This is a genomic window from Rhizobium sp. SRDI943 (assembly GCF_057653695.1).
In genome coordinates, this window is record NZ_CM172787.1 from 336,444 (window position 1) to 392,649 (window position 56,206).

Consider the following 56,206-nt stretch of genomic DNA (forward strand, 5'->3'; position numbering starts at 1 on the left):
GCAAATGACAGCCGCCCGAAAGGAAGGGACCGAATAAATGTCGATCGCGGAGAAAATCAAAGTTCTGATCGTCGACGATCAGGTAACGAGCCGGTTGCTGCTCAGCGACGCGCTGACCCAGCTCGGTTTCAAGCAGATCACCTCGGCCGGTGACGGTGAGCAGGGCATGAAGATCATGGCCGAGCAGCCGCACCACCTGGTGATCTCGGACTTCAACATGCCGAAGATGGATGGCATCGGCTTCCTTCAGGCCGTGCGCACCAACCCGAACACCAAGAAGGCGGCCTTCATCATCCTGACCGCCCAGGGCGACCGCGCACTGGTGCAGAAGGCGGCCCAGCTCGGCGCCAACAACGTGCTCGCCAAGCCGTTCACGATCGAGAAGATGAAAGCGGCCATCGAAGCCGTGTTTGGAGCCCTGAAATGATCACTGAGGGGGCAGCCCGCCGCGTGCACATCATTCAGGGCGAGTACAAGGTTCTGAACGATCCGAATGCGGTCCTCTCGACCATTCTCGGTTCGTGCGTGGCTGCGTGCCTCAGAGATCCTGTCGCCGGTGTCGGCGGCATGAACCACTTTCTGCTGCCCGGTTCGGCGACGTCGCCGACATCAGGCGGCGATGCCACGCGCTACGGCGTGCATCTGATGGAACTGCTGATCAACGGTCTCTTGAAGCAGGGCGCCCGGCGCGACCGGCTGGAAGCAAAAATCTTCGGCGGCGCGAAGACGATCTCGACATTCTCCAATGTCGGTGAGCAGAACGCGGCCTTCGCCGTGCAGTTCCTGAGGGATGAAGGCATTCCGGTGGTCGGTTCCTCGACCGGCGGAGAGCATGGACGCAAGCTTGAATATTGGCCGGTCTCCGGTCGTGCCCGGCAATACCCTCTGACCGGCGCCGAAACGCAGAGAACCGTCGCTCTCGAGCAGCGTCCCGCCGTTCCGCAGAAACCCGTCGAAACCAGTATCGAATTTTTTTGATGGCGAGGATTTTCATATGACATTTACCCAGATGATGGAGCCGCCCGCGCCTGTCGAAGCGCTGAGCGACATCCTGATGCGCATCGTGTCCGAACTGCACGATGTCGCCTACCTCATCGAACGCATCGAGCCCCAGCTTCTCGACCTCGGCAGCGCCGAAATCCTGAACTCGCCGGATGCCATGAAGGTCATGCAGGGCATCGATCTGGCCGTGCAGAAATCACGCGGCCTTGCCGAATTCATCGACACCATCACCGGCGAAATCCCGCACGGCTGGGCAGTCGACGTCGCAACCGCGCTCAGCCTCGTCAAACTGGCAGAGATGCAGAAGGCATTGGGCGGGGCCACACGCCACGGCCATTCCCAGCCATTGAGCAAGGCAGCCGGCGACTTCGATTTCTTCTAGAACGCTCCGTTTTTCTCCGACTGACGGAAACGCTCTCTCCTTGTTCTTGCGCTATCCCGGACGCAAAACCGCTGCGCATTTTTGCTGGAATTACTTTAGGCCTTTTCGCTCCCGCACGCTCTCACGAAACGCTCGCACAAGTTTCGCCGACTATTCGTCTGATGAGGCAATAAGCCTGCTTTGTCTTTGACGAATCGTGCGAGAACAGAATGAATCTGTTAAATCAATTAGTTCAGATCTTTAAGAACTTCGGTTCCCTTGGCCGAACACGCCTGATGATTCTGGGAGGCGTCGGTGCCGTTTCCATTGCAATCGTCCTTGCGGCCGCTCTTTTCGTCAACAAGCCGGCACAGGAAACACTCTATGTCGGTCTGGATTCGCCCGATCTCAACCAGATCAGCATGGCGCTTGCCGAAGCCAACATCAATTTCCAGGTCGGCACCGACGGCACCAGCATCAGCGTTCCCGCTGGGATGACGGGCAAGGCCCGCCTGATGCTTGCCGAGCGCGGCCTGCCGAACAGCGCCAATGCCGGTTACGAACTCTTTGACAATGTCGGCTCCCTCGGCCTGACCTCCTTCATGCAGGAGGTGACGCGGGTTCGAGCGCTGGAAGGCGAAATCGCCCGCACCATCCAGTCGATCTCGGGTATAACAGCCGCGCGCGTCCATATCGTCATGCCGGAGGTTGGAAACTTCCGGAAGGCGGAGCAGAAACCGACCGCATCCGTCATGATTCGCGCAAGCGCTACCACCGGGCGCAGCGCGGCGACCTCGATCCGCCACCTCGTCGCCTCGGCCGTGCCGGGGCTTGACGTCGATGACGTCACCATCCTCGATTCCGCCGGCCAGCTCCTCGCTTCCGGCGACGAGGCGAGCAACAGCTCGCTGAACCGCTCGCTCAACATCGTCCAGAACGTTCAGCAGGAAGTCGAATCCAACATCGACAAGGCGCTGGCACCCTTCCTCGGCATGGACAACTTCCGTTCCAGCGTCACCGCCGATCTCAACACCGACGCCCAGCAGATCCAGGAAACGACCTACGATCCCGAATCCAAGGTCGAACGTTCGGTCCGCTCGACCAAGGAAGCCCAGCAGTCGCAGCAGAAGCAGTCCGATAGCGCGACGACGGTCGAGCAGAACATTCCGCAGGCGGCTCCCGAGGCCGGCGGCTCCGCCGGGCCCGAATCGCAAGACAAGTCCGACAAGCGCGAAGAGCAGACCAACTACGAAATCAACAGCAAGACGACGGCGACGACCCGCAGCAGCTATAAGGTCGAAAAGCTTTCGATCGCCGTGGTGGTCAACAAGGGCCGCATCGCCAAGATGGTCGGTGAGCCCGCCGACCAGACAAAGGTCGACGCCTATCTCGCCGAAATGCAGAAGATCGTCGCCTCGGCGGCCGGCATCGACGCCAAGCGCGGCGACGTCGTCACCGTCACGGCGATGGACTTCCTCGAAAATCAGCTGCTCGAAGACGCCACCGGTGGTGTCCGCGTCATGGATATGCTGAGCCGCAATCTGGCCGGCATCATCAACTCGCTCGCCTTTGTCGCGGTCGCCTTCTTGGTGGTCTGGATGGGCTTGCGGCCACTGGTGCGCAGCGTCAGCGGCAACGGCAGCTCTGCGGCTTTCGGCGACGCGACGCCGGAAGCGGCCGGCCTCGAGCTTCCGGACTTCGCGCCTGCATCGGGAGCACCCGGAGGCGCTCTCATGGACGGCTTCGGGTCCGACTTCGGCTTCGACAGTACCGAGGACCTGCTCAGCCTCGGCGACGACGATGGAAACTTCAATCGGCGCGTCAAGGAAGGCCCGGAACGCAAGCTTTCCCGTATGGTCGAGATCAACGAGGAACGCGCCGCGAAAATCCTCAGGAAATGGGCGATCGACGAAGCAGCGTAAAACAAAGGCCGGGCAACCGGCCTTTTTTCATGTCGGTACCGAAGCTTGATTCCCGAACCGCTGTTTGCTGAAAAGCCGTGACTGGAGATGCAAGAGACCCGGCATGACATCAGGGTCGGGAATTCGAATAAGACGTTAGACCCGACAACTGAAATGCGGCTGTAGCGCGACTTGATGAGATGGACTCGCGTAAAACGCGAAGCAAGTTGCGATACCGCCAGAATCACCTTAGCCTCCCTCTATCTGAAGGCTGGAACGAGTGGTCGAATCAGTGCATTGGCGACAGCGAAAGTAAATCCCTAGAAGTCGGAGATGGTGATTTGCATCGACTGGCTTACCCTTAGGTGATTCGAAATGGGATTCGAGCGGAAGTTGACTTGAATCCCTTACAGAAAAATTGCTGTTGCACCGAGTTCGATCGTTTCTCAGCCGCAGGACATTGCCAGTGGATATGAATGTAATTCAGGCGAGCAAAGGCGAGAGGCAGATGGCGAATTTCGCGAGTGCGGCGGTGCCGGATCTGTTGCCGCGTGATGAGCTGCTCCAGCGCCTCCACGGCGTCGCCAGCACCGGCAGGTTGCAGTCTGGTCTGCGCGCACTGACGGACTACGTGGGTGCTTCGTACTACCTTCTGGCGCGCTGCGATCTCCTCCAGGAAAGTGGCCTCGATTTCATCGTTTCGTCTGACTGGCCTTTCGACCTGGTCAGGGACATCGCCAATGATCTGGTCCGCGGCTATGCCCGGTCGACCGAGCTGGAAAAATGCATGCAGGTCTTCCAGCCGAATTTTGCTCTTCTGCCTGACAGTGCCGAGGTCCCGGATGGCGCCAGCCGCCAATATTGTTCGGTGACCTTCAATGTCGGCCGGTCGCGGCTGGCCTTGATGTTCCTGTTCGGGGAGGGATTCATCCTTTCGCCGGAGCGCCTGCGCGATGTAGGCTTGCTTGCAGGTTATGTAGCGAGCTTCCTTCGCTGCGGCGGTACGAAGGTCGATCGCGATTTCGAATTGACCGACCGCGAGCTGGAATGCCTGTTCTGGATCGCCGAGGGCAAGACCAGCGACGAGATCGCGATGATTCTCGGAATATCCCGCAATACCATCAACAACTACATCACCAGCGTGATGCGCAAGACGGCGACCAAGACCCGGTCCGAGGCCATTGCCTTCGCCGTCCGCAATAATCTCGTATAGGGGGATATATGGGGTATCCATCAGGCAGGACCATGAGCAGCGCCGAGCAGCTGCGAATGGTACGTGTGAACAGGATTTCCAGCCGGTCCGATCTTTTTCCGCGGCTGATCGCGATGCAGAAGCTCGCCGATGCGCAAGGCTTCGCGATCTTCCGCGTCAGCGGCTCGGGCATTCCGGCAAAGCAGCGGCTTGTCTGCGAGCTCGAGAACTGGGGGTCTTCCAATGCCGGTTTCGGCAAGGCCTTCACGGATGCCTACGGCGATATTCTTCTCGACCATATCGACAAGTCGCTGCTGCCGCTCTCATGGGCAGGCGGTTACGACCGTGCGGCACCCGGTCCGGCGGACTTCTCGCCGTTCATGACGCGGCTGCAGGACGGTATTCTGCCTTTCTCCGGACTTGCCTTTCCGGTGCGGCTTGGCGCCGTCGGCAACGGTTTCATCCTTTTCACCGGCGATGAGATCGATCCTTCGAGCGATACCATCGTCGAGCTGCACGGTCGATGCTGCCATATCATGATGGATCTGCTCTCGCTCGACGAGCGCCGCACGGCGGCTGCCGAGGCGCTCAGCGAACGCGAGATCGCCTGTCTGCAATTGGCCGGCGACGGCCGCATCAGCGAAGAGATTGCCGACAAGCTCGGCCTGTCCGTGCACACCGTGAACGCCTATCTCGGCTCGGCGACCATCAAGCTCGATTCCGTCAATCGCATCCAGGCGATCGCCAAGGCGATCCGGCTCGGTTATATCAGCTGAACCCGCGCGGTCGTTTTCAGCGTCGCGCGTTTTTTCAGACGCGCAAGCGACGCTGTAACGCTTTGAATTGCTGTCCAAGGCGAATGCGAAAGCTCGGTTGTCTTGAAAGACGTCAGCCGGCCAGCGTCTGAGGCGGCTGGTTGATGCTGTAACGCGATTCCCGAAGGCTTCTTCTGAGGAATATAGTGTTCTCGTCAGGATCCGCCGAGGGGTTCTGGAAGGCGATATGATTGATCTCGATGCCGGCGTGGTCTTCGGCAAGGGTGAGCTGTGCGTAGACGGTGACGCCGCGTGGCTTGATTTCCAGATCGAGAACGACTTCGGGCTTGCCGCCCCATTCCAGAGTATAATTGCCGCCCAGGCCGAAATTCACCGTGCCCGGATGAAAGAAAAGCTCCGCCGCCGAAGCGACGAGATCGGAAAGGTTGCCGTAATACTCGAAGCGCAGCAGTGAAATAAGGTCAGAAGCATCCAGAAGGCGCAGTTCAGTAGCGACCGGGCTGATCGCGTCTGCGAGGATCTTTTCACGCTGGGTAGAGTGAGGGCATTTTTTCATTCGGCTTATCTTACCCGTTTGTTCTTGGCGTCCGCAGCGTAGACCCGGTGGATGAGCTCCGCTACCGCCTTATAGAAGACTGACGGGATGACACTATCGATCGAGACTTGCGCAAACATGGAGCGCGCAAGGGGCGGATCCTCGAACACCGGTATGCCGTTCTTCTCGGCGATCTCCCTGATTTTGAGCGCAATCAGGTCCTGACCCTTGGCCAGCACCACCGGCGCATCGTTCTCTTCACGCGCGTAACGCAGCGCCACCGCATAGTGCGTCGGGTTAGCGATCACCAGCGTCGCGCGGTGGACGTCGGCGATCATGCGTCGGCGCGCGCGGTCGCGCATCAGCGAGCGCTGCCGGCTCTTGACGAAGGGGTCGCCCTGCGCCTGCTTGTTTTCTTCCTTCACCTCGTGCCGCGTCATCTTCAGCTCGGTGAACCAGTGATGGCGCGTCCAGAAAAGATCGGCGATTGCCACGATCGCGGTGGCGATCAGCATGACGATGATGATCTTGCGCATCGCCGCCATCAGTCGCACCAGAATCGTCTGCGGATCGGAGAACATCGCGTCGATCGAACCGAAATATTCGCTCCTGAGCACAAAGAACAGGATCACCCCGACGACGACCACCTTGAACAGCGACTTTCCGAATTCGACCAGGCCGGGCACGCTGAAGAGCCGTGACCAGCCTTTGATCGGCGATATACGCGAGGCCTGCGGGCGGATGCGTTCCAGCACCAGTGTCGGCAGATTCTGGAAGACGGAGGAGGCGACGCCGAACACCATGAACAGGATGAAGGCGGGCGCCACCAGCGCCGCACTTGCCCAGCCGAGCCGCACGAATAGTGCCAGCACATCCGGCCCCGTCTCGATCTTCCATTGGTCGGGCTGTTCGAAGATGTCGCGCAGCGTTTCACTCATGCGTCCGACGCTGTCGGGAAGGAAGAATACGAGGTAAATGAAGGTCGCGAGGATGGTCGCAAAGATCGAAAGTTCGCGCGAAGACGGCACGTTGCCCTTTTCCGCGGCATCGCTTTGCTTTTTCGCGGTTGGGGCTTCTGTTTTGCTGTCCTTGTCATCGTCTGCCAAGTCGCGGCCCTCTTCAAAGAAATAGGCCGCAGCTAATGCATGCCGCCCAAAAACGTGCAGCGCTTTTGGGATGACGACATGCATCAGAACAAAGACCTAAAGCGCGTCGCAGGAACCGAGTTCTATGCGACGCGCTTTAGAGCACGGTCTGTTGCTGGAAGGGTAGCCGCCCGTGGCACGGCGATCAACAGCCGCCGTTCGATATGCCGGATTTGTCAACAGTCTCGAAGCGCCAAAGCATGTCGCGCAAAAGTGTGCAGCGGTTTTGCGACCACGACATGCGTAAAAACAAGGACCTAAAGCGCGAGGAGCGAATCTGAAAGATCGCGGCGCACTTTAGGCGGCCGCCGAAGCGTCGCCTTCCTTTTCCTTGAGCTCGATCTGGCCGGAATTGGCCAGGCGAATCGCTTCCTGCGCCACGGCGCGGCGGGCAATCGCGATCTCGCGCGGATTGATGCCGCCCATGCCGCTCTGCAGATCCGATTCGATCATGCGGCGCTGGCGTGGGCTGATGGCGGAGAGAACCGATTCGCGGATCTCGGGGGGCGACCCGCGTAGCGCGACGGTGAGCACATCCGTCGAGATGTCGTTGAGCAGCATGACGCGGCTGCGCTGCGGCATGTACATGAGGTCCTCGAACAGGAAGATCTTCGGGCGAACCTTGTTGACCGATTCGCGGCTGATCGATTCGAGCGAGCTCAGCAGCGTGTCGACCTGCGGCTTGTCGAGTTCGTTCATGAGATCGGCGACCTTCGTCGAGCCGGCCGCATTGCGCTCTGCCTCGACTTCGGCAAGCAACGTCATGACCTGGTTCTCGATGATCTGCGCAGCCTTCGGGCTGACGGTCTTCATATTGACCGTTCTGTTCATGATGTCGGCGCGGCGATTGTCGGGAAGCTGCAGCAGCACCTTGGCGCCGAAGGAGGAGGGCATCATCGAAAGAATATAGGCGACGGTCTGCGGATGCTCGCGCAGCAGGAACTGCGCGACGAATGTCGGCTCCGCCTCGCTGAGGCGATCCCAGATCGAGGTTTCGTAGGCCTGGAATGCAGTGCGGCGGCCGAGCAGGCTGTCGACCTCGTCGGGCGTCAGGCCTTCTTCAAGAATGGCTTCGATTGCCTTGGCATTGTCCATCAGTCCGGCGCCCTCGGTGAAGAGGTCTTCGAACTCGGAGACGAGCAACAGCAGCTCGTCCGGCGGAATGGCGCGCAGCGACTGGGCGGATGAGATAATGGTCTGCAGTTCGGCCTGGGTGAAATATTTCAACAGCCGGCCGGCGACTCCCTTTCCCATAGCGAGAAGAACAGCCGCCGCCTTTTCAGCCTGGGTCAACGGTTTCCCGGCTAATGCGCCGCCGAAATCGTCAAAGTCCATCATGGTCTAACCTCTCCGTCCCACACAGGGATCAGGCTTTTTTCGTACTCAAAACTTCAATCAGCTTCACACCGAATCGCGTGTCGTCGTTATCAAGCACCGTAATTTCGCCACGTGCAATCCTGCGGCCGTTCACCATAATCTCGACCGGTTCGCCGATTTTCTTGTCGAGGGCGATCGTCGCCCCTTCATTGAGGTTCATCAGGCCGGAGACCTGCATGCGGCTGGTGCCGAGCATGATCTGGACGTCGATCGGGATGTCCATGATCAGGTCGAAGTTCGAATTCAAAGCGCTGCCGAGTGGAGCCGGTGACTCCTCGAAGGAGGGGCTGCTGCCGAAATCCATGCCGGCAGCCGAGCTCGCACTGCCGCCGAAATCGCCGCCGAAATCGTCGCCGCCGAAAGGACTTTCCGAAGCCTCGCCGCCGAAGGCCGCCAGGTCCGTTCCTGCTGCGAACGGGTCGCTCTGCGGGTCGTCGCCAAACTGCGGCAGGTCGCCGTCGGCATCCTGCTTCAGTACGCCGCGCAGATCGTCGATCGCCTGATCGAGATCGGCTTCGCTGCCCGGAAGATCCAGGGAGAGCTCGCTGTTCTGCTGTGTTTTCTTCGTAGCCATGAAATCACTATTCCAGTTGAAACTTGCCTCAAACTGCCTTTGCAGCCCAAAAGCCAGAGAACCGATTAATTCATTAAATGACGGATGAGTTCGTCATCCGAGTTCACCGTATCCTTGACGCGGACCATGTAATTTTCGCCTGAACGCCCGAACTCGCACACATACAATTCCTTGCTGTTGGCGCTGACCTCGACCCGCACGTCGCCGTGGTCGCGGAACGGAATGACGTCGCCGACCATCAGCTTCGATATCGTGCGAAGCGTCAGGTCCTGCAGCCTGATCTTCGCCTCGAGCGTGACATGCGAGCGGCGGACCTGGTCGCCGAGCTGCTCAGTCCATTCCGGTGACTTGCCGGTGGCCTGGCGTTTCGGCTTCGGCGGCGTCACCTTGGTCTTGAGCAGCGCCGTCTGCGGAACGATCAAGGCGAATTCCGAAACGATGCCGGCAAGCGTGATCGACATGTTGATGGCAGCGGCGAATTCGTCCGGACGATCTTCCGGCGGCCGGGCGCGCGCGTCAAGGGCGTGCGGGGCCGAAAGGCTCGGTTCGAAGCCGCCCGGCGCGTTGACGGCCGAGCGCAGCACTTTGGCGATCTTGTCGAAGACCATGACCGCCAGATCGAGCTCGATGATCGAAAGCAGCCGGTCGGCCGGTTCCTCGATCGTATCGGCGGTGGCGCCCAGCAGGTGCTCCATCAGCGTGATGACGAAGCCGTTGCCGCAGGCAAGCGTGATGTTCTGCGACCAGTTGCGCAGCGTCGCATCGACCAGCGTGACGTTCGCGCTCAGATCTTCGATCAGGTGGTTCTTGTAGCCGATCTCGCAGCCGAGATAGTTGACCGTCACGTCGAGGCCGGTCTCGCTTTTGATGACGTCGGGAAAGAATTCGCTGTAGATTTCCCCGAAGGAACTGCAGATCTTGGCAACTCCGCCTCTGTCGCCGAGCCCGCCTGTCAGCTTGGCGAGAAGGGCAGGATCCATTGCCGGTTTGTCGTGCGAAGCATTGCTCATAGTCATTTAAGCCGCCTTGTTTTCGCCACCAGGGTTCATCATTTCCTGCTCGACCGCGTCGATGGAAGGACGCTCGTAAGCCGAGATCGTCTTGCGGCCGTATTCGAGAGCGACCTGCGGCACCGAGCCGTTCATATAGGCAAGCAGCGTCTGCTTGACGATGACGTAGAGGCGGTGCTGCTTGTTGCGCACGACCTTGATCTGGGAGACCAGCGGCGAGCAGACGCAGTAGGACAAGAGAATGCCGAGGAAGGTGCCGACGAGTGCCGAGCCGATCAGATGACCGAGCACTTCGGGTGAATCGTTGATATGGGCCATCGCCTTGATGACGCCGAGAACAGCCGCGACGATGCCGATCGCCGGGAAGGAATCGCTCATGATCTGGATCGAGTGGTAGGGCTTCATCTTGTCGTGCATGATTGTGTTGAGCTCTTCGTCCATCAGCGCCTCGATCTCGTGGCTGCGGGCGTTGCCGATGATGATCAGGCGCACGTAGTCGCAGATGAACGCCGTCAGCTCCTTGTTCTTCAGAACCGTCGGAGCCGACTGGAAGATTGTCGATTCGGCCGGATTGTCGATATGGGCTTCGATTTCGTTTCGCGACTTGGTGCGCAGGTCGCGCATCAGCGAATAGAGCACGCCGAGCGTATCGAGATAATTGCGTTCCTTCGGTACGGCGTGCCGGAAGGCTTCGCTGAGCGCTTTGCCTGAGTCCTTCACCACCTTCATCGGGTTCGCCATGATGAAGCTGCCGAGGCCGGCGCCGCCGATGATGAGGAATTCGAAGGGCTGGAACAGCGCGTCCACTTCGCCGCCCATCGCCATGAAGCTGCCGACGATACAGCCGCAAGTCACTATAAATCCGATAATGATGTTCATCGTCAGCCCAATCTGAACGTTGCTTTTCTTTTAGACCGATAGGGTTTCTGCCTTGCGTGAGGCTGATGAAAGGCCAGATCGCAAGGCATTTCCGCGTGCCAGCTTCGCGCAAGCATCTGCCGTCAGTCTAAAGGAGACGAATGGGTGCCCGCGCCCGTTTCTGAGATGCCGCCTCAGCGAAATCCCGGCCGAACCACATGAGACGACCCCGGCTTTTCGTTCCGTTCATCGCCAATGCTTGGAGCTTACCGACATGCAATCCGGTCTTTATGTTTCTCTGTCGTCGCAGATGGCTCTCGAAAAGCGTCTGAACACCATCGCAGACAACATGGCGAACGTGAACACGACGGGTTTTCGCGCCACCGAGGTGAAGTTCGATGAGATGGTGGCGGCCACTAAGAACAAGCTGAACACCAAGGTGGCCTTCGTTTCCCAGGGCAACGACTACCTGAACGAGGGAAATGGCGAGTTGCAGCACACCGGCAACATGCTCGATTTCGCCATCAAGGGCGATGCCTGGTTTGCGCTCGATACGCCGGCCGGCCGCGTTCTGACGAGGGACGGCCGCTTCACGATCAAGGATACCGGCGAACTCGTCTCGATAAGGGGATATCCGGTTCTTGACGCCGGCGGCGCGCCGATTCAGCTCAACACGAAGGGTGGCGAGCCGGCCGTCGGTACGGACGGCATCATCTATCAGGCCGACCGCCAGGTTGCTTCGCTCGGCCTGTTCGAGGCCGATATCAGCAAGGGTTACCTGCGTTACGAAAACAGCGGCATCATGACCACCGACCAGCCGCGCGCCGTCGTCGACCGCTTCAATGTCGGTGTCGAGCAGGGCTATCTCGAAAACTCCAACGTCAACGCCATGCGCGAGATCACCCAGCTGATCGAAGTCAACCGCGCCTTCGAAAGCGTCTCATCGCTGATGCGCGACAGCGAGGATTCCTTCAAGGAAGCCGTCCAGACGCTTGGCGGCAGCCGCTAATGCATGTCGTCCAAAAGTGTTTGGCGGTTTTGAGAGAACGACATGCACAAGAACAAAGACCCAAAATACGTCGCATGCCGCGAGCTGCACGCAACGTATTTCAGGGCGGGATTTGAAGCATGAGCACCACGCTACTGTCTATGGACGGTCTTTCTCCGAAGCTGGCGCATCTGGCGGGCCTCGTCGACCGATACGCATCGCCGGAGTTTGCGGTTGCCCATGGCGGTCGCGTGCAGACCATCGCTGCCGGCCACTACACGGTTCACGGTCTCTCCCGCCACGTTCGTCTCGGCGAGTTCGTGGCCCATAAATCGGCGACCGGCATCCATCTCGGCGAAGTCGTGCGCGTCGAGCCGGAACTGATCTATGTCTGCCCGATCGAACCCGGCGAGCCGATCGGCATCCACGATACCGTCATCCGCAAGGGCGCCTTCCGCATTGCACCGACGGACAGCTGGTGCGGGCGCACCGTCAACTCGCTCTGCGAGCCGATCGACGGGCTGGGCCCGATCGCCGAGGGCCTCGATCGCCGCTCGATCTCCAATACCGCGCCGCCCTCGATGACCCGCAAGCGTGTCGAGACCGGCTTCAAGACCGGCGTACGCGCGATCGACATCTTCTCGCCGCTCTGCCTCGGCCAGCGCCTCGGCATCTTCGCCGGCTCCGGCGTCGGCAAGTCAACGCTTCTTTCCATGCTCGCCCGCGCCGATGCTTTCGACAAGGTTGTCATTGCGCTTGTCGGCGAACGCGGCCGCGAGGTGCGCGAATTCATCGAGGATACGCTCGGCAGCAATATGAAGAAGGCGATCGCCGTCGTTGCCACCAGCGACGAGAGCCCGATGCTGCGCAAGATGGCGCCGCTGACGGCGGTCACTATCGCCGAGCATTTCCGCGACAAGGGCGAGAACGTCCTCTTCATCATCGACAGCGTCACGCGTTTCGCCCATGCGATCCGCGAGGTGGCGACCGCCTCCGGCGAGCCGCCGATCGCGCGCGGTTATCCCGCCTCCGTCTTCACCGAGCTGCCGCGCCTACTGGAACGCGCCGGTCCCGGTCCCGAGGGCGCCGGCACCATCACCGCGATCATCTCGATCCTTGTCGACGGCGACAATCACAATGACCCGATCGCCGATTCGACCCGCGGCATCCTCGACGGACATATCGTCCTGCAGCGCAGTCTCGCCGAAGAAGGGCGTTATCCCCCGATCGATCCGCTCGCCTCGATCTCGCGTCTTGCCCGCAAGGCCTGGACGCCGGATCAGGAAAAGCTGGTATCGCGGCTGAAGGTGCTGATCCACCGTTTCGAAGAGACGCGCGATCTGCGCATGATCGGCGGTTACCGTCAGGGTGCTGATCCCGATCTCGACATGGCGATCAAGCAGGTGCCGATCATTTACGACGTCCTGAAGCAGTCTCCGGGCGACCGCGACTCGCTCGACGCTTTCGCCGATCTCGCCGGTGCGCTCAAGGCTGCAGCCGGCATGGGCAATCAGGGCGCCCCTATTCAGAGGAGAGGCTAGACGTGGCTGATTTCGACGACGAACGCATTGCTTCCCTGAAGCAGCGCAGGAAAGCCGCCATCCTGGATCGGTTTCTGACCTTCGCCGGCCTGGCGCTTGCCGGCGCCTCCGCCTTCTTTCCCTGGTACGTCTTCTTCAACGCGGACAAGTTCGGCATCAATGTCGCCAGCAGCAGCAATTCGCGCGAACTGCCGGACTGGCCGGCCCGCAACGTCTTCAGCGTCTCGCCGCTTGCCATGGTCAACAAGAACGAAGCGGACAAGAAGGCCCCGCCGATCGATCCGCTGACGACGGCGACGGTCTCCGATCTCGGCAAGGAGCGCGATGGCCGCGCTATACAGGAGGATCAGCCCTTCCCCGGCAAATCGTCCTTCCGGCTGTTGCATGTTTCCAACGGCCGGGCGCTGATCGAGGATCCCTCCGGCATGTATGTGGTGCGCATCGGCTCGATCCTGCCCGATGAAAGCCGCCTTGCGACACTCGAGCAGCGCGACGGCAAATGGGTGATCGTCACCTCCAAGGGCGAGACCTACCAGAACAATTGAACCTGTCCGCAAACGCGGAAGGCAACAGGGGCTCCGCCGTGACCGGCCGGAGCCCCTGTTTTTTACTGCGTCATTCCTTAAATCGATTCCGATTTGGGGAAATGACTCAGCAATTCAGAGAGTTACAGCGTCCTGGCGCATCGGCAAGACGCGCGGCGCCGTCATAGCGGCGGCCTTCGCCGAAAGCCGCCTCGAAGCCTGAATTCCCGTAAGTCCCACGCAAGATTACCGCACTAGGTTCGGGACAGTAAAAACGGAGAGTTCTCATGCAACCGATCCAACTTTTCGACTTGGCTTCGCGGCAGGCGGAATGGCTGACGATTCGTCAGCAGGTTGTTGCCGGCAACATCGCGAATGCCAATACCCCGAAGTTCCACGCCAAGGACGTTACGCCCTTTGATGCGGTGCTCGACAATTCCAATATCAACATGGCGCGCACCAATCCGGCGCATCTCAGCGGCAACGATTTCAGCGACAGCGGCGATATCGACGTCAAGGATGCCGCGCTCGACCAGGAAATCGGTGTCCAGGAATCCGGCAATACGGTCGGTTTGGCCGAGGAGCTCTCCAAGTCGGGCGATATCAAGCGTCAGTACGATCTGAACACCTCGCTGGTCAGTTCCTTCAACCGCATGATGTTGATGACCGTCAGGAAGTAAAGTTATGGATCCGCTTTCAGCAGCAATGAAAATCGCCGGTTCCGGGCTCGAGGCGCAGTCGACGCGGCTGCGCATCGTCTCGGAAAACATCGCCAATGCCCGCTCGACGGGTGACACGCCCGGTGCCGATCCCTATCGCCGCAAGACGATCACCTTCGGCCAGCAGATGGATCGCACCAACGGTGTCGAGACTGTCGGCGTCAAAAAGGTCGGCGTCGACGAAGGCGACTTCAGCACTGAGTTCGACCCCAGCAATCCGGCTGCGGACCCGAAGGGCGTCGTCAAACTGCCGAACGTCAATATCCTGGTTGAGATGGCCGACATGCGCGAAGCCAACCGCTCGTATGACGCCAATCTGCAGACCATCAAACAGACCCGCGATCTCATCTCCTCCACGATCGACCTCCTGAAGAGCCAATAATAATGATCAGCAGCGTCCAGAACGTCAGCAACCTTTCGATGACCCGTGCGCTCGGCGCCGTCGACACCGAAAATTCCACCTCGTCGTCTGCCGCCACCATGCCGGGCGCCGCAGGTGCGGCCAACGGCATGAGCTTCGCCTCCGTCATGGGTAACATGGCGAGCGACGCGGTCAGCAGCCTGAAGGGTGCGGAAAGCATGTCCTTTGCCGGTATCAAAGGCACGGCGACGACGCGTGAAGTCGTCGATTCCATGCTCCAGGCCGAGCAGACGCTGCAGACCGCGATTGCCATCCGCGACAAGGTCGTCTCGGCCTTTCTCGAAGTCACCAAGATGCAGATGTAACTGATTTGAGGACGAACACATGAGAGCGCTCGCCATCGCAGCAACGGGCATGGATGCCCAGCAGACCAATCTGGAAGTCATCGCGAACAACATCGCGAACATTAATACGACCGGTTTCAAGCGCGCCCGCGCCGAATTCTCGGATCTTCTCTATCAGACCGAACGTGCCAAGGGTGTCGCCAACCGCGCCAACCAGGCCGTCGTTCCGGAAGGTGCCAATATCGGCCTCGGCGTCCAGACCTCGGCGGTCCGCAACCTGCATCTCCAGGGCGAACTGACCCAGACTGGCAACGATCTCGACGTAGCGCTGATCGGCAAGGGCTTCTTCCAGATCCAGTCGACCGACGGGACGACGCTCTATTCCCGCGCCGGCGCCTTCAACAAGAACGACCAGGGCCAGCTCGTCACCATCGACGGCTACGAGGTCCTTCCCGGGATCACCATTCCGACGGGCTCGACCGAGCTGACGATCAGCCGCTCCGGCCAGGTCTCGGCCAAGCTGCCGGGTGCGGCGGATGCGACCGTGCTCGGTCAGTTGACCCTTGCCGACTTCGTCAACGAGGCGGGTCTCCAGCCGCTCGGCGACAATCTCTTCCAGGAAACGCCGGCCTCCGGCGAAGCCGTCGTCGGCAATCCCGACGAGGAAGGTTTCGCTTACATGAAGCAGGGTTACCTGGAGTCCTCGAACGTCGACCCGGTGAAGGAAATCACCGAGCTGATCTCGGCCCAGCGGGCTTACGAAATGAATTCCAAGGTGATCACCACCGCTGACGAAATGGCCTCCATCGTCAGCAAGAACCTGAAGTAAGGGGAAGGGCCGAAACATGATGTTTTGCCGGGCAGGACACATCTCAGGATGGGTGGCGGCAGCCACGATCGCAGTCGCGGGCATTTTCTTGCCCGCGGACGTGGATGCCGGCATGGGTTATGCCGTCGTTCCGACGACGATCATCTACCCCGGCGACACATTGTCGTCCAGCCAGCTTCAGGAGGTCGAGGTCACCAACCCCAACCTCGCCGGCGATTATGCCAAATCCATTTCCCAGGTCGAAGGCATGGTCTCCAAGCGCACGCTGTTACCGGGCCGGACGATTTCGGTTTCGGGCCTGCGCGAGGCCTATACGGTGACGCGCGGCTCTTCGATCCGCCTGGTCCTGTCGTTCGGCGCGCTGACGATTTCCGCCGCCGGCACGCCGCTCGAAGACGGCACGACCGGGCAGGTCGTCCGCGCGCGCAATATGGACTCCGGCGTCATCGTCAGCGGCACGGTGCTTGCGGACGGCACGGTCCATGTGAGGGCAAAATGAAATTGTTCTTCCGCTTCGTCACCCTTGTCGCGGTTCTCGCCATGAGTTTGGCTGATGTCGCGCCCGCCTGGGCGCTGACTTCCCGCATCAAGGACATCGCCTCGCTTCAGGCCGGCCGCGATAACCAGCTGATCGGTTATGGCCTCATCGTCGGCCTGCAAGGGACCGGCGACGGCTTCCGGTCCTCGCCCTTCACCGAGCAGTCGATGCGCGCGATGCTGCAGAATCTCGGCATCTCGACGCAGGGCGGCCAGTCCAACGCCAAGAACACGGCGGCCGTGATGGTCACCGCCAACCTGCCTCCCTTCGCAAGCCCCGGCAGCCGCATCGACGTGACGGTGAGCTCGCTCGGCGATGCGACGTCGCTGCGCGGCGGCACGCTCGTCATGACCTCGCTTTCCGGCGCCGACGGCCAGATCTACGCCGTTGCGCAGGGTGCCGCCATCGTTTCCGGTTTTCAGGCGCAGGGTCAGGCGGCGACCGTGACCGAAGGTGTCACCACCGCCGGCCGCGTGCCTGGCGGTGCGATCATTGAGCGCGAACTGCCCTCCCGCTTCAAGGACTCGGTCAATCTCGTCCTGCAGCTGCGCAACCCCGACTTCTCGACGGCGATCCGCATCGCCGACATCGTCAACGGTTATGCCTCGGCGCGCTTCGGCGGGCCGGTCGCCGAAGCCAAGGATTCGCAGGAAGTCGTGATCCAGAAGCCGCGCACAGCCGATCTCACCCGGCTGATGGCCGATATTGAAAATCTCATCGTCGAGACCGACACGCCGGCCAAGGTGGTCATCAACGAACGCACCGGAACGATCGTCATCGGGTCCGACGTCCGCGTCTCGCCGGTCGCCGTCAGCTACGGCACCTTGACCGTCCAGGTCACCGAGACGCCGCAGATCATCCAGCCCGAACCCTTCTCGCAAGGCCGGACCGCCGTCCAGCCGCAGACCGATATTGCGGCCGAGCAGACCGGCGGGCGCGTCGCCATCATCGATGGTCCGGATCTCAGGACCCTTGTCGCCGGTCTCAACAATATCGGCGTGAAACCGGATGGCATCATCGCCATTCTCCAGGGCATCAAGTCGGCGGGCGCCCTGCAGGCGGAGCTTGTGCTGCAATGATTGATATCATCAACCCCGACATGACGGTTTTGCAATTGCTGCGCCGGCTGGCGCTGCCCGCCGCAGGCCTCGTCCTTCTGTCGATCCCCAGCGCCTTCGCGCAGGAACATGCGCCGGCCGGCGACATCACGTCCCAGGACGAGATCAAGCAGTTCTGCACCAACATCGCCGAGCCCGCCCGCGACCAGCGTTACCTCCTGCAGAAGCAGGAACTGGAAAAGCTTCGCGCCGACATTGACGCCCGCATGGCGGAAATGGACAAGCGCAAGGCCGAGTACCAGGACTGGCTGAAGCGGCGCGACGATTTCCTGAAGCAGGCGGAGGCCGGCCTCACCGAAATCTACAGGAAGATGAAGCCGGATGCGGCCGCACTCCAACTGCAGGACATGAAGATCGAGGTGGCCTCCGCCGTGATCATGCGGCTCGGGCCGCGTCAGTCGAGCCTCATCCTCAACGAGATGGACCCTGAGAAGGCCGCGGTCATCGCCAGCGTCATCGCCAGTGCGTCCGATCCCAATACGTCGAAGGATCCTTCATGAATATGCGTTTCCCGGCCGCGATCGCCGCCCTCGCACTCCTTGCAGGTTGCCAGTCTCCGACGGCGGTCAGCGAGATCGGCCGTGCGCCTGCCATGAGCCCGATCGGCAGCGGCCTTGCCTACGGGCAGACGCCGCAGATGGCGCTTTATCCGAAGCAGCCGCGCGCCGTGGCGCAGGGCTATTCGCTGTGGAGCGATTCGCAGGCCGCCCTCTTCAAGGATGCGCGCGCGCTGAACGTCGGCGACATCCTGACCGTCGACATCCAGATCAACGACAAGGGCTCCTTCGACAACGAGACCAACCGCAGCCGGAAGAATTCGAGCGGCATGAACTGGGACGTCAACGCCCAGATCTTCGGCTGGACGCCCGAGTCCAAGACCGACCTCACCTATGGTTCCGACACCAGCACCGACGGCAAGGGCAAGATCGAGCGCACCGACAAGCTCACCCTTCTGGTCGCCGCCGTCGTCACCGGCATTCTCGAAAACGGCAACCTTGTCATATCAGGCTCGCAGGAAGTCCGCCTGAACCAGGAACTGCGCATCCTGAACGTTGCCGGTATCGTTCGTCCGCAGGACGTCAATGCCGAAAACCAGATCTCCTACGACAAGATCGCCGAAGCCCGCATCTCCTACGGCGGCCGCGGCCGTCTGATGGAAGTGCAGCAGCCTCCGCGCGGCCAGCAGGCCGTCGATCTTTTCTCGCCGCTTTGAGGCTGAACGACGATGGCAGAGCCAGACGCAAGCGCAGGTCAATCGCAGAAGAAATCCGGCGCGCTGATGACGATCATCGGCATCGCCGTCCTGACCCTGCTCGGCGCCGGCGGCGGCTGGGCGGTCGGCACGATCGTCGCGCCCAACATCAAGGGCGCCAAGGAGGTCGAGCAGGCCAAGGATGCTGAGGCCAAGAAGAAGGCCGAGGAAGGCCTGGCGCGCATCTCGACCGAGGCCAACAACGTCGTCCAGCTCGAGCCGATCACCTCGAACCTCGCCTACCCCTCAGAAAACTGGGTGCGACTCGAAGTCGCGCTGCTGTTCAACGGGCCGCCGGATGTCAAGGTTTCCGAGGATATTCACCAGGATATCCTCGCCTATATCAGGACCGTTTCCCTCCAGCAGATCGAGGGGCCGCGCGGCTTTCAATATCTCAAGGATGACATACAGGAACGTGTTGACCTTCGCTCGCAAGGGCGGGTATCGAAGGTCATGTTCAGGACATTTGTCATCGAATGATTCGTCTCATAGTTTTCCTTGCCGCCATGATGGCGGTACCGGAACTGGCGGTGGCACAGCAGCTGCCGACTGACTTGTTGAACGTGCCGGTCGATGGCTCCGTCGCCGCCTGGATCATCCGCACATTCGGCCTGCTGACCATTCTTTCGGTCGCTCCGGGCATCCTGATTATGGTGACGAGCTTTCCGCGCTTCATCATCGCCTTCTCGATCCTGCGCTCGGGGATGGGCCTCTCCTCGACGCCCTCCAACATGATCCTCTTGTCGCTGTCGCTGTTCATGACCTTCTACGTCATGTCGCCGACCTTCGATCAGGCCTGGCAGAACGGCGTGCAGCCGCTGCTTGCCAATCAGATCAACGAGACCGAAGCGGTCCAGCGTATCGCCGAACCCTTCCGCACCTTCATGGCGGCCAATACCCGCGACAAGGATCTGGCGCTCTTCGTCGATCTGGCGCGCGAACGCGGACAGAATATCCAGACGACCGATCCGATCGACTACCGCGTGCTGATCCCGGCCTTCATGATTTCCGAAATTCGCCGCGGCTTCGAGATCGGCTTCCTCGTCGTGCTGCCGTTCCTCGTCATCGACCTCATCGTCGCGACCATCACCATGGCGATGGGCATGATGATGCTGCCGCCGACCTCGATCTCGCTGCCTTTCAAGATTCTCTTCTTCGTGCTGATCGACGGCTGGAACCTGCTCGTCGGCAGCCTGGTGCGCTCGTTCAGCTGACCGGCTGCCGCCGCTTGGATATTCGCCAATGAGAAACCCGCCGGATCGCTCCGGCGGGTTTCTCATTATGCAGCAATTCAAAGAGCTACAGCGTCCGTTACGCGTCTGAAAGACGCGCGGCGCTGTAGCGGTCGAAAAGCCTCATTCGGCCGCGAACGGCGCCGTGCGCGGCGGCAACGCCGGAATGTCCATGTGATCGGGGGCAAGACCCTGCTTGGCGCGCTCGGCCATGATTTGATAGGCCTGCTCCAGATGGTCGCAGAACCGTTCTGCGTCGAAGAGCGGCGCGGTATAGCGCTTCTCCTTGAGATGCGCCTTGTACTCAGCGATCCGTCCGGGATTCTCAGCCAGTTCGACAGCCATATCCTCATAGGCCTGCAGGTCGGGCGCGACGAGCTCAGGCAGGTCGATGGCCCTGAGCAGGCTCTCGCTGACGCGTGAGGCGAAGTTGGTGCCCTTGACGGTCAGGACCGGCAGGCCGCCCCAGAGCTGCTCCGAGGTGGTCGTGTGGCCATTGACGGGGAAGGTATCGATGCCGATATCGGCCGCCTGCTGGCGGTCGATGTGCTGTTCATAGGGCGCGCGGGGGCAGAAGATGATCCGCTTGGCGGAAATGCCCGCCGTCTGGAATTGCTTCAGGAGGTTTGCCTGGTTGCGCGGCGTATTCGCCATCAGCCAGAGCACGCTGTTCGGTGCGCGCTTGAGAATGCGGCACCAGCTGTCGATCGTCTCCGGCGTGATCTTGCGGTTACCGTTGAAGGACGCGAAGATGAAGGCGTCATCAGGCAGGCCGAGTTGCTCGCGGGTGACAGGATGCGGCTTCGGACGATGCATCGGGTCGTTCGGCTGGTAGCTCTCCGGCAGGCGGCAGAACTTCTCGTGGTAGAAGGGCTTGGCCACCTCGGGCAGGACGAAATGGTCGCCGATGACGTAATCGAGATCGACATTGACCGTGCTGCCGGGGAAACCGAGCCAGCCGACATGCACCGGTGCGAGCGGCAGGTTGAAGGCCGTCGCGCGACTGCCCGAAGTGTGGCCCTTCAGGTCGACCATGATGTCGATATTATGCTCGCGCACCGCTTCCAGCACCGCTTGATCGGAGAAGCCGTGAACGGTGACGATCCGGCCCCAGCGGCTGCGGTCGATCGTGTTGTGCTTGAGGTATTCCGGGCCCGTATGGCAGAAGAGCGTCACCTCGAACCGGTCCGTGTCGTGCAGTTCCAGGATGCGCTGCAAGAGCTTCATCGTCGCATGGCGATCCCAGAAGTCTGATGACATGTAGCCGATGCGGATCTTGTCCGACCATGTGTGCGGTTGATTGCGGCGGAAGGCCACCCGTTCCTGGTTGAGGGGGGTGGTGCCGATCGTCGCATACCGGTTGAAGTCTTCGTTGCCGCACCAGTGCAGATGATAGAACGGGTTGTCCTTGCGCAGGATCTCGATATCGCCCTTTGCAAGGGCCGCGTCGATTACCGCCTGATGCTTGCTCGCCTCTTCGAACTCATTGAATTCGCGGGCGAAAACAAGGTGAAGGAAGCGAAATGCGAGGTTGCCGGGAAAACGCTTGAAGATGTTGCGCGCGAGGTTCTGGTTGGTTGCGTCGTTCAGATCGTCGCTCAGCAGCAGGGCCGCCAGGCGCATATGATCGGGATTGGCACTCTGCGACAGCACCTTCTTGAACGGGCGGATGATATCCCGCTGCTGGCGCTTCAGATAGATCGCGGTGATGATGAAGGCGAGTTCCGCGTCTTCCTGCGCCTTGGTGAGGTTTCGCATGGCGATCAGCAGAGCATCGTCCTCGTTGCCGGTCTCGTAATGCAGCTTGGCAGCCTGTTTCTGGTATTCGTAGGAATTCGGTCCTTCGCAATTCCCGGCCAGGCCATAGGCTTTCGCGGCATCGGCCTTGAAGCCGAGCTGCACGAGGTTCTTGGCCAGCAGCGCATAGGTCTTGGCGTCCTGCTGGATATCCATCAACTGGTTGAGCGTCGCCAAGGACTGTGTGTAGCGGCCCATCTGGTAATCCTTGGATGCCGCAGAGAACGAAACTTTGCTGTTCAAAACTCAACTCCGTGAAGGAAATGTTCTGGCATGGCTGTCGATCGCCGAAGCGCGCATGGACCGTCCTCCCAAAAACGAGGTCAGTCCGATGATGCTATCCCGGCATCTGCCATACTGGCATTCGAAGCTTGCTTGAAACCGGTGGCGCGATGAGTGCCTGCTTTGTCCGGAAAGCCTCGACTGTCCCAGGAAAACGCCCCTTCCGCCGGTAAAGTTTTCTTTTGCCGCTCGAATTCGGATGCCGAAAATTATCTTCAGCAGGCATTAACTAAGCCTTGTGAGAAGGCATTAACTATGCCCTGCGAGGAGCCGGCCGAGGGTCTGTATTTTTAAGGAGTTGGCAAGCATTGGCTGCGAGATTGCCCTGGACATGACGGGTTTGGGCCAAACAAAACAGGCGCCGAGTAGCATGAAGCTGGTCCGTCATCGCCGGTACTATAGTCCGGTATGTCCTCCTTTTTGTATCTAGTTTCCAGGGGACAGACTTATGACAAGCATTAACACGAATTCTTCCGCACAGGCCGCTCTCCAGACGCTGCGCAGCGTCAACCAGAACCTGAACAACACGCAGAACCACGTTTCTTCTGGTTACCGTGTTGAAAAGGCTTCGGACAACGCTGCTTACTGGTCGATCGCAACGACCATGCGTTCTGATAACAAGGCTCTCTCGGCCGTCTCCGACGCTCTCGGCGTAGGCGCCGCCAAGGTCGACACTGCTTACACCGCCATGGACAGCGCCATCGACGTCGTCGGCGACATCAAGGCGAAGCTCGTTGCCGCCACTGAAAACGGCGTCGACAAGGCCAAGGTCCAGGAAGAAATCGGTCAGCTGCAGCAGCAGCTCCTGAGCATCGCTCAGTCGGCTTCCTTCAATGGGGAAAACTGGGTTGCCGGCGCTGACGGCACCAAGAGCGTCGTCTCCTCGTTCGTCCGTGACGGCTCCAACGCCGTTTCGATCACCACGACCGACTATGTTCTCGACAGCGGCTCTGCAGGCAACGTTCTGTTCGGCATGAGCGGCGGCTCGGTCGAAACCTCCACGGGTATCCTCGGTACTTCGAGCGGTGCGACCGGTTCGATCTACGCGATGGACATCACCAGCTTCACCGCCGGCCAGATCCAGTCGGCTCTGACCAACGTTGAAGCAGCTCTGAAGTCCATGACCAGCGCAGGCGCTGCTCTCGGCTCGCTCTCCAGCCGCATCGACGCCCAGGACGACTTCGTCTCGGCTCTGAGCGACTCGATCGACTCCGGTGTCGGCCGTCTCGTCGATGCCAACATGGAAGAAGAGTCCTCCAAGCTCAGCGCCCTGCAGACCCAGCAGCAGCTGGCGATCCAGTCGCTGTCGATCGCGAACTCCTCTTCGCAGAACATCCTGTCGCTCTTCCGCTAAGACCAGTCGGCACAAGGTTTCCAAGTTTCGCGGCCGGGTCATCCCCGGCCGCGGAATATTTTAATATAAGGTTAATGAAAATCCTTCTAAGCCTCAGATATTTTTAAGTAATTTCCAATTCGAATTCAGCTTTCCTTAACCATCTTGGTGTTTTCTAGGCCCATCGAAACGGCGAGTTAACCTTAACAGAAATGGTTAACAGGCATGATGCTGATCGCTGTGGGCCGGCCGAAAATCCGGAATGTCCCTGTTTAAAATCTGCCAACAAGGGGCAAGCAAACTATGACGAGCATCAACACCAATAACGCTGCAATGGCAGCCCTCCAGACTCTCCGTGGCATCAACCAGGGTCTCCAGGAAACCCAGGCCCACGTTTCGTCCGGCTATCGCGTCGGCAAGGCTTCGGACAACGCTGCTTACTGGTCGATCGCAACGACCATGCGTTCTGATAACAAGGCTCTCTCGGCTGTCTCCGACGCTCTCGGCCTCGGCGCTGCAAAGGTCGACACCGCTTACTCTGCTATGGACAGCGCCATCGACGTCGTCGGCGACATCAAGGCCAAGCTGGTTGCCGCCACTGAAAGCGGCGTCGACAAGGCCAAGGTCCAGGAAGAAATCAGCCAGCTGCAGCAGCAGCTCCTGAGCGTCGCTCAGTCGGCTTCCTTCTCCGGTGAAAACTGGGTTGCTGGCGCTGACGGCACCAAGAACGTCGTTGCCTCCTTCGTCCGTGACGGCTCCAACGCCGTTTCGGTCGTGATGACCGACTATGTTCTCGACAGCTCCTCCATGGGCAACGTTCTGTTTGGCATGAGCGTCGGCTCGGTCGAAACCTCCACGGGTATCCTCGGTACTTCGAATGGTGCGACCGGTTCTGTCTACGCAATGGATATCACCAACTTCACCCTCGGCGAAATCCAGTCGGCTCTGACTAACGTTGAATCGGCTCTGAAGGCGATGACCAGCGCCGGCGCTCAGCTCGGCTCGATCTCCAAGCGCATCGAACTGCAGGAAAACTTCGTGTCCGCTCTCAGCGACTCGATCGACTCCGGTGTCGGCCGTCTCGTCGACGCCAACATGGAAGAAGAGTCCTCCAAGCTCAGCGCCCTGCAGACCCAGCAGCAGCTGGCCGTCCAGTCGCTGTCGATCGCGAACTCCTCTTCGCAGACCATCCTCACGCTGTTCCGCGGCTAATAACCCGCCGAAACATCAGCCCGCCGGTCTCCGGCGGGCATCTCGGAATCGAGCCGCGCTTCAATGGAGCGCGGCTTTTTTGATGTCCGTTAACGATCGATTAACCATAATGCTGTCTTCTGCGGTCAACGAGACGGTGGGTTAACCAAATTTAAGAACCGGTTAACAGGCATGAGGCTGGTCCCCGTTCCCGGTAGCTTTCCGGAATGTCCCTTTTTTCCATCTGCCAACAAGGGGCAATCATTTCATGACCAGCATTTTGACGAACGTTGCGGCAATGGCCGCTCTTCAAACACTTCGCGGAATCAACGACAGCCTCGAGGATACGCAGAACCGCGTATCATCGGGTTACCGCGTCGAGAAGGCGGCCGACAACGCCGCCTACTGGTCGATCGCAACGACCATGCGTTCCGACAACAAGGCTCTCTCGGCTGTCTCCGACGCTCTCGGCCTCGGCGCCGCCAAGGTCGACACCGCTTACTCCGCCATGGACAGTGCCATCGATGTCATCAGCGAGATCAAGGCGAAGATCGTCGCTGCAACCGAAAAGGGTGTCGACAAGGCTAAAGTGCAGGAAGAAATCGGCCAGCTGCAGCAGCAGCTCCTGAGCATCGCGCAATCGGCTTCCTTCTCCGGTGAAAACTGGGTCGCGGGCGCTGACGGCACCAAGAGCGTCGTTTCCTCGTTCGTCCGCGATGGCAACGGCAATGTCTCGGTCAAGACGACGGACTACATTCTGGACACGAGCTCCACGGGCAACGTTCTCTTCGGCATGGACTCGACCGGCGCGATCGAGACCAGCTCCGGCCTTATCGGCACATCATCCGGTACGATCGGCTCGATCTACTCGATGGACATCACCAACTTCGATTCGCCTGAGATCTCCATGGCCCTGACGTCAATCGAGGCAGGCCTTGAGGCGATGACCAAGGCTGCATCGCAGCTCGGCTCTATTTCCACTCGCATTGAGCTGCAAGAAGGCTTCGTCAGCGCGCTCAGCGATTCGATTGACTCCGGTGTCGGCCGCCTCGTCGACGCCAATATGGAAGAAGAATCCTCCAAGCTCAGCGCTCTGCAGACCCAGCAACAGCTGGCCATCCAGTCGCTGTCGATCGCCAACTCCAGCGCTCAGAACATCCTCACGCTGTTCCGTAGCTAAGTCAGGCGCTGAAGCTGGACCGAATCTTGCGCCGTCGTCTGGCCGCAAACGAGAAGCCTCCCGGACCGCGCCCCAAAACGGCGCGGTTCTTCCTTTTATATCAACGGCTTGATCGAAATTTCTGGCGACGCGCCGGGCTCGGCGCCGCGCTCTTGCCCAACCGGTTGATATCGAGTTAACTTCGCTTTGAGTTGATTTGCTTTGCGACACACCGGTGGAAACTCTGCCGGAGGCATGACGCCACCCCAGTCGCCGCCGGCAATCCGGCCTGCCCTTTCACCCCGATTCCGAGACCTGTCGATGACCGTTAAGATTACCAGCGCGGCCGCGGTGAATGCGCTTGCGGTGCTGCGCAGCATAAACAAAGAAGCCAGCCAGACCCAACAGCAAGTATCCTCGGGATATCGTATCGAGACGGCCGCCGACGATGCGTCCTACTGGTCGGTCGCGACCGTCATGCGTTCGGACAGCACCAATCTCGGAACGATCGGAGATGCGCTCGGCCTCGGCGCTGCCAAGGTGGATGCGACCTACACGGCGATGGACTCCGCGATCGATCTCATCGGTGAGATTCGCGCCAAGCTGGTTTCGGCAAGAGAACCAGGCGCCGACAAGGACAAGATCAACGCCGAGATCAGTGAATACAAGGAGCAGTTGCAGACGGTCGTCGAATCGACGTCGTTTGCGGGTGAAAACTGGCTGTTGAACGGCGATGCCGCCGCGCCGCCGACATGGCAGGTGATCTCTGGTTTCGTGCGCGCTCCAACCGGCGAATATCAGGCTCAGACCATCGATTTCCCATCCTCGCAGACCATCCTCATCGACAAGAACAATGCGAGCGGCGGCCTGCTGACCAAGTCGGTCGATGCCAACGCGATCAACAACAGCGGCGCGACGTCGCGGAACTATTATCTGCTGAACGCCAACTCCACCACGCCGGCGACAGGTACGGAAATTGCGATTGGCAAGAACACGACCGATGCACAACTCACCGACATGCTTGACGTGACCGACTCGCTGCTCTCCTCGCTGACGACCACGGCCGCGTCCATCGGCGTGATGAAGACGCGCATCGACGATCAGATCGACTATACCGCCAATCTGTCCGATTCGATCGACAAAAGCGTCGGTGCGCTCGTCGATACCGACATGGACGAGGCTTCGATCCGGCAGAAGGCGATCGAAACCCAGAAGCAGATGGCCGTCGAAGCGATCTCGATCCTCAACACGGCCGCAAGCAAGATCCTGATCCTGCTGGAATAGGGGCGGGCGCGATCACGGGTGGCGGCGGCGCCATTCATCCTCGCGCAAGTTTGACTGCCTAGTTTCCGGCATGAGGGCATCGTCCGAATCCGTGCCGGCGCAAGGTCAGGCTCTTGCCCGTTTCGAAGGGGATGCCGACGCACAACGTCACTTTGAGCGGGGGCGGGCATGTTGCATGCCTCCCGAATGCTGGATGGTTTTTTATGAGCATTGCGCTTTCCCGGTATTTGAAGGATTTCGGTGAACCGGAATCGTCAGCGCCGATCCTCGACATGGACGATTTCGGCAGCGACGCTTTCCCCGAAATGGCGAGCGAACCGGCGATCGACGTCGAGGCGGAGCGCCGCGAAGCCTATGCGGAAGGTCATGCCGCAGCGACCGTGGAATTGACTGAGAAATACGAACGCGAGGTGCGGATGCTGGCGGAGGTCCATGCGCGTGAACTCGAAGAGCTGAAGCTGCGTTACGAAGTCGAGGCGGCGGCGGTCATTGCATCCCGCATCCGCGATATCGCCGAAGAGATCGCTCAACTGGTCAGCGCCGGCGCCGCCGTTGCCATCGCGCCTGTGATGACCGAAGCGCTTGCCGCCAAGGCTGCCGAAAGCCTCGCCTCTCTGCTGCGTGACGCGATCCTCGAAGGCGCGGCCGGAGCGGTCGTCGTCAGGGGGCCGACCCGGCTTTTCGACATATTGAAGGCCCAGCTCGGCGAACATGCCGAGGCGGTTCGCCACATTGAGACCGACGATATCGATCTTGCCGTCGAAATCGGTGATGCCGTCATCGTCACCCGTATGTCCGCCTGGGCGGCAAGCTTGAAGAAAGTTCTCGAATGAGCGAAGGCGAAAACCACCACCACGGCAAGAACGAGATCATCATCGTCAAGAGACATGGCGGCGGTGATCACGATGGCGCCCATGGCGGTGCGTGGAAAATTGCCTATGCCGACTTCATGACGGCGATGATGGCGTTCTTCCTGGTCATGTGGCTGGTCAATGCCGCCAACGAGGAGACCAAGGCCTCGGTCGCGACCTATTTCAATCCGATCAAACTCTCCGACGAAAAGCCGACCGAGAAGGGCCTGAAGAAGCCCGTCGACAACGCCGAGGGCGAAGAGAAGCAGGAGAAGTCGAAACAGAAGGAAGAAGATCCGAACGACGGCAAGGCCGCGGCGGATGGTGACGACCAGACATCGACCTCAGGCGACCAAACCAATTATTCCGAGGCCGATTTCTTCGAAAATCCTTATTCGGTTCTGGCCGAGATCGCCCAGGAAGTCGGCCAGCAGGCCAATGTCAGCGCCAAGGGCGACGGCGGTGCCGCCGATTCCGGCCCGGCCACCGGCGCCGATGGCGGCGAGGCCTATCGTGATCCCTTCGATCCGGATTTCTGGACGAAGCAGGTCGAAGTCACCACCGCCGGCAAGACGTTGCCGCCCGGCAAAAGCGACCAGCAGGCGGTCGAGAGCGAGACAACCCAGATCGCCAAGGTCGAGGATATGAAGCCTATACCGCTGACCACCGATCAGAAGGCCGCCAAGGAAACCAAAGAAACTAAGGAAACCAAGGGCGCGGTCGAAGCCAAAGACGGCAAAGCGCCGGCTGGCAAGTCGCCCGAGGACAAGAAGGCCGAAGCTCAGAAGGCAGCCGATCATCAGAAAGACGCAGACAAGATCGCGGCCGAAACCGAACAGCAACAGCAGAAGGAAGCAGAGCAGCTGCAGGCGCAGATCGCCCAGCAGATCGGCGGCGTTGCCGGCAAGCTCGCTGAAGGTCTGACCGTGACGGCGTCCGAAGGCGGTTTGCTGGTCAGCATCTCCGATCAGACCGACGATTCGATGTTCAATATCGGTTCTGCGGTTCCGCGCCAGGAGATGGTGCTGGCCATGGAAAAGATCGGCGCGATCCTGAAGGAGAGGGGTGGTGCGGTTGCCGTCCGCGGCCACACGGATGGTCGCCAGTATAAGGGCACGCAGAATGAGAACTGGCGGCTTTCGATGGATCGCGCCCAAAGCGCCTACTACATGCTCGTACGCGGCGGGCTCGACGAGAAACGCATCTCCCAGGTCTCCGGCTTTGCCGATCGTCGGCTGAAGCTGCCGTCTGACCCGTTCAACGCGACCAATCGCCGGATCGAGATCCTGGTGCAGGCGGATCAAGGATAGTCGAATGGCGCGTCGGCAGCACCGTTACGTCGGATTTGTGGCCCTCGGCCTGGCGATGCTTTCGCCGGCCGGAGGCAACGCGCAGGATCCGGACGATCTCGCGCCGTACAAGATGCTGCGATCGTTGCAATTCGTGCAGGATTCCGTCGTCAGCGGCGATCATTCGGCCGGCGAGATGCAACGCTTCATGCTGGGCACGATCGACGAGCGGCTGCGCACTGTCGATCCTTCGACATTCGACGACGACCGCAACGTCGACGCAGCGCTGATCTACGCGATGAGCGGCGGCAATCCCCAGACACTCGAATATCTGATCGCCCACGACGTCAACGGCTATTTCGACAACCGCGTCACCGATGTGCTGCGCAAATATCTAAGCGGCAAGGGGCTGCTCGTCGCCAAGACACTGGAGGAGACGGCCAGAGAATATCGCGACAAGAAGATCGGCCCCTACCTTGCCCTGATCGGCGGCAACGTATTGATCGCGACGAAACCGACAGACGCGCTGGATCTCTACGACCAGGCGCGTCTTGCCGCTCCGGGTACGATCGTCGAGGAGGCGGCGTTGCGCCGCTCCGTCGCCATCTGCGTCGACAAGGGAATGCTCGACAGGGGAATGGCCTATTCGCAGCGCTATGTCAGACGCTTCCTGCATTCGCCCTATGCCAGCCAGTTCGCCGATCTTTTTGTCACGCTCGTCGTCGGCCACGATCACGACGTGAAACCGCAGGATGTCATCGACATCCTGTCCTTCATGGACGCCCCGCGCCAACGCGAGGTCTATCTGCGCATCGCCCGCGCTGCCGCGATATCAGGCAAGCCGGAGCTGGCGCGCATGGCGGTCGGTCGCGTGCAGTCGCTTGGCGCCGGCACCGACAATCCCTTCGGTTCGCTTGCAGATTTCTATGGCGGCATGGCCGGCCTTCCCACAGAGGATATCGATCAGGCGGCGAAGAATGTCAGCGGCATCGACGGCAACGCGCTTTCGCCGCGGGATCAGGCGCTGCAGGAGGCCGCGCGGTCCGTCGCCGACCAGATCCTGCGCGCTCCCGACCCGGCAAGCCTGACGCAAGCCTCGGATCCTAACACTGACCATCAAGAAATCACTTCTGAAAAGGCTGCGGCTATAGCCACGCAACCGGGAGCGCCAGGCGCGCTTCCCGAGCCTGTTCCGGGAGGTGTGGCATCGACTGGCCAAAGCCAGGATACCGACCCCTCATTCAACGCATTTGTGACGACCAATCGATCCAAGCTCGACGAGATCGACGGTCTTCTGGCGCAGGAAGGCAACGAACAATGATGGATATGAGCGTCTCGGGCGGAGCCCCCGGTGCGGAGTCCGCCGCGACTGCGAAATCTGCGCGACCGGCCGGAAAAGACGATGCCGCCGGCCAAAAGAACGGCTTCTCCGACGCGCTGGCCAAGGCAAGCGGCAGTGCTGCCAATGACGATGCCGACGATGCGCAGCCGAATCAGGGCGTGGCAGCCGATGGCAGCGCCGAGAAAGCGGCGCAGTCGATCCGCGGCCGCAACGGCGCAAAGCCGTTGATCGATCTTAGCGACGCCGCGCTGAAGGCACAGGCGGAGGCGCAGCCGGAAACGATCGTCAGTGCTGACAAGGCCGCGGCAAAGCCGGTAAAGGCCGAGATCAAAATGCCGACCGATCTCGGCCTCGGCAAGCTCGATCCGAAGGACAGTTCCGCAAACGGGGTCGCTCCGGCAGCCAAGGGCGGCAAACACACCAAGGCCGACGCGCTGGAAACCGATACGGATAAGGCCAGCGACGATGATGACGGCGGCATTTCCGATGTTCTGGGTCTGCTGAAGCAGGAGCCTGCCGACGGGACCGTGACTTTGCCGGCGGCCACCGCGCATCACGTCTCTGCAAACGTCGACGAGGCTGGAGCTGCCGACAAAAAAATCGATGGTATCGAAGCCAAGGCGGGCGGCCATGCGTCCGACGCTCTTGCCGCCGTCAGCGGCAACGTCGAGAGCGGCAAGGCGGATAATATCAAGGTTCCCGGATCGGAGGCTGCCGAAGCCGCCGATGGAAAGACATTCAGGATCAGCCGCGCCGATGGCCGCGGCGTCTCGATGGATGTCCACATCGGCACCGATCAGGTCGGTCCGAAAGATGGCTCGAAGAAGGCCGATGTCGAAAACGTTTCGGTGCTCGAATCGCGCCGCTATATCGGCCTGATGCAGAATTCGAATTCCGCTGCCGTTACCGCCGCTCTCTCCGGCGATTCCGAATGGGCGCGCGCCATGGAGCCGAGCTCGGCGCTCTCCAACGCGGCGGAATGGACGAGCACCGGCAGGGTGGTCAATACGTTGAAGATCCAGATGAACCCGCTCGATCTCGGTCTGGTGACGGCGACCATGCGCCTGTCCGGCGACGCCCTGAACGTCGACCTCAAGGTCGAAACCGGGGCCGCCTATCGTCAGATGAAGGAAGATCACGGCAAGATTCTCGAAGCTCTGCGCAGCCAGGGTTACGCGGTCGAAAACGTCACCATCAGCATGGCGCCGGTCGAGCGTTCCGACGCCGGCAACCAGGGCCAGGCCTCCCAGCAGCAGTCGCCTCCCCAGCAGGGGCAGGGCGGCGAGGCGCGCGAGCGCCACAATCAGACGGCACAGCGGACGGACGGAGGCTTCAATGGCGCAGGCGAGACTGGTATTGAAGACGCTCGTGCTGGCGGCAGCAGCGGTACTGGCGGCGTTTACCTCTGAGGCGACCGCCTCCACCGGCGCCTGCGAACGCGAGATCCAGTCGGCAGCGGCCAAATACGGCATCCCGGAAGGGATCCTCTATTCGGTCGGTCTGACGGAAACCGGCCGCAAGGGCTCGCTCTATCCCTATGCCATGAATGTCGAAGGCAAGGCGATCTTTCCGCCCTCGGAGCAGGACGCGATGCGACAGTTCGATGTCGCCCGCAACAGCGGCGCCAAGCTCATCGACATCGGCTGCATGCAGATCAACCATTACTTTCACGGCGAGAATTTCCGGTCCGCCGAGGAGATGTTCGACCCGCATCGCAACGTCGAGTATGCGGCAAAATTCCTCCGCAATCTGCATGACCGCCACGAGACATGGACGATGGCGGTAGCCAGATACCATGCCGGACCGAACAATAATCCGGCACAGAAGCAATATGTCTGCCGCGTCATCTCCAATCTCGTCGCCACGGGTTACGGCAAATGGACTCTCAATGCGAGTAACTTTTGCCGAAATTGATTCAACCAAAAATAGAATAGGCGTATTGTGACGAAACTGTGTCACAATGTGGCAGGAATCCGGCGTGAATCCCCCGCGCAAGTCATATTTAACCGACTGTTAACTTTTCCACGAAATTTTGGTGGGCATATTTAGGGCTACCCACTAGATATAGATCAAATCGCTACCCAGATCTTAATCAATTATTAGTTTCTGCCATTAACTTTAACGAGTTGTCGCCGATTCGTGCGATTCGTACCCATAGATCATCGAAGTGCCACACTGATTCGGAGGCGGACGAATGATCGTAGTGGTTGATGAGCGTGAGCTCGTGAAAGATGGATACACATCTCTGTTCGGTCGTGAGGGCATTCCCTCCACCGGCTTTGATCCAGCGGAATTCGGCGAGTGGGTACAAACCGCCGCCGATTCCGATATAGCTGCAGTCGAGGCCTTCTTGATCGGTCAAGGCCAGCGCAACTTCGAACTGCCCCGGGCGATCCGGGATCGGTCGATGGCGCCGGTGATTGCGGTCAGCGATCAGCACTCGCTCGAAAACACCCTTGCGCTGTTCGATTGCGGCGTCGACGACGTGGTGCGCAAACCGGTGCATCCCCGCGAAATCCTCGCAAGGGCGGCTGCGATCCGGCGCCGGCTGAAGGCGATCACCAACTATACCGAGATCGGCGGGATTCGCGTCTTCTCGGATGGCCGTGACCCCGAGATCAACGGCGAAGTCTTCGCACTTCCCCGGCGCGAGCGCCGCATCCTCGAATATTTGATCGCCAATCGCGGTCGCCGCGTCACCAAGACCCAGATCTTCAACGCCATCTACGGCATCTTCGATGAAGAGGTCGAGGAGAACGTCGTCGAAAGCCACATCTCGAAGCTGCGCAAGAAGCTGCGCAAAAAGCTCGGCGTCGATCCGGTCGATTCCAAGCGCTTCCTTGGTTACTGCATCGATTGGGCCTGATTTTCTCGGCCGGGCGGCGCCTGGCTGAACCGCATTATCCGGCCTCGCAGCTCGCATGACAGACAGCTTCACGCAAGGCCCGACAAATACTCTCGTGCATAACAGGTAAAGCGAGGTTTTCAGATGAGCATTTTCGGCAGCATGAAGACGGCAGTATCGGGGATGAACGCGCAGGCCAACCGCCTCAGCACCGTCGCCGACAACATCGCCAACGTTAACACGACCGGTTACAAGGCCGTGTCGACGAGCTTCTCGTCGCTGGTTCTGCCCTCCTCGGGCGGCAACTACAATTCCGGCGGCGTTCAGACCTCCGTCCGCCAAGCCGTCTCCGACCAGGGCGATATTTCCTACACCACGTCGAGCACCGACCTTGCAATCTCAGGCGACGGCTTCTTCATCGTCCAGGGTCCTGACGGCACCCCGGTTCTGACCCGCGCCGGCGACTTCACCAAGGACGACGAAGGCAATCTCGTCAACGCCGCCGGCTTCATGCTGATGGGTTATTCCTACGACTCCGGCTCTCCTGCTGTCGTCGTCAACGGCTTCGATGGCCTCGTTCCCGTCAACGTCAACCAGGATGGGTTGACCGCCATCGCCTCGACCTCAGGTATCTTCAAGGGCAACCTCGACTCCAATGCCAAGATCGCTCCGGTCGCTCCTGCGACGCTGCCGAGCGCCAACCTCGCCACGACGACGACCGACACCAAGAAGGTCTCGATGGTCGCCTATGACCGTCTCGGCAACAAGGTGATGTACGACTTCTACTTCACGAAAAAAACAGTTGTTACGCCGCCGCCGGCAACGCCCGCTACGGCTGCCACCTGGGAAGTGTCGATGTTCCGCAACGCCGATGCTGCGGTGGGCGGCACGACCTCCTTCCCCTACAGCACCGCCTCTGTCGGCACCGGAACGCTCAGCTTCGACGCCAACGGCAAGTTGACCGCGGGCGGCGCCGTTAACATCGTCGACCCAGTGACTGGTCAGACGATTGCCATGGACTTCTCCGCCTTCACACAGCTCGGTGCCGACTTCTCCGGCACCGGCACGCCGAACGGTCAGGCAGCGACCCCGGTCAAGGACGTCACGGTTGATGGCGACGGCATCGTCTACGCGAAATACGAAGACGGCAGCACCAAGCCGCTCTATCGTATTCCGCTGGCCAATGTCGCTAGCCCGGACAAGCTGACGCTGATGAGCGGCAACGTCTACAGCGCCAACGGCCAGTCGGGCGTCACCGTCACCGGCTTCCCGCAGACCAACGGTCTCGGCACGATCAAATCAGGCGCTCTCGAAGGTTCGAACGTCGACCTCGCCGGCGAGCTGACCGAGATGATCGAATCGCAGCGCAGCTATACCGCCAATTCCAAGGTGTTCCAGACGGGATCCGACATTATGGACGTTCTCGTCAACCTCAAGAGATAAGCAAGGTACCGGGTAAGCCATGTCGCTCACATCCGCACTTAATACCGCGCAGAACATATTCAACAATACGGGTACTCAGAGCAGTGTCGTATCGAACAATATCTCGAATGCGGGCAACAAAGATTACGTGCGCCGGCAGGCGATGCTCACCACGTCCTTGAATGGCGCACAGGTCGTCAAGATCGATCGGGCGCAGGAAGAGGCGCTGCTGCGCCAATACCTGAAGACATCCTCTCAGGACAGTGCCCAGCAGGCATTGCTCGGCGGTCTCGAGGACCTCAAGTCGATCGTGGGTGGCAACGACTACGAAACGTCACCATCCACCTATCTCGGTGTTTTCCAGCAGAAGCTTCAGGCCTTCCGCACGACGCCGGGCAGCACCGTCGCTGCTCAGGGCGCCATCACCGCCGCGCAGGACGTCGCCAACTCGCTGAACAATGCCTCGCAATCCGTTCAGAACGTCCGCGCCACCGCCGACAAGCAGATCGCCACCGACGTCGATAAACTGAATACGCTTCTCAACGTCTTCGAGAAGGCCAACAACGCGGTGAAGACCGCCACGGCCTCGGGTGCGGATGCATCCGGCGCGCTCGACGAGCGTGAGAAGGCTCTCAAGCAGATTTCGCAGATCGTCGGCGTCAACACGACGACGCGCGACAATAACGACATGGTGCTGAGCACCTCTGACGGGACGATCCTCTTCGAGACGATCCCGCGCAAGGTGACGTTCAAGTCTCAGGATGTCTATACCGCGACCATCACCGGCAATTCGGTCTATGTTGACGGTGTGGCACTTCCACGCGGCAGCGGATCGACGACGACGGGGCAGGGAAGCCTTCAGTCTCTCCTCCAGGTCCGCGACGAGATCGCCCCGAATTTCCAGAAGCAGCTCGACGAAGTCGCCCGCGGCCTGGTCTCGCTCTTCAAGGAGCAGAACACGGCAGCCGGCCCGGCCTATGTGCCCGGCCTCTTCACCTGGAGCGGCGGCACGGTCGATACCGGCGCCACCGCGGTTGCCGGCATGGCGGCGACCATCACAGTCAGCAGCCGCGTCATCACCTCGCAAGGCGGCGACCCGATGCGCTTGCGCGATGGCGGCGTCAACGCCACCGGCCTCGTCCTGAACACGTCAGGCGCCAGCGGTTATACGACGGAACTCGATCGTCTCTATACCGCATTGGGCTCCGACATCGATTTCGATCCGGCGGCGGGGACGCCTGTCGGGTTCGACGCCACGACAGGCATCGATTCAAACGTCAGCATCATGGAATTCGCCACAAATTCCCTCGGCTGGCTCGAACAGTACCGTAGCAATGCCACGACGGCAGCGGAAAACACCTCGGCGGCGCTGTCACGCTCTGACGAAGCCTATTCCAACGAGACGGGCGTCAACCTCGACGAGGAGCTGACGCTGCTCCTCGACATAGAGCAGTCCTACAAGGCGGCGACCAAGATCTTGAACGCCGTTGACGAAATGTTGAAGTCATTGCTGGATATTGCGAGTTAAGCCATGAAGAGCTCATTTATTTCAAGTTCGGCCATTCAGAATGCGATGCGGTTGACGATCCGTCAGGCGCAGAACCAGATGACGAAGGCGACGATGGAAGCGACGACCGGAGTCTATGCGGATATCGGTGTCTCGCTCGGCGGCAACGCCGCCAGGAGCGTGGACTTCAGCCGCGAGGTCGACAGGATAGACTCGATCAAATCAAGCAATTCGCTTGTCACCGCGCGCATGGAATCCTCGCAGCTCGGCCTTTCCAAGATGAAGGATGTCGGCGACGGCCTCGTTTCGAAGCTGACGGCGCTCCAGGGCAGCCATGATCCCGGTAGCATCACCGTCGCCATCCAGTCGGCGACCAGCGCCCTGTCCACAATGATGGACACGGCCAATACCATGGTAAACGGCGAATATCTGTTCTCGGGCATCAACACCGATGTGCAGCCGCTGACCGACAAGACGACCGCGACCAGTGCCGCCATCGTGACGGAGTTGAATACTTACGCCGCCGCTCTCGTCCCGCCGAAGGCGGTCAGTGCTCTCACCGGCGCCGAAATGAGCACCTTCATCACCACGAAGGTAGAGCCGATGTTCAGCCAGGCCGCCTGGACCGACCCGACGACCGGCTGGTCGCAGGCATCGAGCCAGAACATGACGAGCCGCATCAGCAACTCCGAGGTGATCGAATCCTCGACCAATGCCAATTCCGAGGGAATGCGTTACTTCGCGCTCGCCTCGGTGATGACCTCGGCGCTGTTGGGCCAGGGCCTCAGCAGCGATGCGATGAGCACGGTGTCCAAACAGGCGATCAGCTATACGACCAAGGCGACCAGCGGCCTCGTGACCCAGGCAAGCCAGCTCGGCCTTTCCCAGGAGCGCGTCAAGAAGTCCAACGACGCCCTCGACGCCCAGTCCAACATCATCAAGAACAAGCTCGTCGACCTCCAGGGCGTCGATCCCTATGAAGCCTCGACCCTCGTCAAGACTTTGGAAACGCAGCTTGAAACCGCTTACACGATCGTCTCGAAGATCCAGCAGTTGAGTCTTGTAAACTACCTTTGATGAGCAAAGGCGCGCAATAAAGAAGGATGCATGAATGTATCAGTTCTCATATGCCGAAGTCATGCAGGACTCGGTAGCCGACGCGAAAGAGCGGGAATGGCAGGTTCTTGACCGGTCCATAGACTTGCTGGCGGCGGCGCGCGAAAAGGAAAAATACGGCCGGGAAGCCATTGAAGCCCTGTTTTATACACGCCGGGTCTGGATCAGCTTCATCGAGGATCTCAAACATCCCGACAACCAGCTGGAGATCGGGCTCAGGGCCAACCTCATCTCGATCGCGATCTGGATATTGAAGGAATGCGACAGGATCAGAAAACGTCAGTCTAATAACTACCAGGGCATCATCGACGTTACCACCATCATCAGGGATGGACTTAAATGAAAAGTACACTTCGCATTTCTCTGAAAGCCGGAGAAAGAATCTTCATCAACGGCGCCGTCCTGCGCGTCGACCGCAAGGTCGCGCTGGAATTCCTGAATGATGTGACGTTCCTTCTCGAAAACCACGTCCTCCAGCCGGAGGGCGCCACGACGCCGCTGCGTCAGCTCTATTTCATCGCGCAGATGATCCTCATCAATCCAGAGGGCAAGGACCACTCGACGGCGTTGTTCCGCAAGTCGATCACCATGCTGCTCACCTGCTTCAAGAACGAAGAGATCCTCGCCGAACTGAAGCGCATCGATGCGCTCGTCTCGACTGGTCGCGCCTTCGATGCACTCAAGGCGATCCGCGGCCTCTACGCGATCGAAGACAATATCCTCAACAACCACGAAATGCCGCCGACGATGGTCGAGCAGATTCGCAGGGAGATTGCACCATGGCGGTAGATGCAACATCAAGCGTGGCCAACACGAGTTCGACGAGTACGACGAACACGGCCCAGCAGAAGGCGACGCTGAACTACGACAATTTCCTTCAACTGCTCATCGCGCAGATGAAGAACCAGGATCCGACCGATCCGGTCGACGCCAGCGAACAGATGTCGCAGCTGGCGAGCTTCTCGCAGGTCGAGCAGACGATCCAGACCAACACCAAGCTGGACACGCTGCTCGCCAGTTCGAGCCTCACCCAGGCCAGCAGCTACGTCGGCAAATACATGGAAAGCGCCGACGGCACCGTCAAAGGCACCATCGAATCCGTCAAGGTTTATTCCGACGGAATCATTGCGACGACCACGGATGGCGGTAATATACTTGTGCAGGCGGGAATCACCGTTGCCGACAAGGCGCCGACGACGTCGACCGATACCTGATACCCACGGCGCCGGTGCGCCGCATAGCTCGGGTGATACCAATCAATGGCGGTCCGGCCACGGCGGGGCTGCTTCAAGGCGATATGAGGTTGCCTTCGGATGAATGAAGCTGATGCATTGGATCTGTTCCAGGCGGCGATCTGGACCGTGTTGATTGCTGCCGGTCCCGCCGTCATCGCCGCGATGGTGGTAGGTCTCGTCATTGCCTTGATCCAGGCGCTGACCCAGGTGCAGGAAGCGACACTGACCTTCGTGCCGAAGATCGTCGCGGTGCTGATCACGGTCGGTGTCACCGCGCCGTTCGTCGGTTCGCAGATCTCGATTTTCACCAATCTGGTCTTCTCGCGCATCCAGTCCGGTTTCTGAGCCACCTTCGCGCAAGCTTCGCCATTTAACTCTCGATCCGAATTGGGCGGACCGCATGTCCGCCTCCTCTCATGAAGAGACGGAATCGTCATGGCGCAACCACCCGCACTCCCCCTTCCGAAAGTCGCCCCGAACCTGCGCGATGTCGGTTTTGCCCTCGGCATCATCGTTATCATCTGCATTCTCTTCCTGCCGATCCCGCCATTCCTGATCGACATGGGACTGGCCTTCTCGATCGCCCTCTCGGTGCTGATCCTGATGGTCGCGTTGTGGATCCAGAAACCGCTCGATTTCTCGTCTTTTCCGACCATTCTGCTGATCGCGACGATGACGCGACTGGCGTTGAACATCGCCACGACGCGCGTCATTCTTTCGCATGGTCATGAGGGCCACGATGCAGCGGGCGGTGTCATCGCGGGTTTCGCAAGCCTGGTGATGTCCGGTGACTTCGTCATCGGTCTGATCGTCTTCCTGATCCTCATCACCATCAACTTCATCGTCATCACCAAGGGCGCCACGCGTATCGCCGAAGTCGGCGCGCGTTTCACCCTGGATGCCATCCCCGGCAAGCAAATGTCGATCGACGCCGATCTCTCGGCCGGCATCATCGACGAGAGGGAAGCCCAGCGCCGGCGCAAGGAGCTCGAAGAGGAAAGCTCCTTCTTCGGTGCCATGGACGGTGCGTCGAAATTCGTGCGCGGCGATGCCGTCGCCGGCCTGATCATCACCTGCATCAACATCTTCGGCGGCATCATCATCGGCTATTTCCGCCACGGCATGCCGATCGGCGAAGCGGCCGACGTTTTCGTCAAGCTCTCCGTCGGCGACGGCCTCGTCGCACAGATGCCGGCTCTCATCGTCTCGCTCGCGGCCGGCCTTCTCGTCTCGCGCGGCGGCACCACCGGCTCCACCGACCAGGCGGTCGTCAATCAGCTGAGCGGTTATCCGCGTGCGCTTTCCGTCTCGGCGGTGCTGATGTTCATCCTGGCCCTGATGCCGGGCCTGCCGTTCGTCCCCTTCGTATCCCTCGGCGGTCTTCTGGCCTTCGGTGCCTGGTTCATCCCACGTCAGGTCGAGGCAGAGAACATGCTTCGCCGCGAGCAGGAAGAAAAAAAGGTCGTCCAGAGCAAGGAACTGGAAAAGGATTCGGTCAAGGCAGTGCTGCGCACCTCCGAAATCGAGCTCGCACTCGGCAAGATGGTCTCGACGCGCCTGCTCGGCGCCCACCAGGAACTGGCCTTCCGCGTCGGCAAGATGCGCAAGAAGTTCGCCACGCAATACGGCTTCGTCGTGCCCGAGATCAAGGTCACCGACGATATCGCCATCGCCGAGAAGTCCTACCAGATCCGCATCCACGGCACGACGGTCGCCTCCAACCTACTGCGCGTCGGCGAAGTCCTCGTCGTGACCGGCGCCGGCCGCCGGCCGAGCATTCCCGGCGACGAAATCCGCGAACCCGCTTTCGGCATGCCTGCCGTCTCGATCCTCGAAAACTTCGCCGACGATCTGAAACGCGAGGGCTTCCAGCCGATCGACAACGTCTCCGTCGTGTTGACCCATATGAGCGAGGTCATCCGCAACAACCTGCCGCAGCTTCTGTCCTACAAGGACGTCAAGGTGCTGATCGATCGGCTCGATCCCGAATACAAGAAGCTCGCCGACGAGATCTGCTCGTCGCACATGTCCTATTCGGGCCTGCAGGCGGTGCTCAAGCTGCTGCTTGCCGAACGTGTCTCGATCCGCAACCTGCATCTCATTCTCGAAGCGGTGGCCGAGCTCGCCCCGCATGTCAGGAAGACCGAGCAGATCGTCGAGCATGTCCGCATCCGCATGGCCCAGCAGCTTTGCGGCGACTTGGCCGACAACGGCGTGCTGCGCGTGCTGCGGCTGGGCAGCAAATGGGATCTCGCTTTCCACCAGGCGCTGAAGCGCGACGCCAAGGGCGAGGTGATCGAATTCGACATCGATCCGCGCAGCCTGGAGGAGTTCAGCGAGCAGGCCACCAAAGTTATCCGTGAGTTCATGGATCGCGGCCTGCCATTCGCACTTGTCACGTCGCCGGAAACACGCTCCTATGTGCGCATGATCATCGAGAGGCTGTTCGCCACGCTCCCGGTCCTGTCGCATGTCGAACTGGCCAAGGGCATCGAGATAAAGATTTTGGGCTCTATTTCATGATAACAGACCCGCAAGGGACCGTTCTCGCACTGTTTCTGGTTTTCTGCCGGATCGGTGGCTGTGTGCTGGCTCTTCCGGGTTTTTCCTCGGCGCGCGTGCCCGAACAGCTGCGCGTCTTCATTGCCGGGGCGCTGTCGATCGCCGTCATGCCGTTGCTCTGGGATACCGTCTATCCGGCCGTTCACACCGGTGCCGGAACCTATATCGGCCTGATCTTCAGCGAATCGCTGATCGGCGTGATGTATGGCATGCTGGCGAGGATCTACACGCTCGGCATGCAGTTCGCCGCGACGATCATCGCCATGATGGTCGGCTACACCCAGCCGGGTTCCGCCGACATCCTCGAAGACACGCCGGAGACCAGCCTTTCCGGCTTCATTACCTTTGCCGGCATGATGATTCTCTTCATTATGGATTTCCATCACATCGTCTTCCGCGCGCTGATCGATTCCTACACGACCATGCCCTTCGGCGGCTTGATGCAGATGCGCGCGACGCTGATCTCCTTTACCGACACGCTGGAGCAGACCACCTACATCATGCTGCGGCTGTCGAGCCCGTTTTTGATCTACGGCCTGATCTTCAACGTCTCGATCGGTTTCATCAACAAGCTGGCGCCGCAGATCCCGGTCTACTTCATCTCCACGCCCTATCTGCTGATGGGCGGGCTCTTCCTGATCTATTTCTCGATTGCGGCGATGGTCAGCCAGTTCGGCCAGTCCTTCGGCTCGATCTATATCGGGCGATGAGGCTGATATGATCGAAAAGAAGCGCTCCCAGAAGCTCAAGCGGCTGCTCTCGGTGCAGCGGCATATCGAAAGAATGGCCGAGAACGACCTGGCCGAAACCAGCCGCCAGCGTGTCGAGGTCAATGTGGCGATGGACGACGTCATCCTCGCGCTCGGCTCGATGGACCCCGTCCACCACGCCTTCTCGCAGAATTACGCCGACCGATTCGGCAGGCTCACCATCAAGGACCAGCAGCTGACCGGCATGCAGCAGATCCACGAGATGCGGCTGACGCGCGAGCGCGCCAAGGGCGACCGCCTCGAAGAGGGCATGCAGGAAGCCCTCGAGGCCGAGCGCCGCGAGGCAGATGACAACGCCGTCTACGATGTCATCGATCAGCAATTCGCAACGCCAGCCTCCAGCAAGCTTCAAAAACCATAGTCGTTACGATCTTAAATTCAGAGGATTGTAACGTGGCTATTTCGCCCCCCAGTGATCTGGTCCTGGACGTTGTCAAAGCTGCCGACCCCATGGAGCTTCAGGCAGCCCAGGAAAAGTTGAAGGCAAATCGTGCGGCCTTTGCCGCAACGAGCCTCGCCGAGAATGGCAAGGGCTTCTCCAATACGGTCGACGTTCTCGATCAAGTCGGCCACAAGAGTGGCCTCAACAACATTCAGAACCGCACCAAGGCCGAGGAAGCTCCGGAAAGCTACCGGAAGTTCGAGGCCATGGTCCTGCAGAATTTCGTCAAGTCCATGCTGCCGAGCGAAAGCGAAGACGTCTACGGCAAGGGTGCGACCGGCGATATCTGGAAAGGCATGATGGCCGAACAGCTCGGCAACGTCATGGCCAAGGGAGACGGCATCGGCATTGCCAAGCAGATGTACAGCGAGCAGCTGCGCCGGCAGGAAGGTAAGATCGTCAATGCCTCCACCGACGACGATGACCGCAACACCGCGCTCAGCATGATCGACGACTTCCAGCGTAAGACCTTTGGCACGCCGACGGCCGAAGCCAAGACCGATAGAACAGGATGATTTTAGGCCCGTTGGCCTGAAATCTGAATCCTGTTCTCAATTAAAGAGTTAGAGCGTGATGCCGTCCGAAAACCGCGCACACTTTTCGGCATCATGCTCTAAGCGACGCATAACCGAGGGTACAATGGAAATAGTTTCGAACGAATACAGGATCAAATCCGTTCTCGGACGCCTCGAAATGATCATCGATAATGAGAACACCCGGATCGGCAACGATCCGCAGTTCGATCTCAAGGTCTCCAATGCGCATAAGAGCCGCTGCCTCTACGAGCTGTCGATGCTTTTCCGCGACACCGATCCGGCCGAGCTTGCCGCTGCCCATCTCGATCAGTTGCACGGCTTGAAGAAGAAACTGGTTCTCAATGCCCGTCGCGTCGAGGCGCATCTCGAAGCGGTTCGCGCCGTCGCCGACCTCCTGAAGAACGCGGTTCAGGACGCCGATGCCGACGGCACCTATTCCCAGGAACAATTCGCCGCGCGTGGAAACTGATGATCAAGCTCGTCCTCACCGGTGTCTGGGTTTGCGCCATCACCTTGGCATCGGTCTATTTCTCGGTGTACCTGGCGACCGCGCCGGCGCCCGCAGCAACGGATTCCAAGCAGAGCGCTCTTGAACTGGTGAAGGGCGAAACGATCACGGTGCCGATCATTGGCAACGGTGCGATCACCGGTTACTTCCTCGGCCGCGTTTCGTTCATGATGAACAAGGACATGTTGAAAGGCGTAACGTTGCCGCTGAGCGAGATGACGACGGACGAGCTTTTCAGTTTGCTCGTCGGCAACAAGATGGTCGATATCGCCCACATCAAATCCTTCGATCCGAAGGCCTTCCGCGAGGAGATCAAGAAGGGCATGAACGAGCGCCTCGGCGGCGAATACGTCGCCGACGTGATGCTGGAGCAGCTCGATTATCTCTCCAAGGAAGAGGTCAAGGAAAGCTCCGCCGGTCAGCCGAAGAAGGTGGGCAAACCCGTCAAGATCGTTGAGACCGCACCGGCCGCCGAAGCACCGGCGCCAGCTGCCCACTAAACATCATCTGATCATCGACGACAAACGGCGCCCGAGGGCGCCGTTTGTCGTTGGCGCGCGTGGTTAATAATCCACTTATGCGAGCATGGAAATTCAAGGAATTTTCCTAAGGGTTGTTTGAAACCGTCCTGTTATATCAGGTGTCACAGCTTGGCATGCGCCGCTTATCCGAGATCGGAGCGACGCCGTCCCGGCGGGACGCGACCGGTCCTTTCGAGACCTCCGGTGCGGAAATATAGGCTTGTTTTCCGGGATGTCGGGCGCATGCAGCACCCTCGGCAGGAGGTAGGAATGAATCTGATTGCAAACTTCGCGGTGCTCGCATCGCGGCGGACGATCTTCGATCTGCCGGTCTGCGATCTCGGCTGGGACGATGCCCTCGTTTTCATCAACGAGCTGGCCTCTATTCCCGTCGGCCAGACCGTGGTTTGCTTCGTCAACGCCCACAACATGCTGACCGCGCTGCGCGACGACGAGTATTACCGGATCATGTCGCACAATCTGGTGCTGCCTGATGGTATCGGCCTCAACATCGCATCGCAGATCGCGCATGGTTCGCCGTTTCCCGCCAATCTGAACGGCACCGATTTCGTGCCGGCCTTCCTCACCTTCATGGAGGCCCCGCGCCGCATCGGCCTCATCGGCGGTGAGCGTTCGGTCGTCGAGGCAGCGACGGAAAATTTCCGCAGGCACACGCCCTGGCACGAATTCGTCGTCGTTTCCGACGGTTACTTCGACAAGGTCGATCCCACAGATGTCATCGAGGAACTCGAGCGCCAGAAGGTCGATATCCTGATCGTCGGTATGGGGACGCCGCTGCAGGAAAAATGGGTTCACGATCATATTCGCGCCGATCATGCACGCCTGGTGCTGACGGTGGGCGCTCTCTTCGACTTTGTCTCCGGCGCCGTCCCACGCGCGCCGAGGACGGTGCGGATGATGCGCCTGGAATGGGCCTATCGCCTGCTGCAGGAGCCGACGCGCCTCTGGCGCCGTTACATCATCGGCATCCCGGTGTTTCTCTTCCATGTCCTGCGCTACCGCTTCCGCCGGCGCGAAAGGATCCTCAGCCATCCGGAAGAGCACGGCAGCGCGCTGCAGCCGCGGTCGGATCATAAGAAGGCGAGCTGACCTTATAGCGCCGCGCGTCTAACAAGACGCGCGGCTTAGCAATTCTTGCCCGCTGCGGTTAACCATTTCTTTGCCATGAATATTTAGAGTGGCTTAATCATCTGTATCCGTGCGGATGAGCGAACTCGGCCATCATGTGCATGAGATGTGGCGCAAATGTACGATATCAGGGCCAGAAACAACTTCCAGGATCGCGTAGCCGCAGGGCCGCGCCACGATGACGATTCCTACGGGGCACCCCGGTCGAGCCAGCCTGATATCGCGCCGCCCGAGGCCGAATTGCTGCGCGCCATCGGCCGGGTGCTGGAGGAGCAGCGCGCCAGAGCGGCGCGCACCGCACCCCTGGTCGACCGCATCGAAACCATCCTCGGCAACCGCCTCCGGGCCGCCAACGACGTCGGCCATCCGCTTCTTCAGCAGCCGGCGGGCGACGAAGAGCTGAGCGTTCCGGCCGACGAGCCGATGATCTCACCCGAACCGCTGGCCGCGGTCCGTGAAGAACCCGCCGAGCCCCGGCCGGTCGCACCGCGCCGCCGCGTGGGCGGCATTGGTCTTGCGATGATGGTCGCGGCTGCGACGATCGTCGGCGCGGGCCTGCCGGCGCTGATGCCGGCTTCGCCGGCCCTCTACCGCGCCGAAGCGACGCTTGCGGTGAAGAGCGATGCCGCAAGCCGCGCTGCCTTCACCCAGGCCGCGGCGAAAGGGTTGCTGTCGGCGCGCATGGTTGCTTCGACGGTGGCTGCCCTGAAACTCGATCATGATCCCGAATTTGCTGGCGCCAGTGCCAATGCGCTGGGCGTCGCGCTCGATCTCCTCTCGGCGACCGGCGCTGCTGCCGATCCGGCCTCGCGCGCCGAGGCGACGCTGAAACATGCGGTCGAGATACTGCCCGATGCCGCCGCCGGCGCCATCCTCGTCAGGGTGACGACCGGTGATAGCGGCAAATCTATGCGCATCGCCGCAAAGCTTGCCGAAGCGGTGTCCGCAGCAGACGGACCCGGCGGCAACGTCGAGACCGATACCGCCTTGCGCAAAACCTATGACGAGATCAAGGCGGAGCTTGCCGCCTTCACGGCGAAGAGCGGCGAGGGCAACGTCAAGGTGGCGTTCGATCTTCGCCGCCAGATCGACCAGCTCGATGCCGATCTAAAAGCGGCCGACCAGAACATCCTTGCCGCCAAGGCGCAGACCGACCGGCTCAAGGCCGCAAAACTTGCCGAAGTGCTCGACGGTTCGCTCCCCTCCGATATGCTTTCGCCGGCGCTGCAGGACTGGCGTGACAAATATGCCGTCGCCAAAACGACGCTTGCGCAGCTTTCGGCCGAGCTCGGCCCGCGCCATCCGCGCCTCTTGCAGCAGCAGGCCGAAACCGACGGCCTGAAGGAGAATATGGGCAAGGAGCTGACCCGTCTTGCCCAGACTGCCAACCTCGCCGCCAAAGCCGCCGTCGATGCGCGCAAGGGCCTGAACGATCGCCGCAACACGCTGATCGCCCAGAGCCAGGACACCGGCGTCGATTTGTCACGCCTGACCGAGCTCAGCGAAAAGGCGAATGCCGCCCGCTCGCGCCTCGAAGAGGCGACGTCCACAGCGGTGGAAACGGCCGCCGACGGTCGTATCGTTCTCCTGAAGCCAGCATTGGCAACCGCAGTATCGGGAAGCGATGGCCTGACCGGCCGCTCGCTGGCCGGTGCCGCAGCGGGCCTTGCGATAGGCCTTGCCGCGGCTTTCCTGCTCCGGCTGCGGAGGCCCGTCGCCGATCCCGCAAGGGAAAAAATGCCAGTACTTCGGCCGCAGGCCGCACTGCCGTCGATGCCCGCGCAGGCCCCCGCACCGGTCGACGAGATGGAGCTGCTGCGCTCCGAGATCTCCGGCCTGCGCGACCGGCTTCGTGTTCATGCGCTCGAAGCGCGGCAGCCGCTGCGCTGAAAACATTTCCTTGCAAGCTTGCTATTGCCTTGCCGCTTTCGGACAGGATAGGGCGTTAGCGGGCAATTGACGCTCGCCGAATATCCATAGATTGACGCGAAACAGGGCGGAGAGACGCGTGACGACAGTAATCGACGGAAAGAACGTAGCTGCATCGGTCATTCAGACGGTCAAGAGTGCGACGGCGGCGCTGGAAAAGAGCAGCGGCGTCACCACCGGTCTTGCGGTTGTCATCGTTGGCGACGATCCGGCAAGCCACGCCTATGTCGGCTCCAAGGGCCGCATGGCCAAGGAGTGCGGCTTCAAGTCCGTTCAGCACACGCTGCCGGCCGAGACGAAGCAGGAGGATCTGGCAGCCCTCGTCGCCAGCCTCAACGCCGATCCGTCGATCCACGGCATTCTGGTGCAGCTGCCCCTGCCGAAGCCGCTCGACAGCGAGGCGATCATCCAGTCGATCCTGCCGGAAAAGGATGTCGACGGTCTGAGTGTCGTCAATGCCGGCAAGCTCGCCACCGGCGATCTGAAGACTGGACTGGTCTCCTGCACCCCGGCCGGCGCCATGGTCTTCGTCCGTCGCACCCATGGCGAGGATCTCTCCGGCCTCAACGCCGTCGTCATCGGTCGCTCCAACCTGTTCGGCAAGCCGATGGCGCAATTGCTGCTCAACGCCAATGCGACGGTGACGATCGCTCATTCCAGGACCAAGAATCTCGCCGAGGTCTGCCGCAACGCCGATATCCTGGTGGCCGCCGTCGGCCGGCCGGAGATGGTCAGGGCCGATTGGGTCAAGCCCGGTGCGACGGTCATCGACGTCGGCATCAATCGGGTGGCAGCCCCCGAAAGAGGCGAGGGCAAGACCCGGCTCGTCGGTGACGTCGCCTTCGAGGAGGTTTCGGGGGTCGCCAGCACCATAACCCCGGTTCCCGGCGGCGTCGGGCCGATGACCATTGCCATGCTGATGGCCAATACGGTCATTGCCGCCCATCGCACCGCAGGGCAGACACCGCCGCAGTTTTGATTAGAGCATGATGCCGAAAAGTGTGAGCGGTTTTCGGACGACATCCTGTTCTAGGCCTGGGGAACAGGACCGGTCGAGGCCCTGACGATCAGCTCGGTCTTCCAGAGCTCCTGGTCGGGGAAGGGGCCCGCCTGCTTTACCGTGCCGATCAGCCGCTGCGCGATGCGAACGCCCGCCGCCCGCAGTGAAGAGCGCGTCGTCGTCAGCGGCACGGAAAAGCTTTCCGGTTTCAGCAGCGGCAGTACGTCGTCATGGGCGATCAGCGAGATATCCTCGCCGAGCCGCAATCCGGCCTGGTTGACCGCGCGGATCGCGCCGAGCGCCAGCACCGTGCTGGAGCAGAGGATCGCCGTCGGTCGCTCCGGCAATTGCAGGAAGTGTTCCATTGCCAGCAGGCCTTGTTCGTCCGTCATCAGCGCGTGGCTCATGCAACCCTCCTCGAGCGCAAGCCCGCGCTCGGCAAGGGCGGCGACGACACCGTTCTTCCTGCGGATGGCGAAATCGAGATGCATCGGTCCGTTCATCAGCGCAAAGCGCGTATGGCCGAGCTGCAGCAAGAGCCGCGTCGCGTCGTAGAAGGCGCCTTCATTGTCGATGTCGAGATAGGGATAGTCCGGCTCCGAACCGAAGGACCGGCCGTGCACGACATAGGGCATCGAGAGCGATTTCAACATGGCGAGCCGTGGATCGTGGCCGCGCATATAGGCGACGAACAGGGCATCGACATTGCCGCTGATCGCAAGGCGGCGCAGCGCCGCCACCTCGTCATCCGGGTCGGCCGGCATGATCACGAAGTGGAAGTCGTGGCGCACGGCCTCTTCGCCCAGCCCTGCCAGGAATTCGCCGAAATGCACGTCGGACTGGTGGCCGGGCGCCGTCGGCATGACGAGGCCGATCGAGCCTGCCTTGCCGGTCGCAAGCCGTTGCGCCGCCTTGTTCGGGCGGTACCCGGTTTCCTTGACAGCCTGAAGCACGCGCTCCCGGGTCGCCTCGTTGACCTCGGGATAGCCGTTGAGCGCTCGGCTCACCGTCGTCTGAGACAGCCCCAGCAATTCCGATAGCTGTTTGAGATTCACCTGCTATGCTTCCTCCCGGCCCGCCCGTCAGCCGTCTTGAAAAGGCCTGCCGCCTCCCAGTGGCATCCAAAGCGCTTTCAATTATGTATCATCTGGCGCGCTTGACTCAAGAAAAATCGCTCCATATTTCCCGATAGGTGCTGTTGCGCCGCGATATGCCCCGATATCTGGCGTGTTTGCAGCGGGTTTTCGCGAATTAACTTGACTTCATTCCGCCGAAAGTGGAATGAGTTGGGTGTCAAAGCGCTTTGAAATTTCTTTATTGAGGGAATTCGGCGCGGTTGGGATTGTGATGGGAGGTTGATCACATGAAAAAGTCATTTTTGATGGGCGTTGCCGTGGCAGCGCTTTTTGCCGGTGCTGCGTCCGCGGCCGATTTGAAATTTGCCCCGGGACAGGATTCCAAGTTCAACTGGAAGAGCTATGACGAGTTCAAGGCTGCGCATGCCGATCTGAAGGGTCAGCCGCTGACGATCTTCGGGCCGTGGCGCGGCGAGGACGAGGCGTTCTTCATGAGCGTGCTTGCCTATTTCACCGAAGCCACTGGCATCGATGCCAAATACTCGTCTTCCGAAAACTACGAACAGCAGATCGTTATCGACACGCAGGCGGGCTCGCCGCCGAACATTGCCGTTCTGCCGCAGCCCGGCCTCCTGGCCGATCTCGCCAGCAAGGGCTTCCTGACGCCGCTCGGCGATGACAACTCCAAGTGGATCAAGGACAATTACGGCGCCGGCGACAGCTGGGTCGGTTACGGTACCTACAAGGGCAAGGACGGCAAGGAAGCCTTCTACGCCTTCCCGTATAAGGCCGACGTAAAATCGCTGGTCTGGTACGTGCCGGAGAATTTCGAGGAAGCCGGTTACAAGATCCCGACGACCATGGAAGAACTGCATGCCCTGACCGACCAAATCGTCAAGGACGGCGGCGTTCCCTGGTGCATCGGACTCGGTTCCGGCGGCGCCACCGGCTGGCCGGCGACCGACTGGGTCGAGGACATCATGCTGCGCATGCAGCCGCCGGAAGCCTACGACAAGTGGACGACCAACGAGCTGAAGTTCACCGATCCGGCGGTCGTTGCCGCGATCGACGAGTTTGGCAAGTTCGCCAAGAACGCGAAATACGTCGATGGCGGCGTCGCAGCCGTGGCCTCGACCGATTTCCGCGACAGCCCGAAGGGCCTCTTCGCGGTTCCGCCGAAGTGCTACATGCACCATCAGGCCTCGTTCATCCCGTCCTTCTTCCCTGAAGGCACGAAGCTCGGTCAGGATGCCGACTTCTTCTACATGCCGACCTTTGCGTCGCATCCCGAACTCGGCAAGCCGGTTCTCGGCGCCGGCACGCTCGTCTCGATCGCCAAGGACTCGAAGACGGCCCGCGCCTTCATCGACTTCCTGAAGACCCCGATCGCCCATGAGGTCTGGATGGCGCAGTCGAGCTTCCTGACGCCGTATAAGGGCGTCAGCACCGAGGCCTATGCCAACCCGCAGATGAAGAAGGAAGGCGATATCCTGACCTCGGCCACCACCTTCCGCTTCGACGGTTCCGACCTGATGCCGGGCAAGATCGGCGCCGGCGCCTTCTGGACGGGCATGGTCGATTTCGTCGGCGGCAAGTCCGCTGAAGAGGCCGCTGGCGAAATCCAGAGCGCCTGGGACGGCATCAAGTAATCTTTCAAAATTATGCCGCCGGCTTGCCGGCGGTATGGGCTTGCATGACTGGCCGGGCTCGCAAAGAGCCCGGCCATCGCAGGATATATTGTGATTGGGCTATACAAATAGATTGACGGTGACCGGCGTTGACCCGTCAGAATAAAAGCCGGTCGGAATAAGATCAGGGGAAGCAGGGGAGGGACGAAATGCTGTCGCAGATAGTGTCCGCTTTGGGCGTCGTGGTCGGAGCCGTTATCGCATGCTCGGCCTATTTCTATTTTTCGAACAAGATCCTGGATCTCGCTCTGCCGGTGAAGGATGGTGACATCCGCGCCGCATCGCGCAATCTCAACCGGCGTGCCCTCGTCCGGCCGTGGTTGTTCATCGGCCCGGCGCTCTTCCTGCTCGTCGTCTATCTCGTCTATCCCGTCGTTGCGACCTTCATCCTCTCCTTCTACGACCGTGCCGGCCTGCAGTTCGTCGGCCTCGCCAACTACAAATGGGCGCTCGGCGACCGCGAATTCCGCCAGTCGATCTTCAACAACATCCTCTGGCTCGCCGTCGTGCCGGCCGCCTGCACCTTCTTCGGCCTCGTCATCGCCGTGATGACCGATCGCATCTGGTGGGGCAATATCGCCAAGAGCATCGTCTTCATGCCGATGGCGATCTCCTTCGTCGGCGCCTCGGTCATCTGGAAATTCATCTATGAATATCGCGGCGGCAACGACGTCCAGATCGGCCTGCTGAACGCTATCGTGCAGACCTTCGGTGGCACGCCGGAGGTGTGGATCTCCATTCCCTTCTGGAACAACTTCTTCTTGATGATCATTCTGATCTGGATCCAGACCGGTTTCGCCATGGTCATCCTGTCGGCCGCCCTTCGCGGCATCCCCGAGGAGACGATCGAAGCCGCCGTGATCGACGGCGCCAATGGCTGGCAGATCTTCTGGCGCATCATGGTGCCGCAGGTCTGGGGTTCCATCGCCGTCGTCTGGACGACTATCACCATCCTCGTCCTCAAGGTCTTCGACATTGTGCTGACCATGACCAACGGCCAGTGGCAGACGATGGTGCTGGCGAACCTGATGTTCGACTGGATGTTCCGCGGCGGCGGCGATTCCGGCCGAAGTGCGGTCATCGCCATCATCATCATGCTCGCCGTCACGCCGATCATGGTCTGGAACGTGCGCCGCGCCAATCGCGAATTGAAGGGGCACTGAGATGACCGCTATCGGAAGCTACTTCAAGATCGGCCCCGCCCGGCTCTTCGTTCACGCAGCCGTTCTGTTGATCGTCATCATCTGGCTGATCCCGACGCTCGGCATCTTCGTCAGCGCGCTGCGCGACAAGGACCAGATCGTCGTCTCCGGCTGGTGGACGGCCTTCGTCGGCTCGACGCAGACGGCCGCGGTCCGCCTTGGTACACCCGACCAGCAAAAGCAGGAGGGTGCCAGCTACGTCATCTCGGGCAATGTGCTGGAAGGCCAGACCGGCCGCGCGGTGAAGGCCTTCGGCAACCGCATACAGCAGCCGGCCGCCTTCAAGGCCGGTGAGACCGCCGATCTCGGCGACGGTGAAACCCTGCAGATCAACAGCGACGGCAGCTATCGCTATGTGAAGAACGCCGCCTTTTCGCCCGACCAACGCCCGAAGCGCATCTATGCATCCGTCTCGGCGCCGCCGGAATTCACGATGCAGAACTACAACACGGTTCTGACCGGCGAGGGCATCGGCCAATCCTTCATCAACTCGCTGACCGTGACGATCCCGGCGACGATCATCCCGATCCTGATTGCCGCTTTCGCCGCCTATGCCCTGAGCTGGATGGAGTTTCCCGGCCGCGGGCTGATGATTGCGCTCGTCGTCGGCCTCATCGTCGTGCCGCTGCAGATGTCGCTGATCCCGCTGTTGCGCCTCTATAACGAGATCGGCAACCTGCTCGGCCAGCCGTCGAAGACCTATCCCGGCATCTGGCTGGCTCATACCGCTTTCGGCATGCCGCTCGCCATCTATCTCTTGCGGGCCTATATCGCCGGCCTGCCGAAGGAGATCATCGAATCCGCCCGCGTCGACGGCGCGAGCGATTTCGAGATCTTCGTCCGCATCGTTTTGCCTCTGTCCTTCCCGGCACTCGCCTCCTTCGCCATCTTCCAGTTCCTGTGGGTGTGGAACGACCTGCTCGTCGCCATGGTCTTCCTCGGCACCGACAAGGACCACATCGTGCTGACCGGCAGCCTGAACGCGCTGCTCGGCTCGCGCGGCGGCAATTGGGAGATTTTGACGGCGTCAGCCTTCGTCACCATCATCGTGCCGCTGCTCGTCTTCTTCGGGCTTCAGCGTTACCTGGTGCGCGGTCTGCTGGCGGGTTCGGTCAAGGGAGGCTGATCATTCCAAACGTGACTTCAAACAGGATATTCCATGAACGTGGCTTCCCAATCGATCTCGACCCCTGACAAAGACTGGTGGCGCGGCGCGGTGATCTACCAGATCTACCCGCGCTCCTACCAGGATTCGAACGGTGACGGCATCGGCGACCTGAAGGGCATCACCGCTCGCCTGCCGCATGTGGCAAGCCTTGGCGTCGATGCGATCTGGATCTCGCCCTTCTTCACCTCGCCGATGCGTGATTTCGGTTATGACGTTTCCGACTACGAGAATGTCGATTCGATCTTCGGCACGCTGGTGGATTTCGACACGATGATCGCCGAGGCTCATCGCCTCGGCATCCGCGTGATGATCGACCTCGTCATCTCCCATAGCTCGGATCAGCATCCCTGGTTCGCGCAGAGCCGCTCCAGCAAGACCAACGCCAAGGCCGACTGGTATGTCTGGGCCGACGCCAAGCCGGACGGTACGCCGCCGAACAACTGGCTGTCGATCTTCGGCGGCTCGGCATGGGCGTGGGATCCGACGCGCATGCAATATTACCTGCACAATTTCCTGACCTCGCAGCCGGACATGAACCTGCATAATCCTGAGGTGCAGGACCGTCTGCTCGACGTCGTGCGCTTCTGGCTCAATCGCGGCGTCGACGGCTTCCGCCTCGACACCATCAATTTCTATTTCCATGACACGCAGCTGCGCGACAATCCGGCGCTTGCCCCCGAGCGCCGCAACGCTTCGACGGCGCCGGCGGTCAATCCCTATAATTTTCAGGAGCATCTCTACGACAAGAACCGCCCGGAGAACCTTGCCTTCCTGAAGCGCTTCCGCGCCGTTCTCGAGGAATTCCCGGCAATCGCCGCCGTCGGCGAAGTCGGCGACAGCCAGCGCGGCCTTGAAATCGTCGGCGAATACACCTCCGGCAATGACAAGATGCACATGTGCTATGCCTTTGAGTTCCTGGCGCCCGATCCGCTGACGCCGGAGCGCGTCGAGGAGGTGATGCAGGATTTCGAAGCCGCGGCACCGGATGGCTGGGCCTGCTGGGCTTTTTCCAATCACGACGTCATGCGCCATGTCAGCCGCTGGGGCGGGCTGGTCGCCGATCACGACGCCTTTGCCAAGCTTTATGCCTCGTTGCTGATGACGCTACGCGGCTCCGTCTGCCTCTATCAGGGCGAGGAGCTGGCGCTGACCGAGGCCGATCTCGCCTATCAGGATCTGCAGGACCCCTATGGCATCCAGTTCTGGCCGGAATTCAAGGGCCGCGATGGCTGCCGCACGCCGATGGTCTGGGACAGCCAGGTCGCCCAGGGCGGCTTCTCGACGGTCAAGCCCTGGCTGCCGGTGCCGGTCGAGCATATCCTGCGTGCCGTCAGCGTCCAGCTGGGCGACGAGGCTTCCGTGTTGGAGCACTATCGCCGCTTCATCGCTTTCCGCAAGCTGCATCCGGCTTTTGCCAAGGGCGAGATCGAATTCGAGGAACAACAGGGCGATAGCTTGGTCTTCACCCGTGAATACGGCAACGAGAAGCTGCTTTGCATCTTCAACATGAGCCCGGCCGAGGCCGCCGTCATTCTGCCTGCGGGAGAATGGCAGGCATTGACGGGCCACGGCTTTACCAGCAACAACTATGGCGACAAGATCGATATTCCGGCCTGGGGGGCGTATTTCGCCCGTCTTGCCTAAGGAACATAGGCCTAAGGAAACACAGGCCCAGGGAACACAGGGAGAGAGAAATGACTGGACTGACGCTGAAGGATATCCGCAAATCCTACGGTTCCGTGGACGTTCTCCACGGTATCGACCTCGATATCAAGCAGGGCGAATTCATCGTCTTCGTCGGTCCGTCCGGCTGTGGCAAGTCCACGCTTCTGCGCATGATCGCCGGTCTCGAGGCGATCACCGGCGGTGAGATGTATATCGATGGCCATCTCGTCAATGACGTGCCGCCCTCCAAGCGCGGCATCGCCATGGTCTTCCAATCCTATGCGCTCTACCCGCATATGACGGTGTTCGACAACATGGCTTTCGGCATGAAGATCGCCGGCGAAAGCAAGCAGGAAATCGATCGCCGCGTCAAAGCGGCGGCCGAGAGCCTGCAGCTGACCCAATATCTCGGTCGCCTGCCGAAGGCGCTTTCCGGCGGCCAGCGCCAGCGCGTGGCGATCGGCCGCGCCATCTGCCGCGATCCCAAGGTCTTCCTGTTCGACGAGCCGCTGTCCAACCTCGATGCCGCGCTGCGCGTCGCGACCCGCATCGAGATCGCCCGCCTGAACGAACAGATGGCCGATACGACGATGATCTACGTTACCCACGACCAGGTCGAGGCGATGACGCTGGCTGATCGCATCGTCGTTCTCTCCGCCGGCAATATCGAGCAGGTCGGCGCGCCGCTGGACCTCTACGAGCGCCCGGCAAACCTCTTCGTCGCGAAATTCATCGGCTCGCCGGCGATGAACATCATTCCGGCGACGGTCGCCGGGACTGGAAGCCAGACGACGGTGACGCTGACCGGCGGCATGTCGGTGACGCTGGATGTGGCGACCGACGCGTCGGAAATGGGCAAGCAGGCAAGCTTCGGCGTTCGGCCGGAGGATCTCCGGGTTGCCGATGGCGCCGACTACCTTTTCGAAGGGGAAGTGTCGATCGTCGAAGCGCTCGGCGAAGTGACGCTGCTTTATATCGAGGGTCTGGTCCCGGGCGAGCCGATCGTCGTCAAGCTGCCCGGCATCTATGATGTGAAGAAGGGCCAGAGGATGCGGTTTGCCGCCGACAGGCAGAAGTTGCATCTGTTTGACGCAACCGGCCATACCTACCGAAAGTGAGGCGGCCATTTTTGGGGTGATGGCCCCAAGAATTGTGCGGGA

59 protein-coding genes (1 of these 59 running past the window's edge) are annotated in these 56,206 nt (G+C 60.5%); 51 read left to right on the top strand and 8 right to left on the bottom strand.

The features are described 5' to 3' along the window. The 7 genes from cheB to visR form a co-directional block, all read left to right on the top strand. A protein-coding gene (gene cheB, locus AC245Y_RS01695; RefSeq protein WP_017992933.1) for a protein-glutamate O-methylesterase CheB crosses the window boundary here: on the top strand, nucleotides 1-37 show its end. The gene continues 1,007 nt to the left of window position 1, outside the view; 37 of the gene's 1,044 nt are visible here — the last part of the coding sequence; its start codon lies off the left edge, out of view; it ends in the stop codon at nucleotides 35-37. Next, a complete protein-coding gene (locus AC245Y_RS01700; RefSeq protein WP_003556488.1) occupies nucleotides 38-427 on the top strand; it encodes a response regulator in 390 nt (129 codons plus the stop codon). Beyond that, the gene (gene cheD / locus AC245Y_RS01705; protein ID WP_017992934.1) at nucleotides 424-978 is read left to right on the top strand and encodes a chemoreceptor glutamine deamidase CheD; all 555 of its coding nucleotides are present in this window, start codon (nucleotides 424-426) and stop codon (nucleotides 976-978) included. The genes AC245Y_RS01700 and cheD overlap by 4 nt, the downstream gene beginning before the upstream one ends. Before the next feature lie 16 nt (nucleotides 979-994). After that, complete coding sequence (cheT, locus tag AC245Y_RS01710) at nucleotides 995-1,384, top strand: chemotaxis protein CheT (RefSeq protein WP_017992935.1); 390 nt, start codon at nucleotides 995-997, stop codon at nucleotides 1,382-1,384. Nucleotides 1,385-1,593: 209 nt separating this feature from the next. After that, nucleotides 1,594-3,285 (top strand): flagellar basal-body MS-ring/collar protein FliF, encoded by a 1,692-nt coding sequence (gene fliF / locus AC245Y_RS01715; protein ID WP_012756049.1) that lies wholly within the window; start codon nucleotides 1,594-1,596, stop codon nucleotides 3,283-3,285. A 445-nt stretch (nucleotides 3,286-3,730) separates the two neighbouring features. Continuing rightward, nucleotides 3,731-4,477: a transcriptional regulator VisN gene (gene visN / locus AC245Y_RS01720; protein WP_012756050.1), complete on the top strand. Its 747-nt coding sequence runs from the start codon at nucleotides 3,731-3,733 to the stop codon at nucleotides 4,475-4,477. Nucleotides 4,478-4,485: 8 nt separating this feature from the next. Beyond that, nucleotides 4,486-5,232, top strand: a complete 747-nt coding sequence (gene visR, locus AC245Y_RS01725) for a transcriptional regulator VisR (RefSeq protein WP_012756051.1) — start codon at nucleotides 4,486-4,488, stop codon at nucleotides 5,230-5,232. Between the two features lie 112 nt (nucleotides 5,233-5,344). Here the strand turns inward: visR and AC245Y_RS01730 are convergent, their stop codons facing one another. The 6 genes from AC245Y_RS01730 to motA form a co-directional block, all read right to left on the bottom strand. After that, nucleotides 5,345-5,788 carry a hypothetical protein gene (locus AC245Y_RS01730; protein ID WP_012756052.1) on the bottom strand — a complete coding sequence of 148 codons (444 nt, stop codon included), beginning with the start codon at nucleotides 5,786-5,788 and terminating at the stop codon, nucleotides 5,345-5,347. Nucleotides 5,789-5,793: 5 nt separating this feature from the next. Next, nucleotides 5,794-6,873: a flagellar biosynthesis protein FlhB gene (gene flhB / locus AC245Y_RS01735; RefSeq protein WP_012756053.1), complete on the bottom strand. Its 1,080-nt coding sequence runs from the start codon at nucleotides 6,871-6,873 to the stop codon at nucleotides 5,794-5,796. A gap of 336 nt (nucleotides 6,874-7,209) precedes the next feature. Next, nucleotides 7,210-8,250, bottom strand: a complete 1,041-nt coding sequence (gene fliG / locus AC245Y_RS01740) for a flagellar motor switch protein FliG (protein ID WP_017992938.1) — start codon at nucleotides 8,248-8,250, stop codon at nucleotides 7,210-7,212. A 28-nt stretch (nucleotides 8,251-8,278) separates the two neighbouring features. Next, nucleotides 8,279-8,863 carry a flagellar motor switch protein FliN gene (fliN, locus tag AC245Y_RS01745; RefSeq protein ID WP_017992939.1) on the bottom strand — a complete coding sequence of 195 codons (585 nt, stop codon included), beginning with the start codon at nucleotides 8,861-8,863 and terminating at the stop codon, nucleotides 8,279-8,281. Between the two features lie 65 nt (nucleotides 8,864-8,928). Further along, nucleotides 8,929-9,879 carry a FliM/FliN family flagellar motor switch protein gene (locus AC245Y_RS01750; RefSeq protein WP_017992940.1) on the bottom strand — a complete coding sequence of 317 codons (951 nt, stop codon included), beginning with the start codon at nucleotides 9,877-9,879 and terminating at the stop codon, nucleotides 8,929-8,931. Next, the gene (motA, locus tag AC245Y_RS01755; protein ID WP_003556508.1) at nucleotides 9,880-10,752 is read right to left on the bottom strand and encodes a flagellar motor stator protein MotA; all 873 of its coding nucleotides are present in this window, start codon (nucleotides 10,750-10,752) and stop codon (nucleotides 9,880-9,882) included. Nucleotides 10,753-11,005: 253 nt separating this feature from the next. Between motA and flgF the strand changes: the two genes are divergently transcribed. The 13 genes from flgF (at nucleotide 11,006) to fliP (ending at nucleotide 20,159) form a co-directional block, all read left to right on the top strand. Next, a complete protein-coding gene (gene flgF / locus AC245Y_RS01760) occupies nucleotides 11,006-11,740 on the top strand; it encodes a flagellar basal-body rod protein FlgF (RefSeq protein ID WP_012756057.1) in 735 nt (244 codons plus the stop codon). A gap of 119 nt (nucleotides 11,741-11,859) precedes the next feature. Next, nucleotides 11,860-13,260 (top strand): flagellar protein export ATPase FliI, encoded by a 1,401-nt coding sequence (fliI, locus tag AC245Y_RS01765; protein ID WP_017992941.1) that lies wholly within the window; start codon nucleotides 11,860-11,862, stop codon nucleotides 13,258-13,260. Between the two features lie 2 nt (nucleotides 13,261-13,262). After that, nucleotides 13,263-13,805, top strand: a complete 543-nt coding sequence (locus AC245Y_RS01770; RefSeq protein ID WP_012756059.1) for a hypothetical protein — start codon at nucleotides 13,263-13,265, stop codon at nucleotides 13,803-13,805. A gap of 266 nt (nucleotides 13,806-14,071) precedes the next feature. Beyond that, the gene (gene flgB, locus AC245Y_RS01775) at nucleotides 14,072-14,464 is read left to right on the top strand and encodes a flagellar basal body rod protein FlgB (RefSeq protein ID WP_012756060.1); all 393 of its coding nucleotides are present in this window, start codon (nucleotides 14,072-14,074) and stop codon (nucleotides 14,462-14,464) included. 4 nt (nucleotides 14,465-14,468) lie between these two features. Beyond that, the gene (gene flgC / locus AC245Y_RS01780) at nucleotides 14,469-14,885 is read left to right on the top strand and encodes a flagellar basal body rod protein FlgC (RefSeq protein WP_003556520.1); all 417 of its coding nucleotides are present in this window, start codon (nucleotides 14,469-14,471) and stop codon (nucleotides 14,883-14,885) included. Nucleotides 14,886-14,887: 2 nt separating this feature from the next. Further along, entirely contained in the window at nucleotides 14,888-15,229 is a 342-nt protein-coding gene (gene fliE / locus AC245Y_RS01785; protein WP_003556525.1) for a flagellar hook-basal body complex protein FliE, read from the top strand. A gap of 19 nt (nucleotides 15,230-15,248) precedes the next feature. Then, nucleotides 15,249-16,037: a flagellar basal-body rod protein FlgG gene (flgG, locus tag AC245Y_RS01790; RefSeq protein ID WP_017992942.1), complete on the top strand. Its 789-nt coding sequence runs from the start codon at nucleotides 15,249-15,251 to the stop codon at nucleotides 16,035-16,037. A 16-nt stretch (nucleotides 16,038-16,053) separates the two neighbouring features. Continuing rightward, nucleotides 16,054-16,536: a flagellar basal body P-ring formation chaperone FlgA gene (gene flgA, locus AC245Y_RS01795; protein ID WP_012756062.1), complete on the top strand. Its 483-nt coding sequence runs from the start codon at nucleotides 16,054-16,056 to the stop codon at nucleotides 16,534-16,536. Then, nucleotides 16,533-17,654: a flagellar basal body P-ring protein FlgI gene (locus tag AC245Y_RS01800; protein ID WP_003556532.1), complete on the top strand. Its 1,122-nt coding sequence runs from the start codon at nucleotides 16,533-16,535 to the stop codon at nucleotides 17,652-17,654. The genes flgA and AC245Y_RS01800 overlap by 4 nt, the downstream gene beginning before the upstream one ends. Next, complete coding sequence (locus AC245Y_RS01805) at nucleotides 17,651-18,193, top strand: MotE family protein (protein WP_012756064.1); 543 nt, start codon at nucleotides 17,651-17,653, stop codon at nucleotides 18,191-18,193. The genes AC245Y_RS01800 and AC245Y_RS01805 overlap by 4 nt, the downstream gene beginning before the upstream one ends. Continuing rightward, complete coding sequence (gene flgH, locus AC245Y_RS01810; protein ID WP_003556536.1) at nucleotides 18,190-18,906, top strand: flagellar basal body L-ring protein FlgH; 717 nt, start codon at nucleotides 18,190-18,192, stop codon at nucleotides 18,904-18,906. The genes AC245Y_RS01805 and flgH overlap by 4 nt, the downstream gene beginning before the upstream one ends. A 12-nt stretch (nucleotides 18,907-18,918) precedes the next feature. Further along, nucleotides 18,919-19,425: a flagellar basal body-associated FliL family protein gene (locus tag AC245Y_RS01815; RefSeq protein ID WP_012756065.1), complete on the top strand. Its 507-nt coding sequence runs from the start codon at nucleotides 18,919-18,921 to the stop codon at nucleotides 19,423-19,425. Next, a complete protein-coding gene (fliP, locus tag AC245Y_RS01820; protein WP_003556541.1) occupies nucleotides 19,422-20,159 on the top strand; it encodes a flagellar type III secretion system pore protein FliP in 738 nt (245 codons plus the stop codon). Before AC245Y_RS01815 ends, fliP begins: the two co-directional genes overlap by 4 nt. 141 nt (nucleotides 20,160-20,300) lie before the next feature. On the opposite strand, the gene AC245Y_RS01825 is transcribed toward fliP, so the two are convergent. After that, complete coding sequence (locus AC245Y_RS01825) at nucleotides 20,301-22,217, bottom strand: O-linked N-acetylglucosamine transferase, SPINDLY family protein (RefSeq protein WP_026157250.1); 1,917 nt, start codon at nucleotides 22,215-22,217, stop codon at nucleotides 20,301-20,303. A 487-nt stretch (nucleotides 22,218-22,704) separates the two neighbouring features. On the opposite strand from AC245Y_RS01825, the gene AC245Y_RS01830 reads away from it, so the two are divergent. From AC245Y_RS01830 to folD, 26 genes are all read left to right on the top strand, one after another. Further along, nucleotides 22,705-23,610: a flagellin N-terminal helical domain-containing protein gene (locus AC245Y_RS01830; RefSeq protein WP_012756067.1), complete on the top strand. Its 906-nt coding sequence runs from the start codon at nucleotides 22,705-22,707 to the stop codon at nucleotides 23,608-23,610. Nucleotides 23,611-23,892: 282 nt separating this feature from the next. Beyond that, entirely contained in the window at nucleotides 23,893-24,801 is a 909-nt protein-coding gene (locus AC245Y_RS01835; RefSeq protein ID WP_011650481.1) for a flagellin N-terminal helical domain-containing protein, read from the top strand. A 247-nt stretch (nucleotides 24,802-25,048) separates the two neighbouring features. Continuing rightward, a complete protein-coding gene (locus AC245Y_RS01840; protein ID WP_012756068.1) occupies nucleotides 25,049-25,960 on the top strand; it encodes a flagellin N-terminal helical domain-containing protein in 912 nt (303 codons plus the stop codon). A gap of 300 nt (nucleotides 25,961-26,260) precedes the next feature. After that, entirely contained in the window at nucleotides 26,261-27,223 is a 963-nt protein-coding gene (locus AC245Y_RS01845; RefSeq protein ID WP_012756069.1) for a flagellin N-terminal helical domain-containing protein, read from the top strand. A 203-nt stretch (nucleotides 27,224-27,426) separates the two neighbouring features. Beyond that, the gene (locus AC245Y_RS01850; RefSeq protein ID WP_017992943.1) at nucleotides 27,427-28,056 is read left to right on the top strand and encodes a FliH/SctL family protein; all 630 of its coding nucleotides are present in this window, start codon (nucleotides 27,427-27,429) and stop codon (nucleotides 28,054-28,056) included. After that, nucleotides 28,053-29,384 carry a MotB family protein gene (locus tag AC245Y_RS01855; RefSeq protein ID WP_017992944.1) on the top strand — a complete coding sequence of 444 codons (1,332 nt, stop codon included), beginning with the start codon at nucleotides 28,053-28,055 and terminating at the stop codon, nucleotides 29,382-29,384. The genes AC245Y_RS01850 and AC245Y_RS01855 overlap by 4 nt, the downstream gene beginning before the upstream one ends. A gap of 4 nt (nucleotides 29,385-29,388) precedes the next feature. Next, nucleotides 29,389-30,684 (top strand): chemotaxis protein MotC, encoded by a 1,296-nt coding sequence (motC, locus tag AC245Y_RS01860; protein WP_012756072.1) that lies wholly within the window; start codon nucleotides 29,389-29,391, stop codon nucleotides 30,682-30,684. Further along, on the top strand, nucleotides 30,681-32,114 hold the full coding sequence (fliK, locus tag AC245Y_RS01865; RefSeq protein WP_017992945.1) for a flagellar hook-length control protein FliK: 1,434 nt from the start codon (nucleotides 30,681-30,683) through the stop codon (nucleotides 32,112-32,114). Before motC ends, fliK begins: the two co-directional genes overlap by 4 nt. Next, on the top strand, nucleotides 32,062-32,619 hold the full coding sequence (locus AC245Y_RS01870) for a transglycosylase SLT domain-containing protein (RefSeq protein WP_012756074.1): 558 nt from the start codon (nucleotides 32,062-32,064) through the stop codon (nucleotides 32,617-32,619). Before fliK ends, AC245Y_RS01870 begins: the two co-directional genes overlap by 53 nt. A gap of 280 nt (nucleotides 32,620-32,899) precedes the next feature. Then, a complete protein-coding gene (rem, locus tag AC245Y_RS01875; protein WP_003545558.1) occupies nucleotides 32,900-33,571 on the top strand; it encodes a transcriptional activator Rem in 672 nt (223 codons plus the stop codon). Nucleotides 33,572-33,694: 123 nt separating this feature from the next. Then, entirely contained in the window at nucleotides 33,695-34,993 is a 1,299-nt protein-coding gene (locus AC245Y_RS01880) for a flagellar hook protein FlgE (protein ID WP_012756075.1), read from the top strand. A gap of 19 nt (nucleotides 34,994-35,012) precedes the next feature. Beyond that, nucleotides 35,013-36,500 (top strand): flagellar hook-associated protein FlgK, encoded by a 1,488-nt coding sequence (gene flgK, locus AC245Y_RS01885; RefSeq protein WP_017992947.1) that lies wholly within the window; start codon nucleotides 35,013-35,015, stop codon nucleotides 36,498-36,500. Between the two features lie 3 nt (nucleotides 36,501-36,503). Continuing rightward, nucleotides 36,504-37,556, top strand: a complete 1,053-nt coding sequence (locus AC245Y_RS01890; RefSeq protein WP_012756077.1) for a flagellar hook-associated family protein — start codon at nucleotides 36,504-36,506, stop codon at nucleotides 37,554-37,556. A gap of 34 nt (nucleotides 37,557-37,590) precedes the next feature. Beyond that, complete coding sequence (gene flaF, locus AC245Y_RS01895; RefSeq protein ID WP_003556569.1) at nucleotides 37,591-37,938, top strand: flagellar biosynthesis regulator FlaF; 348 nt, start codon at nucleotides 37,591-37,593, stop codon at nucleotides 37,936-37,938. After that, nucleotides 37,935-38,384, top strand: a complete 450-nt coding sequence (gene flbT, locus AC245Y_RS01900) for a flagellar biosynthesis repressor FlbT (RefSeq protein WP_012756078.1) — start codon at nucleotides 37,935-37,937, stop codon at nucleotides 38,382-38,384. The genes flaF and flbT overlap by 4 nt, the downstream gene beginning before the upstream one ends. Beyond that, entirely contained in the window at nucleotides 38,375-38,809 is a 435-nt protein-coding gene (gene flgD / locus AC245Y_RS01905) for a flagellar hook assembly protein FlgD (protein ID WP_012756079.1), read from the top strand. Before flbT ends, flgD begins: the two co-directional genes overlap by 10 nt. A 99-nt stretch (nucleotides 38,810-38,908) precedes the next feature. Beyond that, on the top strand, nucleotides 38,909-39,175 hold the full coding sequence (gene fliQ / locus AC245Y_RS01910) for a flagellar biosynthesis protein FliQ (protein ID WP_009992823.1): 267 nt from the start codon (nucleotides 38,909-38,911) through the stop codon (nucleotides 39,173-39,175). A 90-nt stretch (nucleotides 39,176-39,265) separates the two neighbouring features. Further along, complete coding sequence (flhA, locus tag AC245Y_RS01915; protein ID WP_012756080.1) at nucleotides 39,266-41,353, top strand: flagellar biosynthesis protein FlhA; 2,088 nt, start codon at nucleotides 39,266-39,268, stop codon at nucleotides 41,351-41,353. After that, nucleotides 41,350-42,102, top strand: a complete 753-nt coding sequence (gene fliR / locus AC245Y_RS01920; protein ID WP_017992948.1) for a flagellar biosynthetic protein FliR — start codon at nucleotides 41,350-41,352, stop codon at nucleotides 42,100-42,102. The genes flhA and fliR overlap by 4 nt, the downstream gene beginning before the upstream one ends. A gap of 7 nt (nucleotides 42,103-42,109) precedes the next feature. Continuing rightward, on the top strand, nucleotides 42,110-42,523 hold the full coding sequence (locus tag AC245Y_RS01925; RefSeq protein ID WP_017992949.1) for a hypothetical protein: 414 nt from the start codon (nucleotides 42,110-42,112) through the stop codon (nucleotides 42,521-42,523). Between the two features lie 32 nt (nucleotides 42,524-42,555). Further along, entirely contained in the window at nucleotides 42,556-43,119 is a 564-nt protein-coding gene (locus AC245Y_RS01930; protein WP_012756083.1) for a rod-binding protein, read from the top strand. Nucleotides 43,120-43,243: 124 nt separating this feature from the next. After that, nucleotides 43,244-43,609: a hypothetical protein gene (locus tag AC245Y_RS01935; RefSeq protein ID WP_003556590.1), complete on the top strand. Its 366-nt coding sequence runs from the start codon at nucleotides 43,244-43,246 to the stop codon at nucleotides 43,607-43,609. Continuing rightward, nucleotides 43,609-44,148 (top strand): hypothetical protein, encoded by a 540-nt coding sequence (locus AC245Y_RS01940; RefSeq protein WP_012756085.1) that lies wholly within the window; start codon nucleotides 43,609-43,611, stop codon nucleotides 44,146-44,148. Before AC245Y_RS01935 ends, AC245Y_RS01940 begins: the two co-directional genes overlap by 1 nt. Nucleotides 44,149-44,439: 291 nt before the next feature. Beyond that, nucleotides 44,440-45,279: a WecB/TagA/CpsF family glycosyltransferase gene (locus AC245Y_RS01945; RefSeq protein WP_026157251.1), complete on the top strand. Its 840-nt coding sequence runs from the start codon at nucleotides 44,440-44,442 to the stop codon at nucleotides 45,277-45,279. A 156-nt stretch (nucleotides 45,280-45,435) separates the two neighbouring features. After that, nucleotides 45,436-47,208 carry a GumC domain-containing protein gene (locus tag AC245Y_RS01950; protein WP_017992952.1) on the top strand — a complete coding sequence of 591 codons (1,773 nt, stop codon included), beginning with the start codon at nucleotides 45,436-45,438 and terminating at the stop codon, nucleotides 47,206-47,208. 118 nt (nucleotides 47,209-47,326) lie between these two features. Further along, complete coding sequence (gene folD / locus AC245Y_RS01955; protein WP_017992953.1) at nucleotides 47,327-48,226, top strand: bifunctional methylenetetrahydrofolate dehydrogenase/methenyltetrahydrofolate cyclohydrolase FolD; 900 nt, start codon at nucleotides 47,327-47,329, stop codon at nucleotides 48,224-48,226. Nucleotides 48,227-48,276: 50 nt separating this feature from the next. Here folD and AC245Y_RS01960 read toward each other — a convergent pair whose 3' ends face one another. Further along, a complete protein-coding gene (locus tag AC245Y_RS01960; protein WP_012756089.1) occupies nucleotides 48,277-49,302 on the bottom strand; it encodes a LacI family DNA-binding transcriptional regulator in 1,026 nt (341 codons plus the stop codon). A 308-nt stretch (nucleotides 49,303-49,610) separates the two neighbouring features. Between AC245Y_RS01960 and AC245Y_RS01965 the strand changes: the two genes are divergently transcribed. The 5 genes from AC245Y_RS01965 (at nucleotide 49,611) to AC245Y_RS01985 (ending at nucleotide 56,164) form a co-directional block, all read left to right on the top strand. Continuing rightward, nucleotides 49,611-50,972, top strand: coding sequence for an ABC transporter substrate-binding protein (locus AC245Y_RS01965; RefSeq protein WP_012756090.1), 1,362 nt, complete (start codon nucleotides 49,611-49,613; stop codon nucleotides 50,970-50,972). A gap of 188 nt (nucleotides 50,973-51,160) precedes the next feature. After that, nucleotides 51,161-52,174 carry a carbohydrate ABC transporter permease gene (locus AC245Y_RS01970; RefSeq protein ID WP_003545587.1) on the top strand — a complete coding sequence of 338 codons (1,014 nt, stop codon included), beginning with the start codon at nucleotides 51,161-51,163 and terminating at the stop codon, nucleotides 52,172-52,174. Between the two features lies 1 nt (nucleotide 52,175). Further along, nucleotides 52,176-53,339 carry a carbohydrate ABC transporter permease gene (locus tag AC245Y_RS01975; protein ID WP_017992954.1) on the top strand — a complete coding sequence of 388 codons (1,164 nt, stop codon included), beginning with the start codon at nucleotides 52,176-52,178 and terminating at the stop codon, nucleotides 53,337-53,339. 33 nt (nucleotides 53,340-53,372) lie between these two features. Further along, nucleotides 53,373-55,025 (top strand): beta-galactosidase BglA, encoded by a 1,653-nt coding sequence (gene bglA / locus AC245Y_RS01980; RefSeq protein ID WP_017992955.1) that lies wholly within the window; start codon nucleotides 53,373-53,375, stop codon nucleotides 55,023-55,025. Between the two features lie 50 nt (nucleotides 55,026-55,075). Then, a complete protein-coding gene (locus AC245Y_RS01985) occupies nucleotides 55,076-56,164 on the top strand; it encodes an ABC transporter ATP-binding protein (protein ID WP_017992956.1) in 1,089 nt (362 codons plus the stop codon). The last annotated feature ends 42 nt before the right edge of the window (nucleotides 56,165-56,206 follow it).

Excerpts from the sequence above, each read along its gene's own strand:
- flgG (WP_017992942.1), top strand. The coding sequence starts at position 15,249 with ATGAGAGCGCTCGCCATCGCAGCAACGGGCATGGATGCCCAGCAGACC.
- AC245Y_RS01830 (WP_012756067.1), top strand. The coding sequence starts at position 22,705 with ATGACAAGCATTAACACGAATTCTTCCGCACAGGCCGCTCTCCAGACG.
- AC245Y_RS01840 (WP_012756068.1), top strand. The coding sequence starts at position 25,049 with ATGACCAGCATTTTGACGAACGTTGCGGCAATGGCCGCTCTTCAAACA.
- bglA (WP_017992955.1), top strand. The coding sequence starts at position 53,373 with ATGAACGTGGCTTCCCAATCGATCTCGACCCCTGACAAAGACTGGTGG.
- AC245Y_RS01805 (WP_012756064.1), top strand. The coding sequence starts at position 17,651 with ATGATTGATATCATCAACCCCGACATGACGGTTTTGCAATTGCTGCGC.
- flhA (WP_012756080.1), top strand. The coding sequence starts at position 39,266 with ATGGCGCAACCACCCGCACTCCCCCTTCCGAAAGTCGCCCCGAACCTG.
- AC245Y_RS01855 (WP_017992944.1), top strand. The coding sequence starts at position 28,053 with ATGAGCGAAGGCGAAAACCACCACCACGGCAAGAACGAGATCATCATC.
- motC (WP_012756072.1), top strand. The coding sequence starts at position 29,389 with ATGGCGCGTCGGCAGCACCGTTACGTCGGATTTGTGGCCCTCGGCCTG.
- AC245Y_RS01940 (WP_012756085.1), top strand. The coding sequence starts at position 43,609 with ATGATCAAGCTCGTCCTCACCGGTGTCTGGGTTTGCGCCATCACCTTG.
- flgC (WP_003556520.1), top strand. The coding sequence starts at position 14,469 with ATGGATCCGCTTTCAGCAGCAATGAAAATCGCCGGTTCCGGGCTCGAG.
- AC245Y_RS01950 (WP_017992952.1), top strand. The coding sequence starts at position 45,436 with ATGTACGATATCAGGGCCAGAAACAACTTCCAGGATCGCGTAGCCGCA.
- AC245Y_RS01815 (WP_012756065.1), top strand. The coding sequence starts at position 18,919 with ATGGCAGAGCCAGACGCAAGCGCAGGTCAATCGCAGAAGAAATCCGGC.
- flgA (WP_012756062.1), top strand. The coding sequence starts at position 16,054 with ATGATGTTTTGCCGGGCAGGACACATCTCAGGATGGGTGGCGGCAGCC.
- fliQ (WP_009992823.1), top strand. The coding sequence starts at position 38,909 with ATGAATGAAGCTGATGCATTGGATCTGTTCCAGGCGGCGATCTGGACC.
- AC245Y_RS01890 (WP_012756077.1), top strand. The coding sequence starts at position 36,504 with ATGAAGAGCTCATTTATTTCAAGTTCGGCCATTCAGAATGCGATGCGG.
- flgF (WP_012756057.1), top strand. The coding sequence starts at position 11,006 with ATGCAATCCGGTCTTTATGTTTCTCTGTCGTCGCAGATGGCTCTCGAA.
- fliF (WP_012756049.1), top strand. The coding sequence starts at position 1,594 with ATGAATCTGTTAAATCAATTAGTTCAGATCTTTAAGAACTTCGGTTCC.
- cheD (WP_017992934.1), top strand. The coding sequence starts at position 424 with ATGATCACTGAGGGGGCAGCCCGCCGCGTGCACATCATTCAGGGCGAG.
- fliG (WP_017992938.1), bottom strand. The coding sequence starts at position 8,250 with ATGATGGACTTTGACGATTTCGGCGGCGCATTAGCCGGGAAACCGTTG.
- motA (WP_003556508.1), bottom strand. The coding sequence starts at position 10,752 with ATGAACATCATTATCGGATTTATAGTGACTTGCGGCTGTATCGTCGGC.
- fliN (WP_017992939.1), bottom strand. The coding sequence starts at position 8,863 with ATGGCTACGAAGAAAACACAGCAGAACAGCGAGCTCTCCCTGGATCTT.
- AC245Y_RS01945 (WP_026157251.1), top strand. The coding sequence starts at position 44,440 with ATGAATCTGATTGCAAACTTCGCGGTGCTCGCATCGCGGCGGACGATC.
- fliE (WP_003556525.1), top strand. The coding sequence starts at position 14,888 with ATGATCAGCAGCGTCCAGAACGTCAGCAACCTTTCGATGACCCGTGCG.
- AC245Y_RS01970 (WP_003545587.1), top strand. The coding sequence starts at position 51,161 with ATGCTGTCGCAGATAGTGTCCGCTTTGGGCGTCGTGGTCGGAGCCGTT.
- AC245Y_RS01935 (WP_003556590.1), top strand. The coding sequence starts at position 43,244 with ATGGAAATAGTTTCGAACGAATACAGGATCAAATCCGTTCTCGGACGC.
- flgD (WP_012756079.1), top strand. The coding sequence starts at position 38,375 with ATGGCGGTAGATGCAACATCAAGCGTGGCCAACACGAGTTCGACGAGT.
- visR (WP_012756051.1), top strand. The coding sequence starts at position 4,486 with ATGGGGTATCCATCAGGCAGGACCATGAGCAGCGCCGAGCAGCTGCGA.
- AC245Y_RS01965 (WP_012756090.1), top strand. The coding sequence starts at position 49,611 with ATGAAAAAGTCATTTTTGATGGGCGTTGCCGTGGCAGCGCTTTTTGCC.
- AC245Y_RS01845 (WP_012756069.1), top strand. The coding sequence starts at position 26,261 with ATGACCGTTAAGATTACCAGCGCGGCCGCGGTGAATGCGCTTGCGGTG.
- cheT (WP_017992935.1), top strand. The coding sequence starts at position 995 with ATGACATTTACCCAGATGATGGAGCCGCCCGCGCCTGTCGAAGCGCTG.
- AC245Y_RS01925 (WP_017992949.1), top strand. The coding sequence starts at position 42,110 with ATGATCGAAAAGAAGCGCTCCCAGAAGCTCAAGCGGCTGCTCTCGGTG.
- AC245Y_RS01880 (WP_012756075.1), top strand. The coding sequence starts at position 33,695 with ATGAGCATTTTCGGCAGCATGAAGACGGCAGTATCGGGGATGAACGCG.
- AC245Y_RS01800 (WP_003556532.1), top strand. The coding sequence starts at position 16,533 with ATGAAATTGTTCTTCCGCTTCGTCACCCTTGTCGCGGTTCTCGCCATG.
- fliP (WP_003556541.1), top strand. The coding sequence starts at position 19,422 with ATGATTCGTCTCATAGTTTTCCTTGCCGCCATGATGGCGGTACCGGAA.
- flgH (WP_003556536.1), top strand. The coding sequence starts at position 18,190 with ATGAATATGCGTTTCCCGGCCGCGATCGCCGCCCTCGCACTCCTTGCA.
- AC245Y_RS01730 (WP_012756052.1), bottom strand. The coding sequence starts at position 5,788 with ATGAAAAAATGCCCTCACTCTACCCAGCGTGAAAAGATCCTCGCAGAC.
- AC245Y_RS01835 (WP_011650481.1), top strand. The coding sequence starts at position 23,893 with ATGACGAGCATCAACACCAATAACGCTGCAATGGCAGCCCTCCAGACT.
- flbT (WP_012756078.1), top strand. The coding sequence starts at position 37,935 with ATGAAAAGTACACTTCGCATTTCTCTGAAAGCCGGAGAAAGAATCTTC.
- AC245Y_RS01985 (WP_017992956.1), top strand. The coding sequence starts at position 55,076 with ATGACTGGACTGACGCTGAAGGATATCCGCAAATCCTACGGTTCCGTG.
- fliR (WP_017992948.1), top strand. The coding sequence starts at position 41,350 with ATGATAACAGACCCGCAAGGGACCGTTCTCGCACTGTTTCTGGTTTTC.
- flgB (WP_012756060.1), top strand. The coding sequence starts at position 14,072 with ATGCAACCGATCCAACTTTTCGACTTGGCTTCGCGGCAGGCGGAATGG.
- flaF (WP_003556569.1), top strand. The coding sequence starts at position 37,591 with ATGTATCAGTTCTCATATGCCGAAGTCATGCAGGACTCGGTAGCCGAC.
- AC245Y_RS01750 (WP_017992940.1), bottom strand. The coding sequence starts at position 9,879 with ATGACTATGAGCAATGCTTCGCACGACAAACCGGCAATGGATCCTGCC.
- fliK (WP_017992945.1), top strand. The coding sequence starts at position 30,681 with ATGATGGATATGAGCGTCTCGGGCGGAGCCCCCGGTGCGGAGTCCGCC.
- rem (WP_003545558.1), top strand. The coding sequence starts at position 32,900 with ATGATCGTAGTGGTTGATGAGCGTGAGCTCGTGAAAGATGGATACACA.
- AC245Y_RS01975 (WP_017992954.1), top strand. The coding sequence starts at position 52,176 with ATGACCGCTATCGGAAGCTACTTCAAGATCGGCCCCGCCCGGCTCTTC.
- AC245Y_RS01850 (WP_017992943.1), top strand. The coding sequence starts at position 27,427 with ATGAGCATTGCGCTTTCCCGGTATTTGAAGGATTTCGGTGAACCGGAA.
- AC245Y_RS01700 (WP_003556488.1), top strand. The coding sequence starts at position 38 with ATGTCGATCGCGGAGAAAATCAAAGTTCTGATCGTCGACGATCAGGTA.
- fliI (WP_017992941.1), top strand. The coding sequence starts at position 11,860 with ATGAGCACCACGCTACTGTCTATGGACGGTCTTTCTCCGAAGCTGGCG.
- flgK (WP_017992947.1), top strand. The coding sequence starts at position 35,013 with ATGTCGCTCACATCCGCACTTAATACCGCGCAGAACATATTCAACAAT.